General features: G+C 67.3%; 51 protein-coding genes (1 of these 51 only partly in view). 30 read left to right on the plus strand and 21 right to left on the minus strand.

Features of this window, described 5'->3' with window-relative positions; translation table 11 throughout:
* The 6 genes from TBIF_RS13165 to TBIF_RS13190 form a co-directional block, all read right to left on the minus strand.
* The coding region (locus TBIF_RS13165; RefSeq protein ID WP_024795262.1) for an SDR family NAD(P)-dependent oxidoreductase at nt 1–652 on the minus strand (652 nt) is incomplete at its 3' end.
* Nucleotides 652–1,464: a crotonase/enoyl-CoA hydratase family protein gene (locus TBIF_RS13170; protein ID WP_024795263.1), complete on the minus strand. Its 813-nt coding sequence runs from the start codon at nt 1,462–1,464 to the stop codon at nt 652–654. The genes TBIF_RS13165 and TBIF_RS13170, both read right to left, overlap by 1 nt.
* On the minus strand, nt 1,461–2,597 hold the full coding sequence (locus TBIF_RS13175; RefSeq protein ID WP_051461535.1) for a CaiB/BaiF CoA transferase family protein: 1,137 nt from the start codon (nt 2,595–2,597) through the stop codon (nt 1,461–1,463). Before TBIF_RS13175 ends, TBIF_RS13170 begins: the two co-directional genes overlap by 4 nt.
* The gene (locus TBIF_RS13180; RefSeq protein WP_051461525.1) at nt 2,594–3,718 is read right to left on the minus strand and encodes a CaiB/BaiF CoA transferase family protein; all 1,125 of its coding nucleotides are present in this window, start codon (nt 3,716–3,718) and stop codon (nt 2,594–2,596) included. Before TBIF_RS13180 ends, TBIF_RS13175 begins: the two co-directional genes overlap by 4 nt.
* A gap of 9 nt (nt 3,719–3,727) precedes the next feature.
* Nucleotides 3,728–4,033, minus strand: coding sequence for a hypothetical protein (locus TBIF_RS13185; RefSeq protein WP_024795266.1), 306 nt, complete (start codon nt 4,031–4,033; stop codon nt 3,728–3,730).
* Between the two features lie 37 nt (nt 4,034–4,070).
* Nucleotides 4,071–5,582: a class I adenylate-forming enzyme family protein gene (locus TBIF_RS13190; protein WP_024795267.1), complete on the minus strand. Its 1,512-nt coding sequence runs from the start codon at nt 5,580–5,582 to the stop codon at nt 4,071–4,073.
* Between the two features lie 391 nt (nt 5,583–5,973).
* On the opposite strand from TBIF_RS13190, the gene TBIF_RS13195 reads away from it, so the two are divergent.
* Both TBIF_RS13195 and TBIF_RS13200 read left to right on the plus strand, forming a co-directional pair.
* Nucleotides 5,974–8,121, plus strand: coding sequence for an acyl-CoA dehydrogenase family protein (locus tag TBIF_RS13195; RefSeq protein ID WP_024795268.1), 2,148 nt, complete (start codon nt 5,974–5,976; stop codon nt 8,119–8,121).
* A 28-nt stretch (nt 8,122–8,149) separates the two neighbouring features.
* Entirely contained in the window at nt 8,150–9,337 is a 1,188-nt protein-coding gene (locus TBIF_RS13200) for a CaiB/BaiF CoA transferase family protein (protein ID WP_038171097.1), read from the plus strand.
* Nucleotides 9,338–9,408: 71 nt separating this feature from the next.
* Here TBIF_RS13200 and TBIF_RS13205 read toward each other — a convergent pair whose 3' ends face one another.
* From TBIF_RS13205 to TBIF_RS13225, 5 genes are all read right to left on the minus strand, one after another.
* Nucleotides 9,409–10,176 (minus strand): SDR family NAD(P)-dependent oxidoreductase, encoded by a 768-nt coding sequence (locus TBIF_RS13205; protein ID WP_024795270.1) that lies wholly within the window; start codon nt 10,174–10,176, stop codon nt 9,409–9,411.
* 303 nt (nt 10,177–10,479) lie between these two features.
* Entirely contained in the window at nt 10,480–11,808 is a 1,329-nt protein-coding gene (locus TBIF_RS13210) for a TetR/AcrR family transcriptional regulator (protein ID WP_024795271.1), read from the minus strand.
* An 82-nt stretch (nt 11,809–11,890) separates the two neighbouring features.
* Nucleotides 11,891–12,316 (minus strand): MaoC/PaaZ C-terminal domain-containing protein, encoded by a 426-nt coding sequence (locus tag TBIF_RS13215; protein WP_024795272.1) that lies wholly within the window; start codon nt 12,314–12,316, stop codon nt 11,891–11,893.
* A complete protein-coding gene (locus tag TBIF_RS13220; protein ID WP_024795273.1) occupies nt 12,316–12,777 on the minus strand; it encodes an FAS1-like dehydratase domain-containing protein in 462 nt (153 codons plus the stop codon). The genes TBIF_RS13215 and TBIF_RS13220 overlap by 1 nt, the downstream gene beginning before the upstream one ends.
* A complete protein-coding gene (locus tag TBIF_RS13225; RefSeq protein ID WP_024795274.1) occupies nt 12,774–13,886 on the minus strand; it encodes a phosphotransferase family protein in 1,113 nt (370 codons plus the stop codon). Before TBIF_RS13225 ends, TBIF_RS13220 begins: the two co-directional genes overlap by 4 nt.
* 83 nt (nt 13,887–13,969) lie before the next feature.
* Here TBIF_RS13225 and TBIF_RS13230 point away from each other — a divergent pair, with 83 nt between their 5' ends.
* From TBIF_RS13230 to TBIF_RS13240, 3 genes are all read left to right on the plus strand, one after another.
* On the plus strand, nt 13,970–15,058 hold the full coding sequence (locus TBIF_RS13230) for a TIGR03857 family LLM class F420-dependent oxidoreductase (RefSeq protein ID WP_084611699.1): 1,089 nt from the start codon (nt 13,970–13,972) through the stop codon (nt 15,056–15,058).
* A gap of 110 nt (nt 15,059–15,168) precedes the next feature.
* On the plus strand, nt 15,169–16,605 hold the full coding sequence (locus TBIF_RS13235; RefSeq protein WP_024795276.1) for an aldehyde dehydrogenase: 1,437 nt from the start codon (nt 15,169–15,171) through the stop codon (nt 16,603–16,605).
* A gap of 48 nt (nt 16,606–16,653) precedes the next feature.
* Nucleotides 16,654–17,781 (plus strand): NDMA-dependent alcohol dehydrogenase, encoded by a 1,128-nt coding sequence (locus TBIF_RS13240; protein WP_024795277.1) that lies wholly within the window; start codon nt 16,654–16,656, stop codon nt 17,779–17,781.
* A gap of 49 nt (nt 17,782–17,830) precedes the next feature.
* Here the strand turns inward: TBIF_RS13240 and TBIF_RS13245 are convergent, their stop codons facing one another.
* Together TBIF_RS13245 and TBIF_RS13250 are read right to left on the minus strand one after the other, a co-directional pair.
* A complete protein-coding gene (locus TBIF_RS13245; RefSeq protein WP_038171099.1) occupies nt 17,831–19,396 on the minus strand; it encodes an MFS transporter in 1,566 nt (521 codons plus the stop codon).
* Nucleotides 19,397–19,479: 83 nt separating this feature from the next.
* Nucleotides 19,480–20,682 (minus strand): CaiB/BaiF CoA transferase family protein, encoded by a 1,203-nt coding sequence (locus TBIF_RS13250; protein WP_038171101.1) that lies wholly within the window; start codon nt 20,680–20,682, stop codon nt 19,480–19,482.
* A 933-nt stretch (nt 20,683–21,615) separates the two neighbouring features.
* Here TBIF_RS13250 and TBIF_RS13255 point away from each other — a divergent pair.
* From TBIF_RS13255 to TBIF_RS13325, 15 genes are all read left to right on the plus strand, one after another.
* The gene (locus tag TBIF_RS13255) at nt 21,616–22,029 is read left to right on the plus strand and encodes a Zn-ribbon domain-containing OB-fold protein (RefSeq protein WP_024795280.1); all 414 of its coding nucleotides are present in this window, start codon (nt 21,616–21,618) and stop codon (nt 22,027–22,029) included.
* Complete coding sequence (locus TBIF_RS13260; protein ID WP_024795281.1) at nt 22,026–23,210, plus strand: thiolase family protein; 1,185 nt, start codon at nt 22,026–22,028, stop codon at nt 23,208–23,210. The genes TBIF_RS13255 and TBIF_RS13260 overlap by 4 nt, the downstream gene beginning before the upstream one ends.
* Nucleotides 23,211–23,290: 80 nt before the next feature.
* Complete coding sequence (locus TBIF_RS13265; protein ID WP_084611700.1) at nt 23,291–24,220, plus strand: ABC transporter permease; 930 nt, start codon at nt 23,291–23,293, stop codon at nt 24,218–24,220.
* A gap of 46 nt (nt 24,221–24,266) precedes the next feature.
* Nucleotides 24,267–25,313: an ABC transporter ATP-binding protein gene (locus tag TBIF_RS13270; RefSeq protein WP_051461536.1), complete on the plus strand. Its 1,047-nt coding sequence runs from the start codon at nt 24,267–24,269 to the stop codon at nt 25,311–25,313.
* Nucleotides 25,310–26,140 carry an ATP-binding cassette domain-containing protein gene (locus TBIF_RS13275; RefSeq protein ID WP_024795284.1) on the plus strand — a complete coding sequence of 277 codons (831 nt, stop codon included), beginning with the start codon at nt 25,310–25,312 and terminating at the stop codon, nt 26,138–26,140. The genes TBIF_RS13270 and TBIF_RS13275 overlap by 4 nt, the downstream gene beginning before the upstream one ends.
* Before the next feature lie 70 nt (nt 26,141–26,210).
* On the plus strand, nt 26,211–27,161 hold the full coding sequence (locus tag TBIF_RS13280; protein ID WP_024795285.1) for an ABC transporter permease: 951 nt from the start codon (nt 26,211–26,213) through the stop codon (nt 27,159–27,161).
* An 85-nt stretch (nt 27,162–27,246) separates the two neighbouring features.
* Nucleotides 27,247–28,818: an ABC transporter substrate-binding protein gene (locus TBIF_RS13285; protein WP_235174725.1), complete on the plus strand. Its 1,572-nt coding sequence runs from the start codon at nt 27,247–27,249 to the stop codon at nt 28,816–28,818.
* A gap of 143 nt (nt 28,819–28,961) precedes the next feature.
* Entirely contained in the window at nt 28,962–30,500 is a 1,539-nt protein-coding gene (locus TBIF_RS13290; RefSeq protein ID WP_024795287.1) for an ABC transporter substrate-binding protein, read from the plus strand.
* A 32-nt stretch (nt 30,501–30,532) separates the two neighbouring features.
* On the plus strand, nt 30,533–31,345 hold the full coding sequence (locus TBIF_RS13295) for an enoyl-CoA hydratase/isomerase family protein (RefSeq protein ID WP_024795288.1): 813 nt from the start codon (nt 30,533–30,535) through the stop codon (nt 31,343–31,345).
* Between the two features lie 216 nt (nt 31,346–31,561).
* Nucleotides 31,562–32,998 (plus strand): ABC transporter substrate-binding protein, encoded by a 1,437-nt coding sequence (locus tag TBIF_RS13300; RefSeq protein WP_024795289.1) that lies wholly within the window; start codon nt 31,562–31,564, stop codon nt 32,996–32,998.
* 86 nt (nt 32,999–33,084) lie between these two features.
* Entirely contained in the window at nt 33,085–33,618 is a 534-nt protein-coding gene (locus TBIF_RS26280) for a cupin domain-containing protein (RefSeq protein WP_024795290.1), read from the plus strand.
* A complete protein-coding gene (locus tag TBIF_RS13310) occupies nt 33,615–34,469 on the plus strand; it encodes an SDR family NAD(P)-dependent oxidoreductase (protein ID WP_024795291.1) in 855 nt (284 codons plus the stop codon). The genes TBIF_RS26280 and TBIF_RS13310 overlap by 4 nt, the downstream gene beginning before the upstream one ends.
* A gap of 35 nt (nt 34,470–34,504) precedes the next feature.
* The gene (locus tag TBIF_RS13315) at nt 34,505–36,157 is read left to right on the plus strand and encodes an FAD-dependent oxidoreductase (RefSeq protein ID WP_148302261.1); all 1,653 of its coding nucleotides are present in this window, start codon (nt 34,505–34,507) and stop codon (nt 36,155–36,157) included.
* Between the two features lies 1 nt (nt 36,158).
* The gene (locus TBIF_RS13320) at nt 36,159–37,376 is read left to right on the plus strand and encodes a CaiB/BaiF CoA transferase family protein (protein WP_024795293.1); all 1,218 of its coding nucleotides are present in this window, start codon (nt 36,159–36,161) and stop codon (nt 37,374–37,376) included.
* A complete protein-coding gene (locus TBIF_RS13325) occupies nt 37,373–37,822 on the plus strand; it encodes a nuclear transport factor 2 family protein (protein ID WP_051461528.1) in 450 nt (149 codons plus the stop codon). The genes TBIF_RS13320 and TBIF_RS13325 overlap by 4 nt, the downstream gene beginning before the upstream one ends.
* 20 nt (nt 37,823–37,842) lie before the next feature.
* Here the strand turns inward: TBIF_RS13325 and TBIF_RS13330 are convergent, their stop codons facing one another.
* Both TBIF_RS13330 and TBIF_RS13335 read right to left on the minus strand, forming a co-directional pair.
* Entirely contained in the window at nt 37,843–38,679 is an 837-nt protein-coding gene (locus tag TBIF_RS13330) for a TauD/TfdA dioxygenase family protein (protein ID WP_024795295.1), read from the minus strand.
* A gap of 152 nt (nt 38,680–38,831) precedes the next feature.
* Nucleotides 38,832–40,073 carry an FAD-dependent oxidoreductase gene (locus TBIF_RS13335; protein ID WP_038171103.1) on the minus strand — a complete coding sequence of 414 codons (1,242 nt, stop codon included), beginning with the start codon at nt 40,071–40,073 and terminating at the stop codon, nt 38,832–38,834.
* Between the two features lie 112 nt (nt 40,074–40,185).
* Between TBIF_RS13335 and TBIF_RS13340 the strand changes: the two genes are divergently transcribed.
* Complete coding sequence (locus tag TBIF_RS13340; RefSeq protein ID WP_207165164.1) at nt 40,186–40,818, plus strand: TetR/AcrR family transcriptional regulator; 633 nt, start codon at nt 40,186–40,188, stop codon at nt 40,816–40,818.
* Nucleotides 40,815–41,159, plus strand: a complete 345-nt coding sequence (locus tag TBIF_RS13345) for a nuclear transport factor 2 family protein (protein WP_024795298.1) — start codon at nt 40,815–40,817, stop codon at nt 41,157–41,159. The genes TBIF_RS13340 and TBIF_RS13345 overlap by 4 nt, the downstream gene beginning before the upstream one ends.
* Nucleotides 41,160–41,165: 6 nt before the next feature.
* On the opposite strand, the gene TBIF_RS13350 is transcribed toward TBIF_RS13345, so the two are convergent.
* Both TBIF_RS13350 and TBIF_RS13355 read right to left on the minus strand, forming a co-directional pair.
* Nucleotides 41,166–41,792: a cysteine hydrolase family protein gene (locus tag TBIF_RS13350; RefSeq protein ID WP_024795299.1), complete on the minus strand. Its 627-nt coding sequence runs from the start codon at nt 41,790–41,792 to the stop codon at nt 41,166–41,168.
* Nucleotides 41,789–42,886 carry a Gfo/Idh/MocA family protein gene (locus tag TBIF_RS13355; protein ID WP_024795300.1) on the minus strand — a complete coding sequence of 366 codons (1,098 nt, stop codon included), beginning with the start codon at nt 42,884–42,886 and terminating at the stop codon, nt 41,789–41,791. Before TBIF_RS13355 ends, TBIF_RS13350 begins: the two co-directional genes overlap by 4 nt.
* 364 nt (nt 42,887–43,250) lie before the next feature.
* Between TBIF_RS13355 and TBIF_RS13360 the strand changes: the two genes are divergently transcribed.
* The 3 genes from TBIF_RS13360 to TBIF_RS13370 all read left to right on the plus strand — a co-directional run bounded on the left by TBIF_RS13360 (nt 43,251) and on the right by TBIF_RS13370 (nt 47,115).
* Nucleotides 43,251–44,423: an amidohydrolase family protein gene (locus TBIF_RS13360; RefSeq protein WP_024795301.1), complete on the plus strand. Its 1,173-nt coding sequence runs from the start codon at nt 43,251–43,253 to the stop codon at nt 44,421–44,423.
* Nucleotides 44,424–44,496: 73 nt separating this feature from the next.
* Nucleotides 44,497–45,780: an ABC transporter substrate-binding protein gene (locus TBIF_RS13365; protein ID WP_158506345.1), complete on the plus strand. Its 1,284-nt coding sequence runs from the start codon at nt 44,497–44,499 to the stop codon at nt 45,778–45,780.
* 117 nt (nt 45,781–45,897) lie between these two features.
* Nucleotides 45,898–47,115, plus strand: coding sequence for a CaiB/BaiF CoA transferase family protein (locus TBIF_RS13370; protein ID WP_024795303.1), 1,218 nt, complete (start codon nt 45,898–45,900; stop codon nt 47,113–47,115).
* Nucleotides 47,116–47,207: 92 nt separating this feature from the next.
* Here TBIF_RS13370 and TBIF_RS23585 read toward each other — a convergent pair whose 3' ends face one another.
* Genes TBIF_RS23585 through TBIF_RS13385 form a run of 3 tightly spaced genes read right to left on the minus strand, consistent with a single transcriptional unit; the run spans nt 47,208 to nt 51,302 of the window.
* A complete protein-coding gene (locus TBIF_RS23585; RefSeq protein WP_024795304.1) occupies nt 47,208–47,816 on the minus strand; it encodes a PaaI family thioesterase in 609 nt (202 codons plus the stop codon).
* Nucleotides 47,803–48,531, minus strand: a complete 729-nt coding sequence (locus TBIF_RS13380; protein ID WP_024795305.1) for an ABC transporter ATP-binding protein — start codon at nt 48,529–48,531, stop codon at nt 47,803–47,805. Before TBIF_RS13380 ends, TBIF_RS23585 begins: the two co-directional genes overlap by 14 nt.
* Nucleotides 48,528–51,302 (minus strand): branched-chain amino acid ABC transporter permease/ATP-binding protein, encoded by a 2,775-nt coding sequence (locus tag TBIF_RS13385; RefSeq protein WP_024795306.1) that lies wholly within the window; start codon nt 51,300–51,302, stop codon nt 48,528–48,530. Before TBIF_RS13385 ends, TBIF_RS13380 begins: the two co-directional genes overlap by 4 nt.
* A 311-nt stretch (nt 51,303–51,613) precedes the next feature.
* Between TBIF_RS13385 and TBIF_RS13390 the strand changes: the two genes are divergently transcribed.
* The 3 genes from TBIF_RS13390 to TBIF_RS13400 all read left to right on the plus strand — a co-directional run bounded on the left by TBIF_RS13390 (nt 51,614) and on the right by TBIF_RS13400 (nt 53,268).
* The gene (locus TBIF_RS13390; protein WP_024795307.1) at nt 51,614–51,910 is read left to right on the plus strand and encodes a hypothetical protein; all 297 of its coding nucleotides are present in this window, start codon (nt 51,614–51,616) and stop codon (nt 51,908–51,910) included.
* Between the two features lie 77 nt (nt 51,911–51,987).
* Nucleotides 51,988–52,608: a PaaI family thioesterase gene (locus TBIF_RS13395; RefSeq protein WP_084611703.1), complete on the plus strand. Its 621-nt coding sequence runs from the start codon at nt 51,988–51,990 to the stop codon at nt 52,606–52,608.
* Between the two features lie 72 nt (nt 52,609–52,680).
* A complete protein-coding gene (locus TBIF_RS13400) occupies nt 52,681–53,268 on the plus strand; it encodes a nuclear transport factor 2 family protein (protein WP_024795309.1) in 588 nt (195 codons plus the stop codon).
* A 54-nt stretch (nt 53,269–53,322) separates the two neighbouring features.
* On the opposite strand, the gene TBIF_RS13405 is transcribed toward TBIF_RS13400, so the two are convergent.
* Nucleotides 53,323–54,297, minus strand: a complete 975-nt coding sequence (locus TBIF_RS13405) for an NADPH:quinone oxidoreductase family protein (RefSeq protein WP_024795310.1) — start codon at nt 54,295–54,297, stop codon at nt 53,323–53,325.
* A 149-nt stretch (nt 54,298–54,446) separates the two neighbouring features.
* Between TBIF_RS13405 and TBIF_RS13410 the strand changes: the two genes are divergently transcribed.
* Nucleotides 54,447–55,508 (plus strand): phosphotransferase family protein, encoded by a 1,062-nt coding sequence (locus TBIF_RS13410; RefSeq protein ID WP_024795311.1) that lies wholly within the window; start codon nt 54,447–54,449, stop codon nt 55,506–55,508.
* A gap of 44 nt (nt 55,509–55,552) precedes the next feature.
* On the plus strand, nt 55,553–56,814 hold the 5' portion of the coding sequence (locus tag TBIF_RS13415; RefSeq protein ID WP_024795312.1) for an acyl-CoA dehydrogenase family protein. The gene runs 16 nt beyond the window's last position; the window shows 1,262 of its 1,278 coding nt (coding positions 1–1,262); its start codon is at nt 55,553–55,555; its stop codon lies off the right edge, out of view.

Consider the following 56,814-nt stretch of genomic DNA (forward strand, 5'->3'; position numbering starts at 1 on the left):
CGCCGTCCTCGGACAGCAGGAACTCCACCACCCGGGCGATGCTCGAGGGCTGCGCCCAGTTGCGACGGTCGGAGTCGGGCATGGCGGCGCGATTGCCGGGGGTGTCGATCACGAACGGCATCAAGGCATTGACCCGGATGTGGTCCTCGATGTACTCCAGCGCCAGCGTCTCCACCAGTGCGACCACGGCGGCCTTCGACGCGATATACGGCGCCGCACCGGGGAAGGGACGGCGGGTGGCCGCGGCTGACATGCAGATCACCGAGCCGCCACCGCCTCGGATCAAATGGGTGAGCGCGGCCTGGGTGACGGAGTAGGCCGTCCGCAGGTTCAGGTTGAGCTGGGAATCCAGGACCGCGATCGGCGCCTCGTGCACCCGCTGGCCGGAGGTGAACCCGCCGACGAGGTTGACGACGCCGAACAGTGGGGCCGACGGGTCGGCGGTGGCGACTGCGATCGCGGCCTCCAATTGGGCCTCATCGTCGAGGTCGGCCTGCACGAGGTGCAGGTTGGGGTGCTCCGGGAGCCGGCTGAGCTCGTCGCGGACGAGCCACGGCACCACCACCCGCCAACCTCGCTCCAACAGATGGGTCGTGACCGGGGCGCCGAGCCCGCCGGTGCCGCCGGTGACGAGGGCGGTCCGGTCGCTCATCACTTGCCCTGCCAGACGGGGAGGCGCTTCTCGGCGAACGCGAGGGGGCCCTCTTTGGCGTCCTGGGAGTATGCGATGGCGGGCAGCGCCGCGGACGTCATCTCCCAGCCCTTCTGCTCGTCGGGACGAGCGCCATCCTCTGCCTGGCCGAGCGCGATGCGCTTGTGCGCCTGGACCGCGAGCGGGGCGTTTGCCGCGATGCGCTCCGCCAGCTCGAGCGCGGTGTCGAGGACCTTGTCGGCGCTCACGACGCGGTTGACCAGATGCAGCTCCAACGCCCGGTCGGCGGTGATGGCCTCGCCGGTCAGCAGCAGCTCCATCGCGACGGTCTGGGGCAGCTTCGCGGCGAGACGGAACGCGCCGCCCGCGCCAGCGATGAGTCCGCGGGTCACCTCGGGCAGGCCGAACGTCGCGGTGTCGGCGGCGACCACGAGGTCGCTGGCCAGCACGAGCTCAGTGCCGCCGCCCAGCGCGGGGCCGTTGACGGCGGCGATAGTGGGCTTGCTGATGGCGTGGGAGACGTAGCCGGCCAGGCCCCAGTGCTCGCGGCCCACGGGAATGACGCTCTCGCCACGCATGATCGCCTTGAGGTCGGCGCCCGCGCAGAATGCCTTGTCGCCCGCGCCGGTCAGCACCACAGCGCGGATCTCGGGATCCCGCTCGGACTCTTCGAGGGCGTCCCCGACTAGAACGCACATTTCGGCATTGACCGCGTTGCGCGCCGCAGGCCGGTTCAAGGTGATGAGCATGATGTTGCCGCGCCGCTCGATCAACGCGGGTGGCGCGACAGTGTCGGTGGTTTCCGAGGTCATGGGTGTCCTTTGGTTGTTGTCGGTGCGGGGGAGAACTCGGTCGGACCCGCCCATACCTGCTGGGCGGAGACGGCCGAGCGCGCTAACGGCCCTGGCCGGGCGGGGGGAGTGCGGGAGAATCGGGGTGCGGGGAGCGGCTGGAGGACGCCGTCGATGGTCCCGATGGCGTCGCGCGCCACGAACTGCGGCTCGGTCGCGGCCTCGGCGAAGCTCAGCACAGGAGTCACACAGGCGTCGACGTCCGCGAACAGGTCGGTCCACTGGGACCGGGTGCGCAGGGCGAACCGCCGGGCGATGGCCGCTCGGAGCTCGGGCCAACGCGGCTTGTCGTACTGCCCGGGCAGCGCGGCGGGCTCGAGTTCGAGGGCGGCGAGCAGCCTGGCGTAGAACTGCGACTCGAAGGCGCCGACCGCCATATAGCCGCCGTCGGCGCACTCGTAGGTGTCCCAGAACGGGCAGCTGCCGTCCACCAGGTTCGCGCCCCGTTCGTCCGACCATTGCCCGCTTGGCCGCATGGACCAGGACTGCTGGGCCAGCAGCATCGCGCCCTCCGCCGCGGCGACGTCGACCACCTGGCCGCGCCCGGATCGCCCGCGCTCCCAGAGCGCGGCGAGTACGCCGGCGACCAGGAACATCGAGCCGCCGCCGAAGCCGGCGACGACGTTCAGGGGCGGAATCGGCCGGTCGTCCGCCCGGCCCATCGCGTGGAGGATGCCGGTGGGTGCGAGGAAGTTGATGTCGTGCCCGGCCTGCCCGGCGCGCGGTCCGTCCTGGCCCCACCCGGTGACCCGCGCGTAGACGAGGGCCGGGTTGCGTGCGAGCGCGACCTCGGGGCCGACGCCGAGGCGTTCCGCCACTCCCGGCCGGAAGCCCTCGACGAGCAGGTCGGCTCGTTCGATCAGACGGAGGGCACATTCGGCGCCCGCCGGGGACTTGAGATCCGCCTCCACGATCCGACGGCCGCGGTGGATGTGGTTTGGCGGCTCGCCGAGCTCGCCCGGGCGCTGCACGCGCACGACGTCCGCGCCGAGGTCGGCCAGGATCATCGCCGCGTGCGCGCTCGGGCCGATACCGGCGAGTTCCAGTACCCGCAGGCCGTCGAGCGGTCCCCCGGCGGGGCGGGGGCCGGTCATCGCCACACGCTCGCGGCGGGCACTGCCGCCCGTGGCGGGGTGGTGGGGTGGGCGAGGGGGGTGCGCGAAAACGCGGGAGCCGGTGCGGGTTGCAGGACCCCGTCGAGCTCGAGGAACACGTCGCGGTCGACCATATGGGGGTCGGCCGCGGCCTCGTCGAAGGTGAGCACCGGCGTGACGCAGGCGTCGACCCCGGCGAACTCCCTCGCCCACTCGTCTCGGCCACGCTGCGCGAACCGCTCAGCTAACGCCGCGCGGATCTTTGGCCAACCCGCCTGATCACGCTGGGGCCCCAGCGTTTCCGCGTCGAGTCCCAGGGTGCTGAGCAAGCGCGCGTAGAACTGGGGCTCCAACGCGCCGACGGCGACGTACCGGCCGTCGGCGCATGCGTAGGTGTCATAGAACGGGGCGGACCCATCGAACACGTTCGTGCCGCGCTCGTCGGACCACTGGCCGGTGCCACGCATCGACCACAACAGGTGGGCGAGGGCGGGTGTGCCGTTTACCATCGCGGCGTCGATCACCTGCCCGCGCCCGGAGGTCTGGCGTTCCACCAGGGCCGCGAGCACGCCGACGACCAGGAACATGGAACCGCCGCCGAAGTCGCCGAACAGGTTCAGGGGCGGCGTTGGGGGCTGGTCCGGGCGACCGACCGCGTGCAGCAGTCCCGTGAGAGAGATGTAGTTGAGATCGTGGCCCGACTGTTGGGCACGTGGTCCGGTCTGCCCCCAGCCGGTCACACGCCCGTAGATCAGCCGCGGGTTGCGGGCCAGCGCGACGTCCGGGCCAAGGCCCATTCGCTCGGTCACACCAGGACGGAACCCCTCGACCAGAACGTCCGCGCGCTCGAGCAAGCCGAGGACGGTGTCGATGCCCTCAGGGGCCTTCAAATCGGCCTCGACTAGCACGCGCCCGCGCAACTGCTGGCTGGCGACGCGGCCCTCGGCCGGAAGCAGGCCCGGGCGCTGGACACGGACCACGTCGGCCCCCAGATCCGCCAGCAGCATCGCGGCATGGGGCCCGGGCCCCATGCCTGCGAGCTCCAGCACGCGGACACCGGCCAGAGGCCCACGGACGGGTTGGGCAGGGGCGGGGAGGGGCTCAGCGGCTTGTGTGGGCATAGCGGACGGTCAGTCGCTCGAGGGCAGCGGCTTGGCGGTCTTGACCGCGAGCGTCGCGTCGCCGAGTGCCAGGCTGCCCTCGCCGGGCTTGGTCACCAGGATCTCGACGGTGGCGTCGTCGTCGGTATAGCGCTTGCCGAGCAGCGAGCCATCCTGGAGTCCCGCCACGATGGCGAGGTCCGCGGCTGGGGTTTCACCGATATCGATCATGGCGTGCCCGCCACACTTGAGCGGCGCGTTGGACTCGCTGGCGCGGACGACGATGACCTCGGTCGCGCAGACCTGGCTGCGGAGTCGGGATCCGGATTTCAACATGGTGTTTCCTCTCGATCGAACTGGGTTGACGGGGGTCTCAGGCGTGGCTGGGCTGGGCTAACTCCGCAAGGATGTCGGCGACGATGTCCTTGCGCAGGATCTTCCCCGTGAGCGTCGTCGGCAGCTCGCTGCGGAAGATGATCCGGTCGGGCGTGCGGGAGCCGCGGAGGCGTTCGCGCACGTACTCGCGGAGGCTCTCGGGGTCGGGGCTCTCGCCTGGCTCGCACACCACGCTGGCGACGATGGCCTGGCCCCAGCGGTCGTCCGGCACGCCGACGACGGCCACGGAGCGGACCTGCGGATGGTGGATCAGCACGTCTTCGATCTCCGCGGGCGCGATGTTCTCGCCACCCCGGATGATCGTGTCGTCGTTGCGGCCCACGACGAAGAGGAAGCCGTCCTGGTCCTGGTAGGCGACATCGCGGGTGGGGAACCAGCCGTTCTTATCCAGCACGGAGCCGATCCCCATGTACTCGCCGGAGACCTGGGGCCCGCGCACCCACAGCTCGCCCTGTTCGCCGTTGGCCGCAGGCCGGTCGTCGAGGTCGCGGATCTCGATCTCGATGCCGGGAACCGCGCGCCCGATCGAGCCGAGCCTGGCCCGGACCGACGGCTCGTCGCTCGCGATGGCGATGCGGTGGTCCTCGGGGCCGAGCAGCGCGATGGTCGAGCTGGTCTCGGTCAGCCCATAGGCATTGACGAAACCCACCCCGGGAAAGGCGCGCAGCGCTGCCTCGAGTGTGGGCAAGGGCATGCGGGCCCCGCCGTACGACAGCGACTTCAGGGTGGGGATGTCGGCGTCGGCGGCGCCGAGGTGGTCGACGATCAGGTCCAGCATCGTCGGCACGACCATCGCGGAGGTGGCGCCCTGGTCTCGGGCGATCTCGACCCAGCGGCCGGCGTCGAAATGCGCGAGGTAGATCATGCGGCGTCCGGCGTAGAAGTTGGTGAGGATCGTCCCCATGCCCGCGATGTGGTAGGGCGGCACGCTGATCAGCGCGCCGTCGGCCTCATCGGCGGAGCCATAGTCGACAGTGCCCATGACGTAGCTGAGCAGGTGGCTGTGGCGAAGCACCACCCCCTTCGGCTCGGATGTGGTGCCACTGGTGAACAGCACAATGGCGGGGGCATCTGGATCAACCTCGGCGGCGGGCCGTGGCGCGGCGGTGCGAGCCCGCTCGAGCAGGTCCTCGGTGGTGATGACGGTGGCCGCGCCGCCGGCGACGACGTTGAGATACTCGCGGTCGACGACGACCAGGGCGCCGTCGATGCGGTTGATGAGCTGTTCGAGCTGCTGGGCATTGAGCCGGTAATTGATGGGAGTGAACGGGATGCCCGCGTGCGCGGAGGCGAACAGCGCGGTGGGCAGGGCGAGTCCTGAGCCGCCGAGGAAGACCAGGCTCTTGGCTCCGGACTCGATGAGGACGCTCCCAACGCCCGTCACCAGCTCCGCGAACTCCTGGTAGCTCAAGGTGGTGCCGTCGGCGGAGATGGCCGTGCGGTCCGGGTTGCCGGACACCGCCATCTCCAGAATCAAGGTGATGCTCATTTTCAGTTCCGATCGACGTCGTCTGGGCTGGGCCACTGGCTGTGAGCAGGCACGGGGATAGCTCCGAGTATGACTACACTCACATTCACACCCCGTACGATAAGACATCATCTGACATCTTGTCTACATGACGCAGGTAATCGCCGGTCCAGTGCGTCATTTGCTGATTATGGCAGCGTATCGCTGTCTGGCGGGCTTTTATGGTGGTCTCGGGCAGGAGAATCGCGCGGGGACTGTCGCCCACGCCTCCTTTTAGATAGCCTCTATCTGACAACGAGAGTCACTCGATCAAAGTCCTTGGCGCCGACGAAGCCCGCAGTCGAGGCCGGCGGGCGCCGGTTCGACCCGACGGTCCACCCCCACGTGCAGCTCAATGGAAAGGAATTCCGCCATGGCATTGGCGATTTTGGACGAACACAAGGAACTGGCTGAAGTGGCCATGTCCCACCTCACGAGGCAGAAGTCGCGGGAGTCGGCGCGGGCGCAGTTGGCCGTGGACGCCGCCGAGCCGGCCGCGCTCTGGTCGGCCACAGCCGAGCTGGGCTGGATGGGACTGCATCTGCCCGAGCAGTACGGCGGCTCCGGCTTCGGCTTGCCCGAACTCACCATCGTCCTCGAGGCGATGGGCCATGAGCTGACGCCCATCCCATTCCTGCCCACAGTCGCGGCCTCCGCGACCCTCGCCCGGTGCGCGCCCGGGACTATCTGCGAGGCGCTCCTTCCCGGTCTGGCCGATGGCTCGGCCGTCGGGGCGTTGGGCATGTCCGATGGCCTGTCTCTCGACTCCGACGGCGTCGTGTTCGGGGAGAGCCTCGTCGTGCTGGGCGCGCCGCAGGCGCAGGTCCTCCTGCTGGTCGTGGGCGACGATGTCGTCATCGTGGAGCCGGGCGATCCCGGGGTGACGGTGCAGGAGCAGGCCGGCCTGGACTCGAGCCGGCGCATTGGCAAGGTGATCCTGTCCGGTGCGGCACTGCCCGCTGAGCGGATCCTGCGCGGCGCGGCGCGCACGGCGATCACGTTGTACCGGGTCCTGGCCGCGGCGGAGGGCGTCGGCAGCGCGCTGGCCTGCCTAGAGATGGCGACGGACTATGCAAAGACCCGCGAGCAGTTCGGGCGGACCATCGGCACGTTCCAGGCGGTCAAGCACCACTGCGCGAACATGCTTATCGACATCGAGATGACAGTTGCGGCGACCTGGGACGCGGCCCGCACGTCGAATATCGACGAGGCCTGGTTCGCGGCCGCGGTCGCGGCGTCACACGCGGCTCGCGCCCAGGTCAACGCCGCCCGCATGAACATCCAATTGCACGGTGGGATCGGCTTCACCTGGGAGCACGACGCGCATCTGTACCTCCGCCGCGCGGACACGGTGGCCGCGATCCTGAACGAGGGGCGCGACCCGTTGGCGGATGTGACTGCGGCGTTCATCGCCGGCGAGGCCCATGGCGCGCCGTTCGAACTGCCCGCGGAGGCGTCCGCCCACCGTGCGGCGGCACGTGCCGCCGTCGAGCGTCTCCGTGCGTTGCCCGAGGCAGAGCAGCGGGACTTCCTGGTGGACAGCGGCTACCTGGTCCCGCACTGGCGCAAGCCGTGGGGCCGTGAGGCGGGCGTCGTGGAACAGCTGGTCATCGAGGAGGAGTTCGATGGTGTCGAGCTGCCCGAGCTGGGTATCGGCGGTTGGGTGAACCTCACGATCTCGCAGGAGGGGACCGACGAGCAGAAGGCTCGCTGGATCGATCCGGTCCTCCGCGGGACGTCCAACTGGTGCCAGCTGTTCAGCGAGCCGGGTGCCGGCTCGGACGCCGCCGCCGTGCGCACCGCGGGGAAAAAGGTGGACGGGGGCTGGCGAGTCACCGGCCAGAAGGTTTGGACCAGCGCCGTCATCGGCTGCGACTGGGGCATGGCCACCGTTCGCACTGACGCGGAGGCGTCCAAGCACGCCGGGGTGACCATGATGGCGATCAACCTGAACGCCCCAGGCGTTGAGATTCGCCCGCTTCGCGAGATCACCGGCGACGCCTTGTTCAACGAGGTGTTCTTCGACGACGTGTTCGTCCCCGACGAGGACGTCGTGGGCGGTGAGGGCCAGGGCTGGAAGGTCGCCCGCGCGACGCTGGGCAACGAGCGCGTGTCCATCGGCGGCGGCAGCGGCTCGATCAAGTTCACGGGCGTGGAGCTCGTCAAGCTGCTGGAGAGCTCGGCTCGTCCCGGGGCGGAACGCGAGGTGGGCCAGGTGCTCGCAGAGGAGCACACACTGCGGCTGCTGAACCTGCGGCAGGCAGCACGCGCGATCATCGGCTCGGGTCCCGGGCCTGAGGCGAACGTGACGAAACTGCTCAAGGCGGAGCACTCGCAGCGCATCGTGAACCTGGGGATGTCGCTGGCCGGGGCGGCTGCCGTGGTCGGCGAGGCGCCCGGACTCACCTACGACTACCTGTTCACTCGTTGCCTGACTATCGCGGGCGGAACCTCGGAGATCATGCGCAACACCATTGCGGAGCGGCTCCTCGGATTGCCGCGAGACCCGCTGACCCGGTAGCGGTGTCCACCGATGACAAGAGGAGCAGATGGTGACTGACCTACCACTGGCTGGAGTGACCGTCGTGAGCCTGGAGCAGGCGGTGGCGGCACCGTACGCCACCCGCCAGCTCGCGGACTTGGGGGCGCGCGTGATCAAGGTCGAGCGCCCCGGGGCTGGCGACTTCGCCCGCGGGTACGACGAGACCGTGCACGGCCAGTCCAGCTACTTCGTGTGGCTGAACAGGTCGAAGGAGTCGTTGACGCTGGATCTGAAAACCGCCGAGGGTCAACAGATCCTGCGCGAGGTGTTGGCGGACGCCGACGTCCTCGTGCAGAACCTGGGGCCCGGGGCGACAGGCCGGATGGGGCTGGGTGCAGACGACCTCGCGCTGACGCATCCGAGGCTCATCGTCTGCGACATCTCCGGCTACGGCGGCGATGGCCCCTGGCAGACCCGGAAAGCCTATGACCTGTTGGTGCAGGCGGAGGCGGGCCTGCTCTCCGTCACTGGCGCCCCCGGCGAGGTGGCCAAGGCGGGGATCTCGGTGGCCGACATCGCGGCTGGCACCTTCGCGTTCTCGGGGATCCTCACCGCGCTCTACACCCGGGCCGTCACCGGCAAGGTCCGCGCGCTGAGCATCTCGTTGTTCGAGTCGCTGGCCGAGTGGATGGGTTCGCCCGCCTACTACTCCCGCTACGGCGGTGCCAGCCCCCTGCGCACTGGAGCCCGCCATGCCACCATCGCGCCCTATGGCCCGTTCACGGCCGGCGATGGCGGCGTGGTGCTGCTCGCGATCCAGAACGATCGCGAGTGGCGCAATCTCTGCGCCGGGATCCTCAATCGTCCTGAGCTGGTGGATGATCCGAGGTTCAATGCGAACTCGGGCCGGGTGGCGAACAGGGACGAGCTGGAGAAGATCATCACCGATGACATCCAGCGGTTCGGGGCCGACGAGCTGGCGGCGCGGCTGGAGGAGTCCGCGATCGCGAATGCGCGAATGAACACTATGGCCCAGTTGTGGGAGCATCCGGTTCTCGCCGGGCGCGAACGCTGGCGCGAAGTCGAGACCCCGGGCGGCGTGATCGAGGCGCTGCTGCCGCCGACGACGCTGCGCGGGGTGGAGGCGCACATGGGCCCGGTCCCGGCGGTGGGTCAGCACAGCGCCGCCATCCTCGCGGAGCTCGGGCGGTCCGAGCCGGACATCGCCCGGCTGCGTGGGGCCGGCGTCATCTGACGGGCCGCCAGTCGAGAATGGGGTCCCACCGACTAGTTCGGTGGGACCCCATTCTCGTTCGCGCTCCGACGCTACTTGGGTTGGAACCGCAGCGCGCCGTCGATGCGGATGACCTCGCCGTTGAGGTAGTCGTTCTCTGCGATGTGCTGGACCAGCGCGGCGTACTCAGAGGGGCTGCCCATCCGGTTCGGGAACGGAACCGTGGAGCCCCAATGCTTCTCGGCCTCCTCACGCTCCATCTGGAACGCCGGAGTGAAGAAGGTGCCCGGCGCGATGGCCATCACGCGGATGCCGAGCTTGGTCAGATCGCGTGCGGCGGGCAGCGTCAGGCCGACAACCCCGCCCTTCGCGGCGGAGTACGCGGTCTGGCCGATCTGCCCCTCGAAGGCGGCGATGCTGGCGGTGTTCACGATCACGCCGCGGCCGCTGTCATCGGCCTCGTTGCGCGCCATCGCCGCCGCGCCGAGGCGCAGCACGTTGAAGGTGCCGTTGAGGAACAGGTTGACGTACCACTGGAACTGCTCAAAGGAGGCAGGCTCGCCGTCCCGGCCGACCACTCGAGAGGCTCCGGCTCCTCCGCCGTGGGCGTTGACGACGATGCGGAGCGGTGCGAGCTCATTCGCGACAGCCAGCGCCGCGTTGACGCTGTCGTCGTCCAGCACGTCGGTGCGGACGTATCGAACGCTTCCGCCAAGCTCCGTCTCGAGCTCCTTGCCGCGCTCGTCGTTGAGGTCGGCGATAACCACGGCTGTGCCCGCCTTGGCGAGCTGGCGGACGGTGGCCTCGCCGAGGCCGCCGGCTCCGCCGGTGACGAGCGCAGACGCCTTGCTGATGTCCATGGGGTCCTCTCTGAGGAAATGTTGGGGGAGGTTGCTGGGGCGAACGGGTCGCGTGCCGATTACCAACATGACATGTCTGTCAGAAATATTCAAGAGGTGGCGACGGAATAGATGGAAATAGTTTGGCCGGGTGAGGTCTGGGTGTCGTCTGATTGCGAGCTGTCGGCGCCGCGGCTGGCGGATGGGCCGCCCTCTAGCGGTCTGGCACTGATGAAATTCGGTCGACAATGGCCGCCCCGCTGGGATTCGGACTATTGGCAGGCGCGGTGTGGCGGCGGGGCGGCGTCGCGGTCTAAATAGTCGTTATGTCAGAAGGTGGCTGAAAAAGCCCCGCCGGATGCACAGGATGATCAGGTCCACAAACTGCTCCTCGGACATCGGCTCGGGCAGCTCTTGCGCCGCGGCCGGGACGCGGGAGACCAGGGCGCGGAACAGGACTGCCGCCAGCACCGGGTCCAAGGGGTAGTCGCGTTTGCGGTCGATCAGCGTGAAGAGCGACGCATCCATCATGCCCTGCCCGTGCGCACCGAACTCGTACACCAGATCCCGGTCGTTGCCCTCCTGGGTCCACGCGTCTATCGATCCCGCGTAGTGGGCGGAGAACTCGGCCATGTCCGCGATCCACTGCCGCAGCGCGGTCTCGTGCTCGGCCATCGGGTCGATGTGGCGGATCCGCTCGGCGAGGTCGAGGGCCCCGTCCAACGCCTGGGTGCTCAGGGTGACGAGCAGGTCTTGCTTCTCGCTGAAGTATTTGTAGAACGTGCCGCGGGCGAAGCCGGCCTCCTCGACGATGTCGTCGACGCTGGTGCGGTGGTACCCCTTCTCCCTGAACTGTGTGGCCCCGGCCTCGATCAGCGTGCGCACGGTCTTGACGGCGCGCGTGCTCAGCCCGGCGATCCGATCCTCGGTGGTGAGGCCCTCGGTGGAGGGCGGCTCGGGGATCGCGATCTCGGTGCCGCCGCTGGGCCGCAGAGCCAGGCTGTTGAGCACCGAGGCTGGCGTGTCGGGGAACAGGACCAGCTGGAGGTAGACGGACACGGCGTCGATGATGGACTGCGTGTCACGGCCGTAGACGCGGCCAGTGTGCATGAACAAGTTCATCCGGTGCACCATCGCCTGCATCACCATGGCACCGGCGACGGGGTCGATGCCGTCGATCTCCGAGGTCTCGAGCCGCGTGGTGATGAGGTTGTTGTAGCCGCCGATGAAGCGGCTGATCTGCGGGCGGACGGCGGTGTCGGAGGACGCGACTGCTGTCCACTGGATGAACATCGTGGAGTACTTCTCGAAGACCCAGCTCCACTCGCCAAGCCACCAGTTCAGGTTGTCGAAGCCGACCTCGGTGGGGCCCAGCGGCCCGATGCGGCGGGCGACCCGGAAGAGTGCCCGGCCGCACTCCTCGAGCAGCTCGATGAAGATCTCATCTTTTCCTGGAAAATACTGGTACAGGGTGGCGCGTGAGATGTCCGCGGCTTTGGCGATCGCGTCTACGGACGTGTTGAAGAAGCCCACCTGCGAGAACAGGTCGAGGGAGACGTCGACAATCTTGCTGCGGGTGTTCGCGCCGCGGGTGCCGATCTCCGGGCTGGAGGGGCCATAACTGGCACGGCGCGTGATCGGGTTAGCAGACATCGGTGCACAGCCTAGCGGTAGGGCCGAGGTGGTATGGACTCCTCGGCGGGATTGTCCTTGTGTTCCCAGGAATCGGTACTTATTATGCCCGGGCGGGCAGGTGAAAGTCTGCCGAGCCGCTGATCGCGATTCCGCCGGTCTGCCTGGTGCACGTCAATTCGACCGTGACGAGCGTGCCGCCGTGCGCGGCAGGCGCGGACGCGGTGATCTCCCCGGCGCAGGTCAAGACATCCCCGGGCCAGACCTGCTCGCGGAACCGCACGCCGAAACGCCGCACGTTCTCGGCGCCGAGCCAGTCGGTCGCGAACGTGGCGAGGAGAGCTGATTGGTGCATGCCCTGGGAGAACACGGACGGATTGCCGGCGGCGCGGGCGAGGACATCGTCGTAGTGCATCGGGTTGAGGTCGCCCGAGGCGCCCGAGTAGCGGACGAACATCTGGGTCGTCAGCGGCCCGAACACCCGGGGCTCCGTGGTGGCGCCGACGTCGATCGAGTCAGTGCTGATCATCATTTGGGCTCCTTTGCCGCGGTCTCGATGAAGGTTCCGCGTGCCTCGGCGACCAATTCGCCGTCAGCAGAGCGGAATTCGGTGGCGATCACGGCAAATCGCATCTGCCCGCCGCGCTTGCCCGGCTTGTCGAAGCGTTCGAGCACCCGCTCTCGAGCCAGCAGCGTGTCGCCGACCTTCGGCAGCGAGCCATGGAAGATGTACTCTTGCTCGCCGTGCAGCAGGCGCTTGCGTTCGAAGCCGAGGGTGACGCGGACGTCGGCCGGGGCCCATTGGACGGCGTTGATCAAGAACGTGGGCGGGACAACCGCGTCCGGCCCCTCGTATGCGGTGCTCTCGGACTGCATCGCGCGGGCGAACTCGCGGATCTTGCCGCGCTCGATATGCACCTCCCACTCGCCGCCGACCGTGCCGACGGGGGAGGGCTCGGGGGGTGTGGCGGACCCGGAACTTGCGGTCATTGTGATGAGCTCCTTTGATTTCGGTGTTCGCCGAGGTACTGCTCGACGAGGGTGACTGCGTTCCCCGGGTAGCTGTGCGCGGTCTCCACGTCCAGGCCGTCGCGGATAAGCAGTGTCGCCAGGCTGTTGGTGATCAGTGACAGGACGCAGGCGGCGACGAGCTGGAAGTAGGCGAGATCCTTGGTGGGCTGGCCACCGAACTGCTCGTAGCGGCGGATGGTCTCCGCGTCGTCGGGGATGCCGGGGAGGCGGGCGAAGCCGAGGGACTCGGAGAGATAGCGCTCGAACATCAGCCACCAGCCGAGGTCGATCTCGGGTGGTCCGGTGCTAGCGGTCTCCCAGTCGAAGATCGCGGCGACGGTGAGGTCGTCGGCGAAGGACATGTTGCCCACCCGCGCGTCTCCCCACACGACGCCCTCGGCTGTGGTGGCCGGCATCTGCTCGACGAGCACGTCGATCGCGGTGGACAGTACGCCCGCGCCAACGACCACGTCCGCGCGAATTCTCTCGTGCCAGCCGCGGAGATGCTCGATGTATCGGCCGAGTGCGGTCCCGGTGTCCTCGACGTCTCCGCGGAGGTAGGCCAGATCTTGCGGGTCGTCCACCCGATGGACCGCTACCAATGAACGTAAGGCGTTGTTGAACAACGTCTCTCGATCCTCAGGCGCAAGGTCCGCGACCCAGCCTCGTTTGTGCCAGCTTGGCACGTCGGACGGAGTCCGTCCGTCGACTCGGCGCATCAGATAGAACGGCGTGCCGAGAATGCTCGGATCGCGTTCCGTGAGGACGATGGCTGGTGTGGTGACGCCGGCGTGGACGCCGAGCCTGCTCATCACCTCGGCCTGGCGTACCGCATCGGGTTCGACGAACAGCTGGTGGTCGGAGGCCTGCATGCGCAGCACGAGGGGCATTTGCTCCCGCCCACCTTCGCGGTCCTGCCAGCTGGCGGTGAAGAACACGGTCTTGCCTGAATAGCCGGCGTCGGGGGCGGAGAACTCCGAGATGGTGAAATCCGAATGGTCGCCCGCCACGAGGCGGCTGGGTAGCCACTGCTCGAGTGTCGAGCGCACGTCCCCGTCGAGCTGGCCTCGGGTTGCCGAGTAGGACAAGGCCACTCCCTTCTATTGGATCGCGACGGAGCGCGAAGCCGTAGGTCTTCCCAAGTTGTAGCCAATACTGTCAGAATACAATCATGAACCAGAATAATTCCAGTCTTGTCGATACATCGGATCCCCATGTCGGAGGGTTCGGCGGAGCTGGCCGGCTCGCGCTAGGCGCCTATGCGCTGCCCGGTCGGGTGCCGGATCCGCGTCCAGCGATTGCCCAGGCTATTGAGGCCGAGCGGCTGGGCCTGCGTACGTTGTGGTTGAGCGAGCGGTGGGGCACGAAGGATTTCGGGGTGCTGGCGGGCGCGTTCAGCCAGGTCACGAAGGAGATAAATATCGCGGCGGGGATCACGCATTTCCAGTCCCGCCACCCGGCGATGCTCGCGTCGCTGGCGATGACCGCGCAGGGGCTCACGGACGGCCGGATGGTGATGGGGATCGGTCGGTCCGTCGACCGGATGTGGAGCGCCGTGGGGCTGCCGAAGTCGACCAATGCCTCGATCATCGACTCCGCGGACATCTTCCGCCGGCTGTGCCGGGGGGAGAAGGTGAAATACGACGGACCTGCGGGGACGTACCCCTCGCTGCGATTGAACGACGTGCCGGACGCGCCCGTCCCGCCCCTTGTCTTCGCCGCGATCGGGCCGAAGGGGTTAGCCCTGGCGGGACAACATTTCGACGGCGTGCTGCTGCACCCGTTCCTGACCCCGGACGCGGTTCGGCGATCAGTCGCCATTGTGCGCGATGCGGCGGCGGCGGCGGGTCGGGCGCGGGACTCTGTGCGCGTCTACGCCACCGTCGTGGTGGCCTCGGGCCTCGAGCCGGGCGAGGAGGCCGCGGTGGTGGGCGGCCGGGCGGTGACCTACTACCAGATCCCGACCTTCGGAGAGCAGCTCGCCAAGGTCAATGGCTGGGATGTGGCTGCGCTTCAGGCGCTGCGATCGCATCCGCTGCTGGCCGGCGTGCGTGGCGCGGCGGACTCGGTCCGCACGCGCGAGGAGCTCACGGAGGTGTCGAGGGCGCTGCCCGAGGAGTGGATTCGGGGCGCGTCGGCCCTGGGCACGGCAAGTGAGTGCCACGCGATGTTCGAGCGTTACCGGGAGGCTGGGGCGGACGAGCTGGTGCTGCACGGGAGCACTCCCGACCAACTGGGTCCGGTGCTCGGGCGGAGTTGAGGCCAGCCCTTGCCGTAAAGTGACATTACTGCCAGAATCGATTCTTGGCAGGCCTGGTGCCGTCCATAATTCCGGGCCGCGTCGGCAGACATCGCGAGGAGAGGCAGTCCGTGCACGAATTCGAAGGTGTTTATATCTCGGGACAGTGGCGCCCAAGCGCGGGTCCGCGAATGACGGTGGCATCCCCGGCCAATGGGGAGGTCCTCGGACACGTCACTGAGGCGACGAGCCTCGATGTGGCGGACGCGGTGGACGCGGCGCGCGCAGCGCTGGAGCACGGCCCGTGGGGCCGCACCACCGCCGCCGAGCGGGCAGCCGCCATCGGCCGGATCGCGGACCACATCGAGTCCAGATCCGCGGAGTTCGCCGACCTGGTCTCGGCAGAGGTTGGATCCCCGCGGCGATGGGCATCCTTCGGCCAGATCGCGACCATGCTCGGGGTGCTGCGCACCTACGAGAAGATCACGGCAGACTACGAGTTCGAGTCCATCCGCCCGTCTGTCATGGGCGGCGAGGTCGCGGTGCGGCAGTTGCCCGTCGGGGTGGTCGGCGCCATCCTGCCGTGGAACGCGCCGCTGTTCACCGCCGCTTTGAAGATCGCGCCGGCCTTGGCCGCCGGCTGCACCATGGTGCTGAAGCCGTCGCCGGAGGCGCCGCTGGCGATCTCGCTGATGGCCGAGGCGATTGAGGCAGCAGGTGTCCCGGCTGGCGTGGTCAACATCGTCTCGGGCGACGTGGCGACGGGCGAGGCCCTGGTGGCGCACTCTGGCGTGGACAAGGTCAGCTTCACCGGCTCCACCGCGGCAGGCCGGCGGATCGGCGCAGTATGCGCCGCGGACATCCGGCGGTGCACGTTGGAGCTTGGCGGGAAATCCGCCGCGATCCTGCTCGACGACCTGGACCTGGATGCCAAGACCATCGGCAGCCTGGTCGGCGGAGTGATGTCCAACAACGGCCAGGTGTGCGCGGCGCAGACTCGCATCCTGGTGCCCGCAGCGCGCTATGACGAGGTGGTGGACGCGCTCGGCGCGGCGGTCGCGGCGCTCAAGGTCGGCGATCCGGCAGACCGGAGCACGGACGTCGGACCCGTGATCAACCGCGCGGCGCGGGACCGCATCGAGGGCTATCTGCAGCGAGCTGGGACCGCCGGTGCGAGATTCGTCGTCGGCGGAACCCGCCCAACCAGCCCGGAAGCCGGCTGGTATGTCACCCCTACGCTTGTCGCGGATGTCGACAACACGATGGAAATCGCGCGCGAGGAGCTTTTCGGCCCGGTTGCCGTAGTGATCCCGTACACCGACGAGGACGACGCCGTCGCGCAGGCCAACGACTCGGACTACGGGCTGGCCGCCGCGGTGTGGTCCGCCGACCGCGACCGCGCGCGCCGGGTGGGATCGCGCCTACGCGTGGGCACAGTCGCGGTGAACTCCGCGGCGCCCCTAGATTTCGGGAGCCCTTTCGGCGGCTTCAAGAACTCCGGGATCGGCCGGGAGGGCGGCCCGGAGGGGATCGCCAGCTACGTCGAGGCGCAGTCGATCATCCTCTGATCCGCGTCCGCAGCACTTGACAGCATTCGCACTACTGGAAGGAATCACATGGAGACGAAGGCAGCGGTCCTTTGGGAGCGGAACACTCCCTGGTCGATCGAGACGATCCGACTCGACCCGCCGAAGGATCAGGAGGTGTTGGTGGAGCTGCACGCCTCCGGGATGTGCCACTCCGACGAGCACATCGTGACAGGCGATATGCCCTTCCACCTGCCCTGCATTGGAGGGCATGAGGGCGCTGGCGTGGTCAAGGCGGTCGGCTCGCACGTGTCCTGGATCAAGCCGGGAGACCACGTGGTGTTCGGGTTCATCCCGTCCTGCGGGCATTGCCCATCGTGCTCGAGCGGCCACCAGAACCTCTGTGACCTCGGGGCCAAGATCTACAGCGGCCGCCAGATCTTCGACGACACGGCGCGCCACCACGTGGGCGACCAGGAGCTCGCGCTCGCATGCGGCATCGGGTCCTTCGCCCACCACACCGTGGTGCACGAGGCGAGCTGCATCAAGATCGACCCGGCCACACCGCTGGACCGGGCCTGCCTGCTGGGCTGCGGCTTCATCACGGGCTGGGGCTCGGCCGTGTACACCGCGCACATCAAGCCCGGCGAGACGGTGGTCGTCGCCGGCATCGGGGGCATCGGCGCCGCCGCCGTGCAGGGCGCCCGCTTGGCAGGAGCCCGCACCATCACCGCGATCGACCCGGTCGAGTTCAAGCGGGAGGAGGCGCTGCGGCTTGGCGCCACCCACGTGGCCGCCTCGTGGGAAGAGGCGAAAGCCGTTGTCGCGGAAGCGACGTGGGACCGCGGTGCGGATAAGTTCATTTGTGCGATGGGCGTCGGCGAAGGGCGCCTGATGTCCAAGGCCCTGGCTATGACGGCAAAGCGCGGCCGCGTGGTGGTGACGAACATCCACCCGATGGCCGAGCGGGAGATCTCGGTGAACCTGATGGACCTCACGCTCACCGAGAAGCAGATTGTCGGCAGCCTCTACGGCTCGGCCAACCCGCGCCGAGACATCCCCCGCGTGCTGGAGCTGTGGAGCGCGGGCCAGGTCGACCTCGACTCCATGGTGACTAAGACGTACTCGCTGGAGGAGGTCAACGACGGCTACGAGGACATGCGCGCCGGCCGCAACATCCGAGGGGTGCTGCGCTACCCGGCGGCGGACTCCCTCTGATCGGATCCGTACCCCGCCGCTGAGCTCCCGCCCGAATGAGGGTGGGAGCTCAGCCGTCTGTGTTGGCGTGGCGCTCGACCGCGGTCTGCGTGCTGAATGGGATGTTCGGGAGCGTGAGGATGGCGACCAGGCCAATGACCGCGAGTGGAACACACAACAAGAACAGATCGGCGATGATGTCGGCGTACTGCTCCTGCACCAGGCCGCGCAGGGGTTCTTCGAGATCCGCCGCCCGGGGGACCGCGGTGCCGGGCTCGTCGGTGTGGGCAACTCCGGTGGACGCTTGGAACGTGAGCAGGCGTGCGGTCAGCACCGCGCCGAGAACGCTGATGCTGACCGTGCCGGCCAGTTGCCGGAAGAAGGCCGGCAATGCGCTGGCGGCGCCCAGATGTTCAGGGGGCGCACAGTTCTGGGAGATGACCAGGAGGTTCTGCATCAAGATCCCCACCGCGAAACCGATGCACAGCAGATAGCCGGAGACGGTGATCAGGCTCGATCCGACTGTGATGGTGGCCAGCCCGCCCAACCCGGCCGCCAGAGCGGCGCCACCGAGCACCACCCAGAGCTTCCAGCGCCCGGTCCGGCTGATCGATTGTCCGACCACGGTGGCGGTCACGAAGGTGGCCACCGACGTCGACAGCATGAGCATCCCTGATGCCGAGGCGCTGAGGCCGCGCGCGATCTGGAAGTACTGGCTCATGAAAGTGGGCACCGCGATCATCGTGATGCCAAGCGCCACACCGGCTATCACCACGCGCAGGATTGACGCGTCGCGCATTAGGGCGAGCGGGATGATGGGCTCGGGCACGCTGCGTTCGACCAGGATCACCAGGATCAGCAACGCCGCGAACGCGGCCCCCATCGCGGCGGAGGGCCAGGAGGCCCACGCGAACTGCTGCCCGGCCACCGTCACCCACACCAGCAGCACGCTGGTGGCCGCGGAGATCAGGGTGGCGCCGAGCCAGTCGATCCGCGCCGGGCGGGTCTTCGGCGGCAGGTGGACGGATCTCTCCAGCAGCAGCACGGCCGCGATCGCGAACGGGATGCCGAGGTAGAAGTTCCAGCGCCAGCCGATGGAGTCGGTGATGAGGCCGCCGAGGACCGGGCCGCCCATGGTGCCGACTCCGATGACACCGCTGATCAGCCCTGCGTAGCGGCCACGCTCGCGCGGGCTGAGCAGATCTGCGATCAGCACAGGGCCCACCGCTATCAGCCCGCCCGCGCCGACTCCCTGCAGTGCTCGGAAGCCGATGAGGATCTCTGCGGTGGGGGACAGGCCGGCGCAGAGGGAGGCCAGCACGAAGAGCCCGATGGCCGCGTGCATGAGCCGCTTGTGCGAGTAGAGGTCGGCCAGCTTGCCCCAGACGGCGAGGCTAATTGTCGTGGTGAGGAGGGTGGAGGTCACCACCCAGGTGTAGGCGGTCTGGCCCGCGCCGAGGTCGCTCATCATCACCGGCAGCGAGGTGAGGATCGTGGTGGAGGCGAGCGCCGCCAGCACAATGCCCAACAGTGTTCCGGCAAGGGCCATCATGACCTGCGCCCGCGTTGGCGGAGGGAATGTGGGCGCAGGCGCCGAGCACCCCGCCGCCTCGGTCGTGTCGTCGTCCAGGCTCATGGCTGCTCTCAAGTTGTGCGAAAACAGCTCTAGGACTCCGTTGCCGGAGTCCTAGAGCTGCCATCGGAGGGTGATGCTGGGGGCTAGAGTACGGCGCCGCTGACCTTGAGCTGGATGATCTCGTCCATCGTCAGGCCGATCTCCTCGAGCACCTGATCGGTGTGCTCGCCGTGCTCGGGCGCCCGTCGAAGCTCGCTGGGCTCCTCGTTGAACTGCACAGGGGCGGACACGAGCTTGAACGGCGTGCCGGCCGCGTCCTCGAGGTCGGCGATATAGCCGTTGGCCATCACCTGGGGGTCGCTGACGACCTCGAGCGGAGTCTGGATCGCGGACCACGCGCCCTGGATGTCCTTGAGCGCGACACGCCACTCGGCCAACGTCCTCTTCGCGAAGGCGGTGCTGATGACCTCGATCAGGTCTAGGTGGTTCGCGCTGCGGTCCTTGTGGCTGGTGAAGCGGGGGTCGGCGATGTACTCCGGGCAGTCCAGCACGTTCATGAGCTCGGGGAAGAAACGATCCGACTCCAACATGACGAACGAGATGAACCTGCCATCCGAGGTCTCGTAGCTGTTGACCAGGGGGTTGGCCGCGGTCTTCGGGTTCGTCTTGGGATAGCGCTCAAGGTCGAACGCGTGCGAGCCGGCGATCGTGGCGCCCATCGCCCAGGCGCCTAGCGCCAGGAGGGAGCTGTCAACGGTCAGCGCTTCCCCGGTGCGCTCACGGTGGAACAGCGCTGAGGAGATCGCGCCGGCGATGGTGAGTCCGCCCAGGCTGTCGCCGAAGGCGGGACCGGGCATTGTCACGCGGTAGCCGAGCTCGTCGGGACTGACGTTGTCGGCCGCGCCGCTCCGGCCCCAGAACGAAGTCATGTCGTAACCGCCGCGCTCCGACTCCTCGCCGCGCTGGCCCACGGAGGAACCGCGGACGTAGATGATATTCGGATTGTGCTTGCGCACGTCCTCGACATCGATGCCGAGCTTCTTGCGGGCGCCCGGACGGAAATTCGTGAGGAAGACGTCTGCCGTCGCGACGATCTTCATCAGGAGCTCGCGCCCCTCCTCGGTCTTGAGATCCAGTGCCACGCTTCGCTTCCCCCGGTTGGGGAGCTCGAACATATGGTTCACGCCGCCGGCGGGGACTAGTCCAGAGCTGACGAGCCCCCGCTGGGGGTCGCCAGTCTCGGGGTGCTCGATCTTGAGGACGTCTGCGCCCCATTCGCTGAGGATCGCCCCTGCGACGGGAACGTACGTCCAGGCCGCGACCTCGACGACGCGGATTCCATTCATTACACCGATCACGGCGTGCTTCCTTCCGGATATGTGGGGAGAAGTTGACCTACGGCGTCCAGCAGGACTTGGGAACACCCTCGATGAGCCCTGCAGACTCTCCATCTTCGGATCAATCTGACTCAGTGTACATCAAACGTGCCGGAGGCTGTGTGGTGCGTCACAGGCCATTATGCACGGCCCGGTTGATGTCGGCGAGGGTCGTCCCGATCGGCGTCACGGCAAGGGTCGTCCCAGCTAGCCATGTTGGTGTCATGGCATGCCTCGTTCGCCGGCGTGCCTGTTGGCGTGGATTTCGTGGTCCTCCAGTGGATCTGCGGAGGCGACTCCCCGATTTTCTCACTGCTTCCATCTGACGCACTAGTGTTGCTACGTGGATGTTCGCGCAGGGGGTAGGGCGGGATTCGCATGTAGTTTTCAGGCGGTGCCGTGACGGGTGCGGCGGCCGTGGGGCTGGGGCTTCGGTTCGAGTGCACATGAGTGTCAGAGTTGGGCGACTTTTGGAGTCAGATCGCGTCGCTGGGGGCTAGTGGCGGCCGGTTGTCGGGACTGGGGCCTTGCGGGGTGGCGGCTAGGGTTCGCGGCTTTTCGGCGGCCGCCGACCAGTCTGTGAAAGTCCTTGACCCGCTCGTGGAGAAATCGCCGCACGATGCCAAAGTGTATTGATTATTGCAGGTAGATGCATATTTATTTTGAGGTCTGGCGGCCGGAAGGCGGGCGTCCACGGTCCGGTTGCGACAGGATTCGGGAGGGTGTTCGGGCTGCTACGGGTCGTCGTGGGGTGGGGGCCGTGGGGTGATGTCCGGTGCGAGTTTTGGCATTGACCCTTTCGTGACATGACCATCAGATGTTATGGTCGCCGTGGAGTGATCGGAATCACGTTCGGTGTGTATGGCTCGAACCAATCACGCAATTCATCTTTGGAGGACAGCGATGTCAAATCAGTCGGGGCGGGTGCTACCCGAGGTGACAGGGGAGTCCCGCGATTTTTGGGCGGGGGGATTCGAGGGCGAGCTCAGGATCTACCGCTGCCAGTCCTGCCGGGGCTGGATCCACCCGCCGGTGGGCGCCTGCTGGCAATGCCGAAGCCTCGATGTCGGCCCTGAAGTGGCCTCGGGCAAGGGCACAGTGGCGGCCTTCACGGTCAACCACCATCCTTGGCTCCCGGCGTTTCCGCCCCCGTACGTCATCGCCGCTGTCGAGCTCGAGGAGCAGCCGGGACTGCGGCTGACCACTTGCCTGGTCGAGTGCGACATCGACGAAGTCGTTGTCGGCATGCCCGTGGAGGTCGTTTTCGATGAGCAAGACGATGTCGCCATTCCCTTCTTCAAGCCGGTGAGAGCATGACCTTCGTAGACAACCGTGCAGTGATCACGGGTATCGGACAGTCCCAGATCGGCCGTCGAATCGGCCGCACGGGAATCGACCTCGCTCTCGAGGCCACAGCTCGGGCGGTGGAGCACGCCGGCCTGTCGTTCGACGACATCGACGGCATCGCAAGCTATCCCGGCCCGGTCAGCGCCGAGGGCGGGTTTGTGGGCGCGACGACGCATGACGTCCGGGACGCCTTCGGGATGCGGACGCGCTGGCATGTCAGCGGGGTCGAGACCTCCGGCCAGATCGGCACCCTGCTCGATGCGGCCGCCGCGGTGGCGAGTGGCCGTGCCAACCACGTGCTGTGCTTCCGCTCGGTGTGGGAGGCGACCGCGCAGGCGAGCGGCAGGGCCGCGGCCCTGGCCGGGAAGCAGACGCGGGCATCAGGGCACGCGGAGTTCCGCCTGCCATTCGGCGCGGCGTCGCCGGCAAACTGGATCGGGATGTACGCCCAGCGCTATATGCACGATTTCGGGTTGACGCGCGAGCAGATCGGCAAGCTGGTGATCAACAGCCGCAGCAACGCGGCGCTGAACCCGAACGCGATCTACCGCGATCCGATGACGATGGACGACTACCTGAACGCGCGGATGGTCTCGTGGCCGTTGGGGCTGTACGACTGCGACGTGCCGGCTGATGGCGCGACGGCGATCATCGTCTCCCGCCGGGAGGCCGCAGAGGGACTGAGCAATGCACCGCTCAGCATCGCGGCAGCCGGTGCGGGCCTCTACGAGCGCCACACCTGGGACCAGCGCAATGACCTGACCACGATGGCATCGCATGATGCGGCTGCCTCGATGTGGGAGACGACGGACCTGACGCCCGCGGATGTCGACTTCGCGACGCTATATGACGGCTTCAGCTATCTGACAACCCAGTGGATCGAGGCCTTGGGGTTCACAGAGCACGGCAAGGTCGGGGCGTTCTTGGACGACGAGGACAACTACCGAATCGATGGGAAGTTGCCGATCAACCCGCACGGTGGCCAGCTTTCCGCCGGGCGCCTGCACGGTTACGGCTTCCTGCACGAGGCGTGCGCGCAACTGTGGCGCGAGGCGGGGGACCGGCAGATCAAGAAGGATTTGGAGATTGCCGCCGTGGGTATCGGAGGCGGTCCGGAGGCCGGCTGCATGCTGCTTCGTCGCGACTCGTAGCGGAGTAGTCGACACAGATTGTTGGTGGCGCGCCCAGCAGGGCGAGGTGCTACTCGAGATCAGGTCCCAGGAGACAAGAGATGTCTGAAGTTGAGAAGACTGCCGCACCGGTAGGCGGTGTGGTTGCGGTGCCCCTGTCGCAAGTTCCGAAGAAGACGATGGCGCAGCGGCTCCAGGGCGGCCGCAAGTGGCGCGCCCTGAGATCCAATCGTGCGGCGATGGTCTCGCTCGCGTTTTTGGTGCTGATGGTTCTGGTCGCGGTGTTCGGCTCGCTGTTGATGACGCATGACCCGAATGCGCAGGAGTTGGGCGCGCGGCTGCAAGGGCCTTCCGGGGAGCATTGGCTTGGCACCGACGGGTATGGCCGAGACGTGTTCAGCCGCCTCGTCGCCTCGACTCAGGTTGCGGTGCTGGCCATTGTGCAAGCGATGGTGCTGGCCATGGCCGTCGGTATCCCACTCGGCCTGTTGGCGGGTCTCGTCGGAGGATTCGTGGATGGAGTGCTCAGCCGGATCGCGGACGCGCTCATGTCGCTGCCGCCGCTGATTCTTGCGCTCGCTGTGGTCGGCGTGCTCGGGCCGGGGCTTACCAACGCGATGATCGCAGTGGGAATCCTATTGGCTCCCAGGCTATTTCGAATAGCGAGGGCCGAGGCGCAAGCAGTCTCCGGTGAGTCCTATATCGAGGCCTGCCGCAGCGTCGGCTGCTCCAACTACAGGCTGCTGTGGCGTCATGTGCTGCCCAATGCCAGTTCCGCTCTCATGATCCAGGTGACGTTCGGAGCCGGCATCGTCATCATCGTCGAGGCCAGCCTGAGCTTCCTGGGCTTGGGCGTCGAATCACCTCAGGCCAGTTGGGGATCGATGCTGCAAGACGCATTCCAGAACGTGAACGTCTCGGCGAACTACATGATCGCGCCGACTGCGGCGATTGTCCTGACAGTGCTCGCGCTGTCGACCTTCGGCGATGGCATGCGCGACGCATTCGAGGGACGTGGGGCCAATGGCTGACCGGCCATCGACAGAAAAGGTAGATCGTATGCAGGACATTTCGGTGATGGACCCCGCGGAATCGGATTTCGAGACGCAAGGCCCCACGGGCGAGGACTTCGGCGACGTCGTCCTGGAGGTCTCTGATCTATGCGTCCAGTTCAAGACGGAGCACGGCTGGTCGACGGTGGTCGACCACGTCAACCTGATCGTGCGGCGTGGGGAGACGCTGGGCTTGGTCGGCGAGTCGGGGTCGGGCAAGACCGTGACCTCGCTGGCGATCATGGGCCTGCTCAGCGGGCCCAGGGTCAAGGTCAGCGGATCGGTCAAGCTTGCCGGCCGAGAGTTGATCGGGCTGTCGAACGCTGAGATGAACGCGCTGCGCGGCAAGACGATCGGAATGATCTTCCAAGAGCCGCGGCGGGCGTTGAATCCGGCCTTCACGGTGGGGGACCAGATTGCGGAGGTCGTCCGCCGCCACGGTGACGGGCTCAGCCGAAAGCAGGCGTGGGCCAAAGCGGTCGAGATGCTCGAGCTCGTCGGCATCCCGGACGCCCCGCAGCGCGCGGCCGAGTACCCCCATCAGTTCAGTGGTGGCATGTGCCAGCGCGTGATGCTGGCGATGGCTGTGGCCTGCGAGCCGGTGGTTCTTATCGCCGACGAGCCGACCACCGCGCTCGATGTGACGGTGCAGGCCCAGGTGCTCGACCTGCTGGCGGAGCTCCAGGACCGGATGGGCCTGGGGATCCTGTTCATCACGCACGATCTGGGTGTGGTGGCGGAGACGTGCGACACCGTCGCCGTCCTCTACGGCGGGCAGATGATGGAGTCCGCCGTCAGCGAGGACATGTACTTCGACCCGCGCCACCCCTATACCGAGGGCCTGCTGGCATCCACGCCGGACGCCCAGGTCCGCGCAGACCGGCTGTTCGCGATTGCGGGCACGGTGCCCCCAGCCTGGGATTGGCCAGATGGGTGCCGGTTCCACCCGCGGTGCGGATATGCGAAGGCGGGGGTTTGCGACGGAGTTGCGATCCCGCTCGCCGGCGAAGGCGACCATCTAGTTCGTTGCGCTCGCGCCGACGAGCTCCGCTTGGAAGGCATTGCGCGATGAGCCCTGTACTCGAGATCCAGGGGATGTCGAAGTCCTTTGTGAAGAAGCGAAATCTGATCGGCATGCCTTCGGCTCACACGCATGCGGTCAAGAACGTGTCGATCACCCTGGAGAAGGGGCGCACTCGAGCCATCGTCGGCGAGAGCGGCGCCGGAAAGTCGACAGTTGGGCGAATGGCCCTGCGGCTTGCCACTCCAGATTCGGGCAGCGTGAAGCTCTTTGGCGAGGACATCATGAAGATGTCGGCGAAGGACGTGCGTCGGCTTCGCCGGCGGGCGACGATGATCTTCCAGGACCCGTTCAACTCGCTCGACCCGCTCATGCTCGTGGGCCAGTCGGTGGCGGAGCCGCTGACCTTGCACACGCCGTTGCGCGGCGACGACCGCAAGCAGAAGGTGGCGGAACTGCTTGAGCGGGTTGGCCTGCGAGTCGACCAGCTCGAAAAGTATCCCCATGAGTTCTCCGGCGGGCAGCTGCAGCGGATCGCGATCGCCCGGGCGCTGAGCACGGAACCGGAGCTGATCGTCTGCGACGAGCCGGTGGCGGCCCTCGACGTGTCGATCCAGGCGCAGGTGCTGAACCTGTTGCTGGATCTGCAACGCGAGCGGGAGATCAGCTATCTGTTCATCTCTCATGACCTCGCGCTGGTGAAGATGTTCGCCCATGACGTGACGGTCATGCGTCGAGGGGAAATCGTTGAGGAGGGGGCGACGGAGCAGATCTTCAGCGACCCCCAGGACCCGTACACAAAGGAATTGCTGTCCGCGATCCCCAAGATGAATCCGCGCAAGCGCGCGGAGCGGCGCGCAGCGGTCACGACAGCGTGACGCCCGTCGTGCAGCGGGGCGCAATTGTGGGACTTCGGCACAGAACTGCCGCTATCGAGGAGTCGGCTTCATGCTAAAAATTGTCATCAATCGAGTCTTTGTCGCGATACCGCTCCTCTTGTTGGTCGCGCTATTCTCATTCACGCTGTTGGAGTTGGCGAACCGCGGGACAGACCCAGCGGCACGGATCGCAGGCGATGGGGCCACGCCGCAGCAGATCGAGATGGTGCGTGAGAATCTCAATCTCGATGCGCCGATGTTGGTCCGGTATCTCGAGTGGGTGGGCAACGCAGTCACCGGCAACTTGGGCACCTCGCTCTACAGCGGCCAGCCGGTCACAGACGCGATCATGGACAGGATTTGGATCACGGGCTCGCTGGCGCTGTGGGCCATCGTCCTGACCGTGGTGATCGGGATCCCGCTCGGCGTGATCGCCGCGATGAAGCAGGGCTCGATCGTGGATCGTGCGGTGACGACAGTGGCCGCGCTGCTGATGGCGATCCCGCCATTCGTCCTGGGGCTGATCTTGGTGATCACCTTCGCGATCAGTCGCGCGTGGTTGCCGGCCACAGGCTATACGACGTTGGCCGAGGGCGGGTTCATCGAATGGTCCAAGCATTTGATCCTGCCCGGACTGGCGCTTGCGGCTGTGTCGGCCGCGGAATTGGCCAGGCAGACAAGAGGATCCGTGGTCGATGCCCTGAACAAAGACTACGTCCGCACCGCCCGCGCAAAAGGATTGAGCGAGCACGCTGTGCTGTGGAAGCACACCATGAAGAACGCCGGCATCTCCATCGTCACAGTGCTGGGCATGCAGATGGGCCGGATCCTGGGTGGCGCGGTCACGGTCGAGTTCGTGTTCGCGATCTCCGGCCTGGGCATGCTCGGCTACACCGCGGTGATCCAACGCGACCTGCCGGTCGTCCAAGGCGTCGTGATCATCAGCGCGCTCGCGGTGCTGCTGTGCAACCTCCTGGTGGACATGTCCTACGGATACCTCAACCCCAAGATCCGAAACTAGCCGCCAGCCGCCCAATGCGGCAGCTCGCGGGTGCGGTGCAAACAATGACAACTAACAGGAAGTGCGAAGTCAGATGAGAAAAGGAATGGGCGCAACGCCCATCGTGAAGGGGCTGCTGGCGGCTGTGGCCGTCACACTCGTGGCCTCTGCCTGCGGGAGCGGTGGATCTGGGACGGGCGGAGGCGGACCAGTCGGCGACGTCGACCGTGACGCGACGTTGAGCATGGCGTGGACGCTGGCGCCCAACAACCTCGATCCCCACCAGTCCTCCAACTACCAGGTGGATTTCAACTACCTCTCGCCGGTGTACGACCGGTTGACCCAGGTGATCTCGGGGCCTGAGGTCGCGCCGATGCTCGCTGAGTCGTGGACGTTCGCGGACGATGGTATGTCCGCGGACTTCGTCCTGCGCAAGGACGCGACATTCCACGACGGCACCAAGGTGGACGCCGCCGCGGTGGTGAAGAGCCTGGACCGCGCCCGCGACCCCGCGAATAAGGGCGCCTCCTCACTGGGCATGGTCTCGGGCGTCGAGGCCCTGGACGAGAGCACCGTGCGGATCAGCACCAACCGGAAGGCCGCGGACCTGCCTTCGGCGCTATCCCCGACCACCGCCGCGATAATCAACCCGGTGGCGATCGACGGCGGCGTGGACCTCTCGGTCGAGATGGCTGGCTCCGGCCCCTACATCGCGGACCAGATCCGCCGCGGCGATCGCATCAGCTACAACCGCTACGACGGCTACTGGGACCCGGAGGCCCAGAAGTCCGCCAAGCTCGAGATCGTCGGCATCGCCGATGACAATGCGCGCTTGAACGCGTTCCGCAGTGGCCAGATCGACGTCATGCTGACGAAGGCCGGCCAGGCCGCGGACGTGGAGACTCTCGCGAAGCAGTCCGGCTACGACATGCACACCTTCCCGGTGGCGCAGTACTACGCCGCGCAGCTGGATATCGGCCAGGCCGGTCTGGAAGACCCGCGAGTGCGACAGGCCCTCAACTATGCGATCGACCGGGACGGGATCAACTCCGCGCTGCTCGGCGACCGCTGCGTCACCACTCTGTCCCAGCCACTGGCGAAGGGCCTGGACGGTCACGACGAGGCCTTGGAAGGTCTCTACAAATTCGACCCCGAGAAGGCGCGGACCCTCCTCAAGGACGCGAACGCCCCGGCAGATCTGAAGCTCGAGCTGATCACCATCGCGGGACTGTCCCCGCAGCAGGAGATCGCCACCGTGCTCCAGGCTCAGCTGAAGGACGTCGGCGTCACCATGGACATCGTGCCGCTGCCGGCCTCCGATGCACAGGTCCGGATGGCACAGGGCGACATGGCGCTGCTGAACCCGCGGCTGACCTACCCGACGTCGATGCAGACCCTGCAGACGAACTTCCTGGTGCCGCTGCGCTTCCCGACGGCCCCGTCGCAGGATTTCACGGACGCTGCGCTGACCTCACTTGACCCCGCCATCAGCGATGCGGATCGCACCGCCGCGCTGACGAAGGCCTCCGGAATCGCCGGCAACGACGCCTATGACGTGTTCATCTGCGGGCTGCCGACCATGGTCGGCTACACCGACAAGGTCGTCGGCATCGACACCATGGGCCAGGCCGACTTCATCGGCGTCATGGACACCCGCTACCTGGGGAAGACCTCCTAACAGGTCGTTCTCCCCGAGTGGATAGAGGCAGGGCGGCGTTGAGGAGTCACTCCACGCCGCCCTGCTCGTCAAATGGACACTTCTGCACAGAGGACTCGAGTCAATTGTCGAAACAATCGCCGCGGTCGGTTCGCGGCATTCCGGTGGCCGCCGTGCTAATTCTCGCCGTGGCGCTCACCTCATGTGGCGCCGACGGCGGGCAAGCCGGTTCCACCGGTGAGATCGATCGATCCGCGACGCTGAGGGTCGCTGGCAATGTGGTGCCCAACAACCTCGACCCACACCAATCCGGCAACTACCAGATCGACTTCCCCTATCTGTCACCGGTTTACGACCGCCTGGCGCAGGCGGTCAGCGGCCCCGAGATCGTGCCAATGCTGGCTGAGTCTTGGGATTTCGCCGACGATGGCAGGTCCGTGGACTTCACCCTGCGCCCGGACGCCGAGTTCCACGACGGCGCCGCGGTCGACGCGGCGGCGGTCGTGGCCAGCCTCGAACGCGCCCGCGACCCGCAGCGCTCAAAGGTGGCCGGGCGGTTCGACATGGTGGACACCGTGACTGCTGTCGATGACGCGACCGTGCGGATCACCACCAACCGGCCGGCGCTGGACCTCCCCTCTGTGCTCTCCACCACCGAGGCGGCGATCGTGAATGTGCGGGCGATCGAAGCGGGCGTGGACATCGCGACCACCGACGCCGGCTCCGGGCCGTACGTCTTTGATCAGGTTCGCCCCGGCGACCGGATCACCTATGCGAGGTATGACGGCTACTGGGACCCGGAGGCACAGAAGCCCGCACGCCTTGAATTGATGGGGATTCCAGACGACAACTCGCGCCTGAACGCATTTCGCTCCGGGCAGGTGGACGCGATCAAGGTGGACCCCGACCAGTACGTCGAGATACAGAACGTGGTGCAAAAGGCAGGGTTCGAATTCCACGAGTACCCGACCGTGCAGACCTACGCCGTCCAACTCGACATCGGGACCCCCGGCCTAGAGGACCCAAAGGTGCGCCAGGCCTTGAATTACGCAATCGACCGAGAGGGAATCAACTCGGCGTTGCTCGACGGCAAATGCACGCCGGTCTCCCAGCCCCTGCCCGAGGGTGTGGATGGCCATGACGGCACACGGACGGACCGATACGCCTACGACCCGGACAAGGCTCGCGCGCTGCTGAAGGCGGCCAATGCGCCGGAAGATTTGACGATCCCGGTGATCTTTGTCGCGGGGGCCTCGCCGCAGCAGGAGATGGCAACCGCGGTGCAGGCCCAACTCCAGGCCGTCGGCGTCACAGCCCAGCTATTGCCAATCCCGGCCGTGGACGCGCAAGCGACGTTCCGGACCGGGCACTATGGCCTGCTCAACTCCCGGTTGGCGTATCCCATTCCGGGGCAGTCTCTGATGCTCAACTATCTGGCGGACTACCGCTTCCCGACACCACCGTCACCAGAGTTCGCGGACGTGGTCCTGCAGTCCCTCGACCCCTCGATCAGCGATGCGGAACGCACTGAGTTGTACGTGGAAGCCTCCGCGATCGCCTCGGACGGAGCGTATGACGTCTTTCTCTGCGGGGTCCCGACCATGGTCGCGTACTCCTCGAACACCGTCGGTATGGACACGCTCGGACAGTCCGATTTCACCAGCGTTTTCGACATCCGATATGCGGGCAAGACAACCTCCTGACTAGGTGGCGGCGCGCCACGGATAGGAACGACATGGCCCAGACTCCACGGCCGCCGGACGGCGACTGGCTCGGTACCCCGTACCTCCGGCTGGACCGGCTCGGCTCAATCGCGCGGGTGACCGTCGACCGGCCTGAGGCGCGGAACGCGCTCAGCCCCGCGATGTACTACGGGCTGCGCCACGCGGTTGCGCATTGTGCGGCTGACCCCGAGATCGAGGGCCTCCTGCTCACTGGGGTGGGGGACGTGTTCATCCCCGGCGGCGACCTGGGCCGGCACGGAGTCGACGACTGGATGGACTTCGGCGCGCTGGGGATGGACACCACGCCATTCGACTCGCTGCGGACGTCGACGGTGCCGGTGGTGTCCGCGGTCAACGGGATTTGCCAGGGCGGGGGCTTCATGATCGCTCTCTGCAGCGACGTGTCCGTCGTCAGCGAGCGGGCGACCTTCCGGGTGCCGGAGCTATTTCGCGGCATCGCCGACACCTACTACGCCCAAGTGCTCGCGCGCACGATCGGCCCGGTCCGGACCCGGGACCTGATGTTCACCGGCCGGGTTTTGTCCGCGGCGGAGGCCCTCGAATGGGGCCTGGTGACGAGGGTCGTCCCGCATGCGGACCTGCACGACGAGGCGATGGAGTCGCTCGCCCAGGTGTGCCGCGCCGCCCCGGTCGCGCGGGCCGAGATCAAGAGGAGTTTGGACGAGTATCTGGGTCTCTACGACCGGATGGCCATGCGGCGCAGCCAAACGGGCCCCGAGGCACAGGAGGGGTATGCGGCATTCAAGGAGCGGCGCTCGCCCGACTGGGTGCCCGCGCAGTTCCGCGTCGAGGGCCGGCTGTGACCGGCCGCGTCGGCCACTGAGATCACGCCCCACTGGAGCCACACGATTTATCCACCAGAGCGGAGAAGCGATATGCGGAGATCACATCTAATAGCGCTGTTTAGTTGTGCGGCGATACTTTTCACGGCCGGGTGCGGCAATGGCGGGACTGGCGCGAGCCCGGCTGCTGGCGCAGACGCGGACATCGACCGGGGCGCGACGTTGAGCATGGGTTGGATGCTGCCGCCGCCGGTGATGGATCCGCATGCGACGGCATCGATCGTCGGGGCCTTCCCCTATCTCAGCTTGGTCTACGACCGTCTGGTCAGGGTCGACACCACCCGCGCCGACGGGCAGGCTTTCTCGCCGATGGTCGCGGAGTCGTGGGAGTTCTCGGACGGCGGCATGGTGCTCACCTTTCATCTACGCGACGACGCGAAATTCCACGACGGCGCCCCGGTCGACGCCGCGGCGGTGAAATGGAGCCTCGAGCGGGCGAAGACGAAGGCGAACTCGACGGTCGCCATGGAGCTCGACGGCATCGACAGGGTGGAGGCCCCCGACGCGAACACGGTGGTGCTCCACCTGACCGCGCCGCGTTCCGATGTCCTGTATTGGCTCTCCACCTTGGCCGGCGCGATCGTCAATCCCGCGGCCAGCGATGGCGATCTGAGCCTGGCGACCGCTGGATCTGGGCCGTACGAGTTGGAGAGCCTCAAGGTCGGTGATCGGGCGTCCTTCACGCGGTACGGCGGCTACTGGGACGAGGATGCCCAGAACATGGCGAAGATCGAGATCGTGGGGATCGTCGACGACCAGGCGCGGATGAATGCCTTGCAGAGCGGGCAGCTCGATGCGGGTATCACCAAGGTCACGCAGTACACGGAAGCAGTGAAGCTGCAGGAGCGCAATGGTTTCGGGCTGACCGACACCGACCGCAGCGCGTGGTACGCGATGTACATGAACATTGGCCACCCGGCATTGGCCGACGTCCGGGTGCGGCAGGCGATGAACCTGGCCATCGACCGCCAGTCGATCAGCGACGCGCTGCTCAACGGGCAATGCGACCCCACCTCCCAGCCGCTCCAGGAGGGCGTGATGGGACACGACCCGGACAGTGCCGACCGCTATGGATACGACATCGACGCGGCGAAGAGGCTGCTGAGGGAAGCGGGATATGAGAACGGGTTCGAGCTGAATGTGCTGACCCTGGCCGGCGTCCGGACCAGCGACGGGGTGGCGGTGGCGATCAAGGACCAGCTTGCCAAGGTCGGGATCGAACTGAACCTGCAGCAGCGAGACCTCAGCCAGGCCGTGGTGCAGTGGCGGGCCGGAGACGCGGACGGCTTCCAATACACGCACCCAGCGCTGGCGGACCCCGGCGCGACGATGGAGGACATCTACACGGGCTGGCTGTATCCGACGAAATTGCCGACGGACATCGCGGAGGTGTTCGCCAAGCCTCTGGACTCGAACCTGGGCCCGGCGCAGCGTGAGGCGGCACTCACGGCGGCTTCGCGGAGCGCCTCCGAGAATGCCGTCGAGCTTTTCGTGTGCGCGATCCCCACGCAGTACGCCTACAACCAGAACGTGACCGGGCTGGACCGGATGAGCCCGCCCACCAGTGGCGGAGCCTTCGATCTCCGGAACGTCGCGGTCACCGGCGGACAGTGACCACGCGGATAGCAACCCAGGGCGTCGCGGGCGCACCGATGGCAGCTTCGGCGCCCACATTGGGCGTTCGGCAGGAGGAGCGAGAAATGCAGGGTGGACCGCGGGTCAAGCATCTCGATGACGTGCCATGGTTCGAGGCGATGCGATTGCGCTTCGAAGATGGCCGGACAGCCTCGATCTGGGAGAAGTGGGTCGAGTACACACCGCGATACCTGGTGTTCTACAACAAGTGGGAGCCTGGCGCGCTGGCCCCGCACCACGGGCATCACGGCGACCACACGATCCTGATCCTCGAGGGCGAGCTGATCGGTCCCGGCGGCAGATACGGCGCTGGCACGCACATGATGCTCGACTGGGGGAACATGTTCGGGCCGTGGGAGGCAGGCCCGGAGGGCGCGGTCCTGTACTGCGTGATCATGGGCAGCGGCAAGTTCTTCGGCGGAGACCCGGCCGGCTGGGAGGCGATGCTGGCGGCGAAGGGCGCGGTCAGCGAGGACCTGCCACGGCCGCCCCGGCCACCGTTCGCGGCGGACACGCTCAGCGACCCGATTCTGAAGTTGGGCCATGCCGGCGTCGAGTCGGCGCCCGACGCCCGCTTCCCGGGCAAGGTGGGGATGTGAGCGGCGTCGGCGATGTGCGGGGCAAGATCGCTGTCGTGACCGGCGGCGCAGCCGGCATCGGGTACGCGATCGCCGAGTCCTTGACGCGGCGCGGCGCGGTTGTGGTGATCGCCGATGTCGAGCCCGGCGCCCTGGCCGCCGCCGCCGAGGTGTTAGGCGTCGTGGGAGTCCTCACCGATGTCTCCCAGGAGGCGGACCTGCAACGGCTGGCGGACGAGGTCCGGCGTCTGCACGGCCGGCTCGATATCGCGGTCAACAATGCCGGGGTTGCGCGGGTGGCGCCCTTCGAGGAATTGACCACCGAGGACTTTCGATGGGTCTTGGACGTCAACTTGTGGGGGGTCATCCACGGTATGCGGACGTTCCTGCCGCTCATCGAGGAGACGTCCGAGTGTGGCTACATCGTCAACACGGCGTCGATCGCCGGGGTGCGGACCGCGCCGCGGCTGGCCGCCTACGCGGCCTCGAAGTTCGGGGTGCTCGCGCTGACCGAGACGCTGAGCCAGGAGCTCGCCGCTCGGCAAGCCCGCGTCGGGGTGGGGGTGCTGGTGCCCGCCATGGTCAAGACCAATATCGCGACGAGCGAGCGGAATCGACCAGCCGTCTACCAGTCCATGCCAGCGCCGAACACAGGGGCCGCCAGCATTCCCGCGGGAGCGCTCGACGCAGCCTCAGTCGGCGAGATGGTGGTCGACTCCATCGAGCGCGGAGACCTCTACATCGTGACCCACCCGGACACGCTCGACTCGGTGCGCGAGCGGCATCGAGCCATCGAGGAGGCGTTCGAGCAGTCTGCTCGAGTGGCGTCCGGTGCAGCGGCCACGGCTGAGAGCCAGGTAGGCAATACGTGAATCGAGAGAGTGCGAGGACAGCTGTGGAGAGTTCGATGGAAGTATTTGATGTCGTGGTTCTCGGCTGCGGGGCCGCGGGCATGACCGCGGCGATCCGCGCCCAGGCCGCGGGAGCGCGTGTTGGCCTGTTTGAGAAGTCCGAGCTAGTCGGGGGCACGGCGGCGTGGTCGGGCGGGATGGTGTGGATTCCCGACAATCCGCTGATGCGGGAGGCCGGTATCGCGGACAGTCGCGAACAGGCGATGACCTACATGGAGTCCCTGTCGTTGGGAGCCATCGACGACGCCGCGCTGGCGACCTTCCTCGACAACGGGCCCGCGATGGTGAGCTGGATGGCGGAGCACACCCCGGTGGTCTTCGATATCTTGCGCGGATTCCCGGACTACCACCCGGAGAACCCGGGCGGCTTGCCGGACGGCGGACGCTCGATGGAGTGCCCGTTGTTCCCGTTCGTGGAACTCGGCGAGTGGGCCGCCAAGGTGACGAAGGGGCCGCAGCTCTCCGGTGCGATGACCATCTCGGAGACTCCGCTGGGGCGTGGCGCGCCCGAGGGCATCTCGGCGGAGGAGCTGGCCAAGCGGAAGATCCGGGACGAGCGCGGCACGGGCCAGGCGCTGGCCGGCCGGCTGCTCAAGGGCTGTCTAGACCGGGGAATCGTCCCGCGCACGGGCATGCGCGCGATGGCGCTGCTCACCGAAGGCGACGCTGTGACCGGTGTGCGATTCGAGACAGTAGACGGCCCGGTCGAGGTGCGCGCGCGCAGCGGCGTGGTCATCGCCTCGGGCGGCTTCGAATGGGACCCGGAACTGGTCTCGGCCTTCCTGCGTGGCCCGTTGGAACGGCCCGCCTCTCCCCGGTCCAACACGGGGGATGGCCTGCGAATGGCGATGCGGGTCGGTGTGAGCCTGGGGAATATGCGGGAGGCGTGGTGGGCGCCCACCATCGACGTCCCGATGCCGGATGGCAGCGTCGCCGCCTGGCTGGTCAACGGTGAGCGCACCAGGCCGCACAGCATCATGGTGAACGGCGCTGGTCGGCGGTTCGCGAATGAGGCCGTCAACTACAACGCCTTCGGCGCGGCCTTCCACACCGTGGACGTGACCCACTTCCGCTACGAGAACAATCGCGCGTGGCTCCTCTTCGACCACGAGTACTGGACGCGATACGGGCTCGCCGGAAGTCGCGGCGAGGTGCCCGGGTGGATCACGAGGGCCGAGAGCCTGGCCGGGCTGGCCGCTGAGCTCGGGGTGTCGGCGGACGCGTTGGGGGAGACGGTCGAACGCTGGAATGCCAACACCGCCGATGGCCGCGATCCCGACTTCGGGCGCGGCACCAGCGCGGTCGACAAATGGTGGGGCGACCCGGACTACGGTGACGGCCCGGCAGCGACACTCGGGGCCGTCGCCACCGCGCCGTTCTACGCGGTCCGGGTTCGCAGCGGCGCGTTGGGCACCAAGGGCGGGCCCCGCACCGACGAGCACGCCCAGGTTCTCGATGTGGACGGCCAGCCCATCCAAGGACTGTTCGCGGCGGGAAACGCCGCCGCGGTCTCCTCCATGGGGATGACGTACGGCGGCGCCGGCGGAACGCTGGGCCCCGCTCTGGTCTCCGGCTATCTGGCCGGGCACTTTGCCGCACAGGACAAGTCCGCCGTCTCGACGACACCATCAACACGAAAGGCCGATTGAGTTGGCGCTTCCACTGCAGGGCATTCGCGTGATCGAGCTCGCCGAACAGGGCTTCGTCCCCACCGCCGGGGCGGCCCTGGCCGATTTCGGCGCCGATGTGATCAAGATCGAGCGACTAGACGGCGATCCCGGCCGGAAGATCATCGCGTCGGGCATGGTGCCCACGAGCGAGGACGGCTATGACTTCCTGTTCGAGCTGTTCAACCGCAACAAGCGGGGCATCGCGCTCGACATCGCCACCCCGGAGGGCCGGGCCGTCTTCGAGCGGCTGCTCGGCACCGCCGACGTCTACCTCACGAACCAGCTTCCGCGAGTGCAGCGCAAGTTCTCGACGGAGCCCGCCGACCTGCTGGCGATCAACCCCAAGCTGGTGATCGCGCGCGGCCACGGCCAGGGCCAGCGCGGCCCGGACGCGGAGGCCGGCGGATACGATGCCGTCTCCTACTGGTCGCGAGGCAGCGTCGCGCACCTGCTCACCGACGAGGACGCGACGGAGCCCGCCAGCCAGCGACCCGCGCTGGGCGACATCCCCTCCGGCACCTACCTCGCAGCGGGGGTGTGCGCGGCGCTGGTGCGGGTGGCCCGCACCGGGCAGGGGATGGTGGTGGACACCTCCCTGCTCAACGCCGCGGCGTGGACGCTTGGACCGGATCTCGCGTACACGTCGATCACCGGCAAGCAGATGCGGCTGGGTGGCGAGCCGCGCAGCCCGTTGGCGCGGCCCTACCGCACCGCCGACGGCCGCTACGTCAGCCTCATGATGATCAATGAGGAAAGGTACTGGCCCGCCGCCACACAGGCTTTCGGGCTCACCGAGATCGCCGAGAAATACGCCGACGCGGCCACTCGACGGGCGCATTGGACGGAGCTGCAAATGCCGTTCCGGGAGGCGATCGGAGCGCTGGAGATGGCCGAGGTGGATTCTCGGCTGCGGGCGCACCAGTGCATCTACTCCTTCTATGCCACCCCGCAGGAGATGCTGCGGGATGCCGCGGTCCAGGAGAACGGCTACATGATGTCGCATCCGGAGCACGAGTCGGTGTTGCTGCCGGCCGCGCCGGTGCAATTCGATGATCAGCTGCCCGTGATCCACCGGGGCAGCCCCCGGCTCGGCCAGCATTCGGCGGAGGTCCTCGGCGAGGCCGACTTCACCGAGGAGGAGGTCGCCGCGTTGCTGGCGGCGGGGGTCGTCGTCCAGCGCGCGGAGGACGGATCGTGATCGGGGGCATCGCGGAACTCCTTGCGCGCGAGGCGATCCGGCACACAATTGCCAGTTACAACCATGCCGGCGATCGTGGCCGGGTCGCGGAGCTGGCCGAGACGTTCACCCCCGACGGGGTGCTCGAAGTCCGCCGCGCGGGAGAGCCCGACAATATCGACCGGGCGGAGGGCCGCTCCGCGATCATCGAGATGCTGACGGCCTTCGTCGCCGACGGCACGACCCAGCGCAACGCGCGGACGGGTTCGACGCGCTATGTGCGGCATTTCGTGACTGGCACGCACATCACGCTCCACGCGGACCGAGCCGAGGTCGCGTCCTACTTCGCGGTGCTCACAGGCCACGGGCTGGACCACTGGGGACGCTACCGGGATGTGCTGGTGCCCGTCCACGGGCGATGGCTCCTGTCGGAGCGCATCGTGTGGGTCGATCGCCAGGACGGCTGACGACGGCCGGGGTGCCCGCCTTAGTAGGTCGGCTCGCCAGCGATGGTGGCCCGCTCCATGATGCGGGTGCCCTGGCCGATGTCGTCGCACGCATAGTGCTGGGTTGACCGGTTGTCCCAGAATGCGACGGTGCCAGGACGCCAGCTGAGGCGGCACTGGTACTCGGGCTTGCTCGCCTGGGCGTACAGCATTGCGAGCAGGGCGTCGCTCTCACGGATGTCCATCCCCACGATGTGCGAGGTGAACGGCTCGTTGACGTAGAGGATCGACGCCCCCGTATCCGGGTGTGTCCGGACCACCGGATGTTCCACGGGCGGGAATTTCTCCGCCATTGCCGCGCGTTGTGCCGGGGCGATCGTCGGGCCGAACGGTTTGTCGAAGTCGTGGACCGCGCGCAGCGGCCGCACCGCGTCCTGCAGAGCTTTGCTTAGGCCGTTGAACGCGGCCTCCATGTCCGCCCACAAGGTGTCGCCGCCCACTGGCGGGATCTCCCTCGCACGCAAGATCGAGCCGAAGGACGGCTCGGCGCGCCAGCTGACGTCGGAGTGCCAGAAGTTCTCGCCGTAGGGGCTGCGCGAGCGGGCCGTCTTTGCCTCGGGTGAGCGGTTCAGGACCACGAGCTCGGGATGGTTCGGGTGTGCGCCAATGAATGGGTGGCTCTCCAGCTCGCCGAAGAGTTTGCCGAAGGCGACGTGATCAGCGGGCGTGAGGTGGTGCTGGTCCCGGAAGAAGAGGACCTTGTGCTCGATGAGGGCCTTGCGGATGTCCCCGACCGCGTCGGGGACGAGATCGCCGGAAATGGCGACGCCGCTGACCTCGCAGCCGATTCGGCTGGTGAGGGGGGTGAGGGTGATCATGGGCGGACTCCTTTATTAGCCGGTGCTGCTTTCGAGTACACAGGCCGACGGGCCGGAGATCCAACGAATTCTCTCTATGGCCGCATAGCCTTCGTTGATGCCCGCTCCAGTGCCGATTCTGCCGTGACGTGTGCCCGGCGAGGCGACGCGAGTCAGGCAAGCGCGAGCGAGGTGAGCGCATCCGGCGCGAACGACTCGTCGGGCACGGCCCACGGGCCCACATGGATCGCCTTGATCGCGGAGATCAACTCGGGCCGCTGCCGCAGCAGCCCGCCTATCCGGGCCCTGCGGGCCGCCCGATCCGGCATCCCGAAGCCGGACAGCAGGTCGGCCAGCGCGCTGACGAATCGAAGTCGGGACATTCGGACGGCGCGCTCCTGGGTGTATCCCGCCAGGGTTTGCGGATTCCACACTGAGGTGTCGAGCAGCGAGTCCGCCAACACACGCGCGTCGCGCAGCGCGATGCTCAGCCCCTGCGCGATGATCGGGTTGCTCCACCCCGCCGCGTCCCCGATCAGTGCCACGCCGGGCACGACGGGCTCCGTCACCCACGCGTCGTTCAACGGGAAGGTCCCGCAGGGGCCGAGCGGCGTGGATTCCCCGAGGCCGCCGTTGCCCGGGAAGATGGGGGTTCGATACGCGTCGAGGAGCATGGCCCCCGCCGTCCGCCCATTGAGGGGTTCAGGGTCGTTCACGCTGCGGCCGACGTAGAGCCGCATGCGGTTGTCGCCCCGCGGAATCACGATGTATTGATTCCGCCCGTCCACAGACGACGCCATCTCCGAGCGCTCCCACAGGCCGCCGTCATCGACGAGCATGCCGGACAGCCGCACCCGTGCACTAGTGCTGGACATCGCCACGCCGAGTGCCGCGCGGGTCGCGGAGCCCTTTCCGTCAGCGCCGACCACGAGCCGGCAGCGCAGCGTGCGGGCGCCGTCCGCAGCCTCGTATCGCACCACGGGGTCCGGCCCCGGTTCCACGATCACGTTCCGCGCGCCCCGCACCACGAGGGCGCCGGCCCTGGTCGCGAGCGTCGCCAGCGACTCTCGCAACTCCGGATGGCCGATGCCGATGACGCCGCCCACCCCGGGCACCGAGGTGGAGAGGTCTGTCGGGCGCGCCTGGGCTTCCGCGACGCTGAGCGATTCGTCGTAGGGGACGGTCTTGGTCATCACCGAGGCCCCCTCGGTCTCCATGATCGCGTCGGCGACCCCGAGGGCCACCGCCTCGCCGTATCCCCACGGCACCATGGCCTCGCCTCGGACGATGTCTCGATAGGCGATCTCGCGCTCGAGCACAGTGACCACCAACCCCGCGGCGGCGAGGCGGACGGCCAGCGCGCACCCGGCCACCCCGCCGCCGATGACGACGACGTCGGGCCTGTCTGAACCCATGAGGTTCTCCTCTCGAATTTCCATTTACTGTGACATAATGAGATCTCATTTACTATGACATAATGGATTGAGTTTCCGATAGCCCTGCAGTCACAGGAATCGAGGATGGGGCATGCGCGTGGCGCGATACCGCGGCGGGACGCAACCGTCGCCGCTGACCGAGGCGGATGTTCTCGACGCGGCTCTGCGCGTCGTCGCCCGCACCTCGCTGGAGCGGCTGACGGTGCGAACCGTCGCCGAGGAATGCGGCGTCACCGCGCCCGCCATCCACTACCACCTGCGGGGCGGCGCCGACCTCGCCGATCGGGTCGTCGAGGCGGTGGCCGCGAAGATCGACATCGCAGTCGATCCCAGCGCGACCGCGGTAGACCAGTACGTCGCGCTCGTGATTGCGATGGACCGGGCGTTCATCCAATACCCGGGGACCGGATTGCGGGCGCTCACCGCAACAGGTCCATCGGCCGCGGCCGAACGCCTCACCAGCACCGCGCTCGGGATCCTGCACCGGGCCGGTGTGCCGGACGGCGCCGCTCGCGAATTGTTCGTCACCACCTACCTGATCTTCGTCGGCTGGCTCGCGACCCGCGGCCTCGCCGAGGGCGGCAACGTCCACCCCGCGCTCGCCACGGCCGGTGGTGCGGGGCGTATCGCCGACGACACCGAAACCCTCGAGGCCGCCCTTCGCAGGGTGCTCAATGAGGCTTCCGACATCGAATCGCACACAACGAAAGGTGCAGAACAATGACCCACACCGAGAACTCATGGATCAGGGACTACTACGCCGCCTGGGACTCCGGGGACGTCGAGGCGATCACGGCCTGGCTCGATGACGCGGTGGTCCTTGAGGACGTGGCGAAACAGCACATCGTGACCGGGGCCGCGGAGGCGCGCGAGTTCGTTGCCAAGGCCCTCAAGCTGGTGCCCGGAGCGACGTACGAGGTGGTGACCGCGATGACCTGCGGCGAGGACTTCGCCGCAGAATGGGTGATGCATCCGGTGGGCCTGCGGGGGTCTTCGGTGGGGACATTCCGCAACGGCAAGGTCGTCGGCAATCGCGACTACTGGAATGCGGCGCCGACCGGATAGCCGCAGCTATGACGCGGACCAGACCCCGAGGATGTCGTCGGTGGTGGTGACCCGCCCGAGTAGCGAGAACGCGTGCCGGAGCATGTCCTCCGCGAATTGGGCAGGCATGCCGAGCGCGGCGTCGCGCGGGATCACCACACGATAGCCGCGGTTCACGGCCTCAATCGCGGCGCCGATGATCGCCTCGTTGAGGGAGACTCCGCCGATGATGACGGTCGTGATGTCGAGGCTGCGCAGAACCGGATCGAGGTCGGTGCAGGTGAACGCGGACATCCCGTGCAGGCGAGCGGAGATGATATCGGTCGGCTCGGGGCCGATCTCGGGCATGATCTCCGCCTGCGCGGAGCCCGCCAGCAGGTGTCCGGGGTCGCGCATAGTGACCGCCATCAGCGGGCTGACGATGCGCACGCCGGCCCGGTCTGGACGAAATTGCAGAGTCGCGTGGACCACCCGCGCGTGGGCTTGGCGCGCCCCGGCGAGCAGTCGCGCCAGGTTGGGGGCGACCCCGCTCTCGGCCATCGCGGTGGAGATGGCAGAGAGTTCTTCGGACACCAGGTCGCCCGCGATTCCCCGCTGCATCTCCGAGACCAGCACGGCGGTGTGCCGAGGTTCGATCAGATCGGCAAGCCTCATGGCAGGCTCACCCAGCCCGCTCCGGCGGAGCTTCGGCGGGCGGCGTCGACGACCTCGGAGACCAGCCAGCCCTGGCGCAGGGTTGGCACCGGGCTGGGCTCGCCGTCGAAGGCTGGCAGCCAGTCCTCGAGCATGAGGGCCAGCGCCCGGATGGCGGCGCCCGCGCGACGGTTGGGGATGGGTCGGCCGCCCAGCGGCTCGCGGTCCCCAAGAGGCAATGGTGCGAGCCCGCGGTGGTCGGCGTGGCTCCATTGGATCGACGTGTTCGTCGCGTCCCCCTGGACCTTGCCGGTCACCGTGATTGACCCCTCGCTGCCGAATATCTCCAACACTCGCGAATCGTGCTGCAACGCGACGGCGGTGGTGCTGATCACGCAGGTCGTCCCGTCGCGCATCCGCATCAACAGGGTCGAGGTGTCGTCCGCGGTGACCTGGAGCGTGGAGCCGTCCGCGCGGGTACGGGTGGGCGTGCTGGTCCGCACATCGGCGCACACCGCGGACGGCGGGCCGAATAGCGCGATCAGGAAGTCGATGTCGTGAGAGGCCATGCCCAGGAGGTAGCCGCCGCCCTGCGCCTCGTCGTACATCCACTCCGACTGCAGATCCCTGGTGGGATGCCAGTAGTCGGCGTTGGTCACGACCCGCGCGAGGTAGGGCTGGCCGATGCGGCCGTCCCGGACATGCCGCCACACCGGCAGCCGCTCGGGCAGCCAACGGCCCTCGAAGTTGACCCCGCAGACGAGCCCGCGCTCCTCCGCCAGTTCGGACATCTCACGCGCTTGGTCCGGGTCCAGGGCGAGCGGCTTCTCGCACAGCACGTGCTTGCCGGCTCGGAGCGCGGCCATCGTCTGTTCGTGGTGCAGGGTCGTCGGAGTGCACACCGCAATCAGATCGATGTCCTCTCTGGCAATGAGTGCACGCCAGTCCGTGGTGTTCTCGGGGACCCCCAGGCGCTCCGCCGCGGCTCTGGCGGACGACTCCCTCCGCGCGCACAACGCGACCACCTCATAGTCCGGAACTGATTGGAACGCTGGTGTCAGAACCAAGCTTCCCCAGCCGGTTCCGATCACCCCTACTCGTATCTTCTTCGCCATGGCTGGACTCTAGATCCTCGTCGTGCGCCTCGGTCAGATGTTGGCGTAAGACGCTGTCCTGCAGAAAGATTCACGATATTGAGTGCTCAGGTTGTGAAGGGGTGGGGGTGGGGTCCCATCCCGAAGTCATGATCAATGAGGTCAAGTTTTTATTCATTATCGTCAGATAGTTAGCGTCGATGGCGGGACGTCGGACGGTTGGAACGGTGCCTTGGGCGCCGTCGCGGCACCATCGCAGCAGGTGGTCCAGACGGGGTTCTCCCAGGTGGGGGAATTTGGGAAGTTTCGTCGTTGCCCTTCCGGAATCTGACGGTCGTGCCTACACTCGCTGTGAAGTGGGTCACTGTAACCGGAAGGAATATTCGTGCCGCTGCAAAAGCATCACCAGATCGTTTCCGTTGATGATCATCTTGTTGAGCACCCGCGGGTGTGGCAGGACCGTGTGCCGGCACGGATGAAGGACGCCGCCCCGAAGATCTTGGAGGTGAATGGCGCCCACCAGTGGTCCTACGACGGCGGGATCTACCCGACAATCGGCTTGAACGCCGTCGCCGGCAAAGATCCGAAGGAGTGGGGCATGGACCCGATCCGGTATGAGGACATGATCCCGGGTTGCTATGACCCGGCCGCGCGTCTCAAGGACATGGATCTGGACGGCATCGAGGCGGCGCTGTGCTTCCCGTCGTTCCCGGGCTTCGGCGGCGGCATGTTCCACCGGGCCAACGACAAGGAGCTCGCGCTCGAATGTGTCAAGGCGTGGAACGACTTCCACATCGATGAGTGGTGCGCCACCGACCCGGCGCGCTACATCCCGATGTCGATCCTGCCCACCTGGGACATTGACCTGTGCGTGGCCGAGGCGAAGCGGGTCGCGGCAAAGGGCTCGCGGACGATCTCGTTCCCCGATGCGCCGGTCCCGTTGGGCCTGCCGTCGTTCCACTCTCGGCACTGGGATCCGCTGTGGCAGGTCTGCGCGGACGCCAAGATGCCGATCTCGCTGCACTTCGGATCCGGGGCGTATGTGCCGGGCTTTTCCTTCTCCGCATTCAAGCCGGTGCCGGGACAGATGCCCGAGATCGAAGCCCCGTTCGCGGTGGCCATCACGCTGTTCTCGACCAACTTGATGTGGAGCACGGTGGACTTGCTGTTCTCCGGGGCACTGCAGCGCTTCCCGGATCTGCAGTTCTCGTTGGCGGAGGGTGGCATCGGCTGGATCCCATACATCCTCGAGCGCTCGGACTTCGTGTGGGAACGCCACCGCTGGTACCAGAAGATCGACTTCGACGCGAAGCCCTCAGACCTGTTCAGAGAGCACTTCTGGGGCTGCTTCATCGATGATGAGCATGGCGTGAAGAACCGTCACCAGATTGGGATCGATCGCATCATGCTGGAGAGCGACTTCCCGCATTCCGACTCGAATTGGCCGAATAGCCGCAAGCGCGCCGCAGAGGTGCTGGCGGACGTGCCGGATGACGAGGTGGCCAAGATCGTCGAGCTCAATGCCAGAAAGATGCTCCGCTTCCCTCGTCTGGCATAGGCGTGCGCCGGCCCCACTCCGCCGGCGATCAGTCGTTCTACCAGGTAATGCTCCTCTAGAGAAAAGAGAGAAAATGCGTAATTCAACCAGCCGCTGGCGTCTCGCCCTCGGAGTGCCACTCGCGGTGACGGTCGCGTTGGCGCTTGCCAGCTGCAGTTCCTCGACGGACTCCTCATCTGGCGGCGCATCTGGCAACGCTGGCGGGGGTTCCTCGGAGGCGGCGCTTGGAACCGCGAACAAGGCGACGGGCACTCCGGTCACCATCGGCTTCATCAGCGACGGCAAGGGCGAGGCACTCGACAACACCGACGAGTTCAAGGGCGCGCAGGCGGCGGCGGCCTACGCGAACGACTACCTCGGCGGCATCGGGGGCCACCCCATCGAGGTGAAGGTCTGTGAGGCCCGGCAGATCCCGGCGGCCGCGACAGATTGCTCGAATCAGATGGTGAGCGCCAACGTGGCGGCCGTGGTGCAGGGCGCCCTCGCGGAGGTCGACCAGACGATCCCGGCGCTGACGGCGGCCAACATTCCACTGCTGGTCGGCATCGCCAGCACGCAGACGGCATTGACGACGCCGGGCGTGTTCTCCTTGTTCAACGGATTGTCCTACTTTGGAGCGCCGGCGGGGCTGGCCAAGGCCGAGGGGCTGAAGACCGCGAACATGGTCGTGATCGCGGTGCCCGGCGCGGAGGGCCCCGCCCGGCAGATCGGTGTCCAGCTCTACAAGAACGCCGGCGTCGAGGCATCGGTCACCGCGGTTGCCCCAGGCACCGCGGACATGACCCCGCAGATCACCTCCGCGGCGTCGAGCAAGCCGGGCATGTTCCACGTGTTCGGCAATGACAGCTTCTGCACCAGCGCGTTCAAGGCCATCAAGACGGTCGCCGCGGACACGAAAATCGTCGCGATCGACCGCTGCCTTGACCCGGCCGCGGCATCGTCAATCCCCGGCGGCTATGCGGGCGTCCAGGTTGTCACCACGTCGAACTTGTCCAAGGACACAGAGGAGGCCCAGCTGTTCCAGGCGATCCTCGACAAGTACGGCGACGGCGCCAAGTTCGGCACCACCGCGGCATTCGGCTACTCCCCGATGCTGGGCATGATCCAGGCGCTGAATGCGGCAGGGCTGACCGAGGTGACGCCGGCGACGATTCTCGCCGGTATCAAGTCTGCGCCCCCCACCCTCTACCCGCTGGCCAACGGGGCCAAGTTCCAGTGCAATGGCGAGCAGATGGCAATCTCGCCGAACATTTGCAACTCGGACGGAATCATCGCGACGTCGGACAAGGACGGCAACTTGTCGGACTACCAGTTGATCGCCGGTGACCCGTCGCTGTACGCGATGCCCACCAGCTGATCAACCCCCGCTCGAACAGCATGGCGCCCGTCGCCCGGAGAGAACTTCGCGTGGCGGGCGCCGCGTTGCCGCGGCCCTGGCGCCGATTCATCACCATAAGTAGAGAGGGCGAGTGACGTGTCACTGCCATTAGAGGGTATCCGGGTCATCGAGCTCGCGGAGCAAGGCTTCGTTCCCACCACGGGCGCTGCGCTGGCGGACTTTGGCGCCGACGTGATCAAGATCGAGCGGCCCAGCGGTGATCCGATGCGACAGGTGATCGCCGCGGGCATGGTGCCGACGGGGGAGGACGGCTACGACTTCCTGTTCGAGCTGTTCAATCGGAACAAGCGTGGCATCGCGCTCGATATCACCGGGCCCGAGGGCCGTGCCGTGTTCGAGCGGCTGCTCAGGTCCGCGGACGTGTACATCACCAATCAGCTGCCGCGGGTGCAACGCAAGTTGGCCACCGAGCCCGCGGACCTGCTGGCGATCAACCCGAAGCTGGTGATCGCGCGCGGACATGGGCAGGGGCAACGCGGCCCGGACGCGGAGACGGGTGGCTACGACGCCGTCTCCTACTGGTCGCGTGGCAGCGTCGCGCATGTGCTCACAGACAAGGCCGCGGTGGAGCCGGCGATGCAGCGGCCGGCGCTCGGCGATATCCCCTCCGGGACCTATCTCACCGCGGGGGTGTGCGCCGCGCTTGTGCAGGTCGCGCGGACGGGCAAGGGGATGGTCGTGGACACCTCGCTGCTCAACGCGGCGACGTGGACGCTCGGGCCCGATCTGGCCTACACGTCCATGACGGGCGAGCAGATGCCGCTGGGCGTCGCCCCGCGCAGCCCGCTGACGATGCCGTACCGCACCGTCGATGACCGGTTCGTCAACCTCATGATGATCAACGAGGACCGGTATTGGGGGCCTGCCACCACCGCGCTCGGCCTGACTGCCCTCGCCGATCGGTACCCCGACGCCGCGGCCCGGCGTCCGCACTGGTTGGAGTTGCGGGAGCCGTTCCAAGCGGCGATCGGCGCCTTGACCAAGGCGGAGGTGGAGCGCGCGCTGCGGGAACACGAGTGCATCTATTCGTTCTACGCCACGCCCCAGGAGGTGCTCGGGGACGAGGCGGTGTCGCTGAACGGCTATCTGATGCAGCACCCCGAGCACCCGTCGGTGCGGCTGCCGGCCGCGCCCGTGCAATTCGACAATCAGCTCCCGGCCATCCACCGCGCAAGCCCGCGGATAGGCGAGCACACCGCGGAGGTGCTCGCCGAGATGGCATTCGGCGCGGAGGAGGTCGCCGGCCTGCTGGCGGCGGGAGTGGCCGTCCAACATGGGGGTCCCGGCGCGTGAGCGCGGGGGAGCGCTGACCTGGCGCTGGCGCTGAGGCCGGCGAGTACGCAGATCGCTGATGCCGCCCCGGACTGCTGGGGCGGCATCAGCGATCAAGGCTGGTCGTCTCGGAGCTTGATGAACAGGGCCGACGCGTCGGCCAGCAGCGTCTCGCCGTGCCAGAGCCGGCCGGTGGCCACGATCTTGCGGCCCTGCACCGAGTCGATGGTCGCGTCCACGTGCAACTCCACGCCGGTGGGCGTGACAACGCGGTAGTTCACGGTCAAGGCGGCGGTGCGGATACGGCCGTGGCCGCTCTGTGCCGCCAGGACGCCGAGCGCCTCGTCGAACAGCAGCGGCTGCGTGCCGCCGTGCACGATGTGCGAGCCCTCGGAGAACGCCGCGTTGAAGGTGACCCGTCCGCGCATCGAGTGCGCGGACTCTTCGTCGACAGTCATCGGCGCCAGCAACGGGTGCCCGCGCCCGGGGAGGCTTGGGGACCGCCCGGCGAACCGCCGGGCCTCGGGGGCATGGCTGGCCTCGAGCTGGTCCGCGACGGCGCTGAGCGCCGCTGTCACCGAACGAATCTGCGCGGCAGTGGGGCACGCGGTCGCGAGGCCGTCCGCAAGTCGGCGGTACTGCGTGAGGGCGTGGTCCCATGCGGCGACGTCCTCGCCGGTGCCGCGGATCCCCGCGGACGCCGGCCGATCAGACGGCGACATCGGCAGCCCCGCCCATATACGCCTCTTCCAGTCGCGCGGGATTCGCGGCCAGTTCGGCGGCGCTGCCCCGCAGGTGCACGCTGCCGTGCACCACGACGATCGCCTGGTCCGCGACCTCCAGCGCGAGCTTGACATGCTGTTCGACGAGGACCACGACCACCTTGGACTGGTCCGCGACCTGGCGGACCATGGGCAGCAGATCCTCGACGATGACCGGCGCGAGACCCATGCTCATCTCGTCGATCAGCAGGACCTTTGGATTCTGGACCAGGGCGCGGGCAACCGCCAACATCTGTTGCTCGCCTCCGGACAGCTCGCCTGCCGCGAGCTTCAGCCGCTTGGCGAGAGCGGGGAACATCTCCATCGTCTCCGCCAGCTCCGGGCCGCCCTTCTTCCGCGCTAGGTACAGGTTCTCCCGCACGGTCAGCGTGTTGAACAGCGCGCGCTGGTCGGGCACCAGCACAACCCCCGACCGGTTGGCGACACCAGGCCGGCCGTTCCGCAGGGGGGTGCCGTTGACGATCACTTGACCGGCCATCCGGGGTATGAGGCCGGCGATGCTGGTCATCAATGTGGTCTTGCCGGCGCCGTTTGGCCCGAGGACGGCCAGGACCTGTCCGGGCTGGAGGGAGAGATTGAAATCTCGGATCACGGAGACCTTGCCGTGGCCGACTGTGAGGTCGCGGCATTCCAACAGGGGGGTGGGCTCGGTCATGAGTGGGCAACTTCCTCTTCGTGGGCGCTGCCAAGGTAGGCCTTGGCCACCGTCCGGTCGGCGCGAATTTCGGCGGGGGTGCCGGAGGCGATGATCTCGCCGAAATTCAGCACGTGAATCTGGTCGCAGAGCCCGAGCACGAGGCTCATATCGTGGTCGACCATGACGAGGGTGACGCCGTGGTCGCGGATTTGACGGAGCTTCTCGCCGAGCCACTGGCTCTCGGAGGTGTCGAGCCCTCCGGCCGGCTCGTCGAGCAACAGCACCTCGGGGTCGCCCACGAGTGCCCGGGCGATGGAGACGAGTTGGCGCTGCCCCTGGGACAGTTCGCCCGCCGGGCGCTCGCGGACCTCGGATAGGCCCAGCAGAGTGAACACGCGGTCTAGCCGCCCGGCCTCGTCCGCGCGCTCGTCCTTGTCTGCTCCGATGCCGTGGCGCGCCGCGGTGAGGCCGACCCTGACGTTTTCGCCGACACTCAGATCGTCATAGAGCTCGATCGCTTGGAAAGTCCGGCCGAGACCGCTCCGAATACGTTGATGCGGCTGCAGGGCGTCGATCTTGCGGTCCCCCAGCAGCACGTCGCCGGTGCTCGGCGCGAAGCCGCTGATCGCGTCGATGAGGGTGGTCTTGCCTGCGCCGTTGGGCCCGATCAGTCCGACGACCGCACCCTTGGGCACCGAGATCGTGACGTCGTCGACGGCGACGACGCCGCCGTAGCGCACGGAGATCCCGCGCAGCTCGAGGACGGTGGGGGCGTCCGCCCGGAATGAGCTCTTGCCCGCGGGCGCCGCCGGCAGCTCGTCCTCCTCGGATGCGGCCAGCGAGCCGACTGCCGCGGTTAGGTCGTCGGGCTGGCGCCGCTTCGCGATGAGCTGGTGGGCCGGCCCGACGATCCCCTCTGGGTTCGCGATCACGGTCAGGATCAACAGGACGCTGGAGATGACGGCGAACCAACCGCCCGCCGAGAACACCTCGTCGACCACGATGTAGACCAGGCCATTCGCCCCGATGATCCCGGCGAGGATGCCGCCGGAGACTGAGGTGATGCCGGCGAGGTACACGCTGCCGAAGAGGATGAGGCCGCCGAGCGCGGAGAACGAGTTGAAGGTGACCGTCTGCTGCTGGTAGGCGAGCAGCGACCCGCCGAGCCCGGCGATGAAGGCGGCGATGGCGAAGGCGAGGATCTTGACCCGCACGACGCTCACACCGGCCGCGGCGGCGGACCGCTCGTTGGCGCGGACGGCGAGCATCTGGGAGCCAATCTGGCTGCGGCGCAGCATCGCGACACCGATAGCGACGGCGGTGAGCACGAGCAGGCACAGGATGCCGAACTGGATGCGGGGATAGGAGTGGCCCGTGCCGATGCCGAGGTCCCAGCCGAAGAGGGTGGGATTGGCGACGCTGACGCCGCCGGACCCGATGAAGTCCACGTTCCGGAACCAGAAGGCCTCGAGGGCGAACGCCAATGCGAAGGTCACCACGGCCACGGTGAGCCCGCGGATCCGCAGCGCCGGCAGTCCGATCGCCACACCCAGGACCGTGGCCGCGACGGCGGCGAGCAGAGGGGCGAAGGGGAACGGGATATGCAGGGTGGTCGTGATGGGGCCGAGGCTGAATCCTGCGACGCCGGCGATGGTCAGCTGGGCGAGCGACACCTGGCCCGCGTACCCGGTGACGACGACCGTCGATAGGGCGATGATCGCCAGGATCATGCTGACGATCAACCCGTTGAGATAGCGGTCGTGGAGGACGAACAGCCCGATTAGCGCGACGGCCACCGCGACGACTGTCGCTGGCAGCACCCGTTGGGGCCGGGGAGCCCGGCCGAGGGTCTGCAGGATTATGGCGCCTCTGCCGGGCAGGGGGCGGGCGCGGATGACCAGTACCAGCAGGATCAACACCAGCGGAACGAGCTCCGGCAGCCCAGAGGACGGCAAGAAATCGTAGGTTGCGGACAGGTACAGCATCTCGGACTGCAGCGCACCCACCACGAGCCCCGCCAGCACCGCCATGATGACGGATTCGAAGCGCGCGACGATGGCCGCGGCGAGGGCGGGCACGATGAACAGGGTGTACGCCACTGGGATCAGGGGAACAATCGGCGCGATCAGGATGCCAGCGAGTCCCGCGACCGCGGAGCTGAGCATCCAGTTGTAGGCGGCGATGCGATCGGGCGAGATGCCGCTGACGAATGCGCCGCGTTCGGTCTCCGCCGCGGCGCGTGTCGCGAGACCGAACTTGGTGTAGCGGAAACCGACAGCGAGCACGACCGCGACAGCGATGATCAGCAACGCGAAGTAGATCCGGTCGGAGTTGACGTGGATGTCACCGGAGGACCACACGTCGGTGGGCAGGATTGGGCTGACCGTGACCGGGGACGTGCCCAGCTTCTGCGCCACCAGCCCGGTGATCACCAGCGACAGCCCCAACGCCGCGACGGCTCTGGCCACTGGCGGCGCCGTGCGCAGCGGACGGAATATGAGCAGATAGAGAACTAGCCCGAAGACCGCGGCAATCGCCACAGCGAGGATAAGTGCCGGCCACATTCCTAGGGGGCCGCCGATGCTGATCGAGTTGGGCAGGCCCGGGATCAACAGCAAGAGTTCGCCCTGGCGGAGGTAGGCGTAGACGTACGCCGCGTAGAGGGCGATCGCGCCCGTGGCGAAGTTCAACACACCGGAACTGCGGTAAGTCAGCACCAGCGCGAGAGCCAGGGCTCCGAACACTGCGCCGTTGCCGAGGCCTAGGACGAGGAAGACAAGATGCTGCATCGACGATGCGCCCTTTCTGGTGAATCATTCGGTGGTGACGTGGACGTTAGAAATTTGACGACGGGATGGCGGTGGATGGTGCCGCGGGTTTCCGCGGCACCGGCGCCCGTTTGGGTGTCGGAGTCCGGCCGTCTTGGCGACAAGTTGCCAGGTCAGGCGTGAAAATTCGTGAACGCGGAGATGGTCGACGTCCGCGATAGGGCGGTGCGGGGCTGGCTCGCATTCCTTGCCACCCCCTCGTTGATGTGATGCACTTCACTGGCAGTGTAGATATAACTGTCAGAAGACGGCAAGCTTTTAGGAGGATTCCGATGGTTGACGACAGCGCGGCGGAGTCGGGCACGGCACGCGAGGAAGAGGACGATCACGACCTGCTCACCTTCGGGGAGGCGGGCGCGAGGCTGAGCGGGGAGGTGGCGGAGCTTGTTGCCCGTGTCCGGAAGCTGGAGGCGGAGGGTGGCGCCGGCGAGGAGGAGCTCGACGACGCGAGGGGCAGGCTCGCGGATTTGCGGGCCGCGGCGGAACGCAATGCCCGGCACCCCATCAACGATGCGAACTTCGCCCGATTTTTTGGCTATGAGGGCACCGCGCGCCAGAACATCCCATAGGGGCCGGCGCGAAGGTCTCGCCTGAGGCGACGGTCGGACGATTTCCCCAGATTGGGGCAGAAGAAGGAGTGACAGGCATGCCAATGATCGACCACCCTGCGGAATTGGAGGAAGCCTCAAGGGCTGCGCTCTCCACCAGGGTCCCGGACGAGTTCGACACGCTGGTCGACGAATTTCATCGTCTGCAGTCGGCCATCAGTGTCGGGGCGCCGAGCATGGCGCTGTGCGCCGAGATCGCTGGCGAACTACGTTCGGCGACCGCGCGACTCGAGCAGTTCCGCGCTCCTGAGGAGGGGCGGCTGTCCCGGCGCGCGGATAATTTCGACCAGTGCCACCATCCGGTCTTGACGCCGTGGGTGGTCGTCGAGATTGGGGACCGCCATCTGGTCGCCACCGTCGAGTTCAACGACGCGCACCTCGGCGGCCCTGAGGCCGTGCACGGGGGAGTGATCACCCTGTTCTTCGACGAGTTCCTGGGAATCTTCGTCGGCCTGCAGACCGATCCCGACACCCGCACCGCATACCTCAAGGTGGACTACCGCCGGGTCACGCCGGCGAACCGGAAGCTGACGGTGACGGCCACGATCAATAGCGTCGAGGGGCGCAAGACCCTCATCCGCGGCCAACTCAAGGACGGTGACGAACTGCTGGCGGAGGCCGAGGGCCTGTTTATCCGTCTGCGGCCCGACCTTGGGTGAGTTCACGCGCGACCGGTAGTGCATTCCGCGAACTGAATTCGCGGACGATGACGAATTGAGAGGTTGACAATAATGGGCGAGTTCTCTCGTAGCGAGGTTGAAGCGGCCTTCCGCCACTACTTCATGGTGGGGCAGGGCACGGAAAACTGGGAGGGGTGGGCGCACCTATTCACCGGCGATGCCGTCTACCACGACCATTACTACGGAAAGTTCACCGGACCGGGCGAGATCACGCGATTCATCGAGGGCACGATGGGGGCGGCCCCGCACGTCTACAACCCCTTGGTCTGGTACGTGATCGACGGCAACCGGGTGGTGTACGAGGTGCTGAACCGGGCAGACAACCCTGAGCCCGGCGGCCCGCCGATCGAATTCTCGTCGTGGCAGAACATCATCTACGCCGGCAACGGGAAGTGGCGTTCGGAGGAGGATATCTGGCTGATGGGTGAGATGAAGCGGTTCGTCAAGGAGTACAACGAGGCGTTGGCGAAGTTCCCGCAGACCGAGGAACAGAGGCTCAGTCGCAGGGACTGGGGCGACTGGGTGGACTGGGCGAGGCCCGCAGACGGACATGAGACCAGGCCATCCTGGATGGACAGGGAGAATTTCGCCCCCTATGGCAGTCGCGCCGAGTTGGATGTCGGTGTGCGCAACAGTTGAGCGAATCGACCCCCGGCCAGTCGGCCGGGGGTCTGCGCTCCGCGGGATCGACGATCAGGCGATGCGGATGATCGTCTTGCCCACGGTGCGGCGGTGCGCGACAGCCTCGAGGGCCTCCCGTGTCTGCTCCAGGGGGAACTCGGCGCTGATCACGGGCCTGATGCGGCCGGACGTCCACATCGCGGTGAATTCCTCGCGGTCCCGGGCCGCGCTGGCGGGGTCGTGGGACGCGAAGGTGCGGATCTCCAGGCCCTTGACGGTGACCCCTTTGAGCAGCACCAGGTTGAGCGGAATGCTGGGGATCTCGCCGCTCGCGTAGCCGAGGGTGACGAATCGGCCGCCCCACCGCAGTTCCCGGAGCGCGAGCTCGGCGAGCGGCCCGCCGACCGGGTCGATGACCACATCGAGCTGTCCCGCCCCGAGGCTGCTCCGCAGCGATTCGCGCAGGCCGTCGTCGGCGTAGTTCACGGTGTGGGCCGCGCCCTTGCCCCGGGCCGCGGCGAGCTTGTCCGCCGACGACGCGGCGGCGACCACGTTCGCCCCGAGCGCGGTGGCGAGCTCCACCGCGGCGAGGCCGACTCCGCCGCCAGCGCCGAGGACGAGCACGTTCTCGCCGGGGCGGACCGCCGCTGCGGAGCGGAGCGCATGGAATGCGGTGAGGTGGCAGACCCAGGTTGCGGCGGCCTCGGCGAAGGAGACCGTCTCGGGGATCAGCACGGCCGCGGACGCGGGAGCGAGGCAGTACTCGGCGAAGGCGTTGGGCGCGAGAATCGCGACGCGGTCGCCGAGGCGCAGCCCGGTGACACCGTCGCCGAGCGCCGCCACGGTGCCCGCGGCCTCGTTGCCCGGGATGAATGGCAGCGGGGTTTGCAACTGATACGACCCGGCGATCATCAGCGTGTCCGGAAAGTTGACCGCGGCGGCGTGGACGGCCACCAGGATCTGGCCGGGCCCGGGGCCCGGCACCGCCACGGAGTCGAGCCTGATCTCGTCGGGGACGCCGATCTCGTGGATACGGGCGGCCCTCATGGTCGCCGCTGGCGTGCCGCTAGTGGTACCGCGCACCGTCATTTATGAACTCTCCGTCAGATTGATTTGTGGGCTGCTACCAGCAGGTTTGGGAGTCTGGCGGCAGGGAGTAATTGTATTCTACACTTAGGGTAACTATATTCTGAAGTATGACGGAACTAACAGATAGCAACGCGGTGAGCGCGCCGGCGCCCACCCTCGACATCGAGTCCCTCAGCCGGTGGATGGACGCGCAGGGGCTTCCAGGCCAGGGCGAGCTGGCCCAGGCTCGATCGCTGGTCGGAGGCTCGCAGAACGAACTGTTCGAGATCATTCGCGGCGGGGAGAAGATGGCGCTGCGTCGCCCGCCCAGCTACGGCGTCGAGGGGCGGGCCAAGGTGCTGATGCGTGAGGCCCGGCTGCTCAAGGCGCTCGCCGGCACCGACGTCCCCCACGCGGGACTGCGGGCCGCCACCGACGACGAGTCGGTGATCGGCACGCCCTTCTACCTCATGGACCTGGTCGACGGCTGGAGCCCGATGGGCGCCGGGTGGGTGGCCCCCTTCGACGTGAACCTCGAGGCCCGGGGCGGCCTCGCGATCGAGCTGGTCGACGGAGCCGCGAAGATGGCGCGCGTGGATTGGAAGGCTCAGGGGCTCGAGGGCTTCGGCAAGCCGGAGGGTTTCCTGGACCGCCAGGTCGACCGCTGGCTCTCACACCTGTCGGGCTTCAAGTTCCGGGAGATCCCCGGGCTGGAGGAGACCGCGAAGTGGCTGCGCGCGCACCAGCCGAAGTCCTTCACCCCCGGCATCATGCACGGCGACTACCAGTTCGCGAACGTCATGTACCGCCACGGGGAGCCGGCGAAGCTGGCCGCGATCATCGACTGGGAGATGGCCACGATCGGCGATCCGCTGCTCGACCTCGGCTGGGTGCTGGTCGGGTGGCCGCCCGAGGGGGACGCGATGCAGCACGCCCGCTACCTCAACTACGACGGCATGCCGTCGCGGGAGGACATGCTGGAGCACTACTCGAACGTCAGCGGCCGCGACGTGTCCGACATCGACTACTACGTGATCCTCGCGCGGTTCAAACTAGCGATCGTGCTTGAGGCTAGCGTGGCCCGCCATGCCAAGGGCCAGGCGGACGACCGCGTCGCCCGGTTCGGGCCAATCGTCCTGGAGCTGATGGAATTCGCGGCCTCGCTGGCCAAGACCACCCCGCTGCGCTGACCGTCGACACGAGACCTACCAACCTGAATCACGAGGAGTAAGAGATGGCATGGGATTTCGAGACCGATCCAGAATTTCAGAGCAAGCTCGACTGGGTGGCGCGCTTTGTGCGTGAGGAGGTGGAGCCCCTCGACCTGGTCTGGCCGTACGACAACTACAAGCCCCTCGACGACGAGCACCGCCGGATCGTGGACCCGCTCAAGCAGCAGGTCCGCGACCAGGGGCTGTGGGCCTGCCACCTCGAGCCGGCGCTCGGCGGACAGGGCTTCGGGCAACTGAAGTTGGCCCTGCTCAACGAGATCCTCGGCCGGTCCACGTGGGCGCCGATTATCTTCGGCACGCAGGCGCCCGACACGGGCAACGCGGAGATTATCGCCCACTTCGGCACCGCGGAGCAGAAGCAGACGTACCTGCAGCCACTACTCGACGGCGAGATCTTCTCCTGCTATTCCATGACCGAACCGCAAGGTGGGGCCGACGTCTCGGGCTTCAAGACCACCGCCGTGCGCGACGGCGACGACTGGATCATCAACGGCTGGAAGTTCTTCTCCTCCAACGCCCGTTACGCGACGTTCTGCATCGTCATGGCGTACACCGACAAGGACGCGGGCCCGCACAAGGGCATGTCTATGTTCCTCGTCCCGACGGACACGCCGGGGCTGAACATCGAGCGCAATCTCGCGCTGATCCACGAGCCGGTGGAAGAGGGTTCCGAGGCCTACATCCACTACGACAACGTGCGGGTGCCGTCCACCGCCTTGCTGGGCGGCGAGGGCCGCGCGTTCGAGGTGGCGCAGTTCCGCCTCGGTGGCGGCCGCGTGCACCACGCGATGCGCACGGTCGGCCTCGCGCAGCGTGCGCTCGACATGATGTGCGAGCGGGCCCTGAGCCGCACCACCCGCGGCAAGCCGTTGGCCGAGCGCGAGACCGTGCAGACCTACATCGCCCAGTCCTATGCGGAGCTTCAGCAGTTCCGGCTGTTCGTCCTGCAGACCGCGTGGAAGATCGACAAGACCAAGGACTACTCGCAGTGCCGCACGGATATCAGCGCCATCAAGTTCCTGACACCGAAGGTGCTCCACGACATCGTGCAGCGCTCGATCCAGGTTCATGGCGCGCTGGGCGTCACGCAGGACACCCCGCTGAGCAAGATGTGGGTTTCGGCGCCGGTGATGGGCCTGGTGGACGGGCCCACGGAGGTGCATCTGCGGCAGGTCGCCATCGGCGTCCTCAAGGGGCACCACAAGACGGACGGCCTGTGGCCGACGGAGCACATCCCGTCCAAGTTGGCCGCGGCGAAGGGGAA

It is taken from the genome of Tomitella biformata AHU 1821, assembly GCF_000524475.1.
Taxonomy (GTDB): domain Bacteria; phylum Actinomycetota; class Actinomycetes; order Mycobacteriales; family Mycobacteriaceae; genus Tomitella; species Tomitella biformata.

Bases quoted from the DNA above. Each gene is read 5' to 3' on its own strand.
- TBIF_RS13340 (WP_207165164.1), top strand. From the start codon at position 40,186: ATGCGCGTGGCGCGATACCGCGGCGGGACGCAACCGTCGCCGCTGACC.
- TBIF_RS13365 (WP_158506345.1), top strand. From the start codon at position 44,497: ATGCGTAATTCAACCAGCCGCTGGCGTCTCGCCCTCGGAGTGCCACTC.
- TBIF_RS13195 (WP_024795268.1), top strand. From the start codon at position 5,974: ATGGCATTGGCGATTTTGGACGAACACAAGGAACTGGCTGAAGTGGCC.
- TBIF_RS13355 (WP_024795300.1), bottom strand. From the start codon at position 42,886: ATGGCGAAGAAGATACGAGTAGGGGTGATCGGAACCGGCTGGGGAAGC.
- TBIF_RS13280 (WP_024795285.1), top strand. From the start codon at position 26,211: ATGCTAAAAATTGTCATCAATCGAGTCTTTGTCGCGATACCGCTCCTC.
- TBIF_RS13250 (WP_038171101.1), bottom strand. From the start codon at position 20,682: ATGAATGGAATCCGCGTCGTCGAGGTCGCGGCCTGGACGTACGTTCCC.
- TBIF_RS13350 (WP_024795299.1), bottom strand. From the start codon at position 41,792: ATGAGGCTTGCCGATCTGATCGAACCTCGGCACACCGCCGTGCTGGTC.
- TBIF_RS13175 (WP_051461535.1), bottom strand. From the start codon at position 2,597: ATGACCGGCCCCCGCCCCGCCGGGGGACCGCTCGACGGCCTGCGGGTA.
- TBIF_RS13315 (WP_148302261.1), top strand. From the start codon at position 34,505: ATGGAAGTATTTGATGTCGTGGTTCTCGGCTGCGGGGCCGCGGGCATG.
- TBIF_RS26280 (WP_024795290.1), top strand. From the start codon at position 33,085: ATGCAGGGTGGACCGCGGGTCAAGCATCTCGATGACGTGCCATGGTTC.
- TBIF_RS13380 (WP_024795305.1), bottom strand. From the start codon at position 48,531: ATGACCGAGCCCACCCCCCTGTTGGAATGCCGCGACCTCACAGTCGGC.
- TBIF_RS13255 (WP_024795280.1), top strand. From the start codon at position 21,616: ATGTCAAATCAGTCGGGGCGGGTGCTACCCGAGGTGACAGGGGAGTCC.
- TBIF_RS23585 (WP_024795304.1), bottom strand. From the start codon at position 47,816: ATGTCGCCGTCTGATCGGCCGGCGTCCGCGGGGATCCGCGGCACCGGC.
- TBIF_RS13220 (WP_024795273.1), bottom strand. From the start codon at position 12,777: ATGACCGCAAGTTCCGGGTCCGCCACACCCCCCGAGCCCTCCCCCGTC.
- TBIF_RS13260 (WP_024795281.1), top strand. From the start codon at position 22,026: ATGACCTTCGTAGACAACCGTGCAGTGATCACGGGTATCGGACAGTCC.
- TBIF_RS13210 (WP_024795271.1), bottom strand. From the start codon at position 11,808: ATGTCTGCTAACCCGATCACGCGCCGTGCCAGTTATGGCCCCTCCAGC.
- TBIF_RS13205 (WP_024795270.1), bottom strand. From the start codon at position 10,176: ATGGACATCAGCAAGGCGTCTGCGCTCGTCACCGGCGGAGCCGGCGGC.
- TBIF_RS13185 (WP_024795266.1), bottom strand. From the start codon at position 4,033: ATGTTGAAATCCGGATCCCGACTCCGCAGCCAGGTCTGCGCGACCGAG.
- TBIF_RS13265 (WP_084611700.1), top strand. From the start codon at position 23,291: ATGTCTGAAGTTGAGAAGACTGCCGCACCGGTAGGCGGTGTGGTTGCG.
- TBIF_RS13385 (WP_024795306.1), bottom strand. From the start codon at position 51,302: ATGCAGCATCTTGTCTTCCTCGTCCTAGGCCTCGGCAACGGCGCAGTG.
- TBIF_RS13390 (WP_024795307.1), top strand. From the start codon at position 51,614: ATGGTTGACGACAGCGCGGCGGAGTCGGGCACGGCACGCGAGGAAGAG.
- TBIF_RS13270 (WP_051461536.1), top strand. From the start codon at position 24,267: ATGGACCCCGCGGAATCGGATTTCGAGACGCAAGGCCCCACGGGCGAG.
- TBIF_RS13295 (WP_024795288.1), top strand. From the start codon at position 30,533: ATGGCCCAGACTCCACGGCCGCCGGACGGCGACTGGCTCGGTACCCCG.
- TBIF_RS13410 (WP_024795311.1), top strand. From the start codon at position 54,447: ATGACGGAACTAACAGATAGCAACGCGGTGAGCGCGCCGGCGCCCACC.
- TBIF_RS13215 (WP_024795272.1), bottom strand. From the start codon at position 12,316: ATGATCAGCACTGACTCGATCGACGTCGGCGCCACCACGGAGCCCCGG.
- TBIF_RS13335 (WP_038171103.1), bottom strand. From the start codon at position 40,073: ATGGGTTCAGACAGGCCCGACGTCGTCGTCATCGGCGGCGGGGTGGCC.
- TBIF_RS13245 (WP_038171099.1), bottom strand. From the start codon at position 19,396: ATGAGCCTGGACGACGACACGACCGAGGCGGCGGGGTGCTCGGCGCCT.
- TBIF_RS13405 (WP_024795310.1), bottom strand. From the start codon at position 54,297: ATGAGGGCCGCCCGTATCCACGAGATCGGCGTCCCCGACGAGATCAGG.
- TBIF_RS13200 (WP_038171097.1), top strand. From the start codon at position 8,150: ATGGTGACTGACCTACCACTGGCTGGAGTGACCGTCGTGAGCCTGGAG.
- TBIF_RS13285 (WP_235174725.1), top strand. From the start codon at position 27,247: ATGGGCGCAACGCCCATCGTGAAGGGGCTGCTGGCGGCTGTGGCCGTC.
- TBIF_RS13395 (WP_084611703.1), top strand. From the start codon at position 51,988: ATGCCAATGATCGACCACCCTGCGGAATTGGAGGAAGCCTCAAGGGCT.
- TBIF_RS13170 (WP_024795263.1), bottom strand. From the start codon at position 1,464: ATGACCTCGGAAACCACCGACACTGTCGCGCCACCCGCGTTGATCGAG.
- TBIF_RS13230 (WP_084611699.1), top strand. From the start codon at position 13,970: ATGAACCAGAATAATTCCAGTCTTGTCGATACATCGGATCCCCATGTC.
- TBIF_RS13330 (WP_024795295.1), bottom strand. From the start codon at position 38,679: ATGATCACCCTCACCCCCCTCACCAGCCGAATCGGCTGCGAGGTCAGC.
- TBIF_RS13345 (WP_024795298.1), top strand. From the start codon at position 40,815: ATGACCCACACCGAGAACTCATGGATCAGGGACTACTACGCCGCCTGG.
- TBIF_RS13300 (WP_024795289.1), top strand. From the start codon at position 31,562: ATGCTGCCGCCGCCGGTGATGGATCCGCATGCGACGGCATCGATCGTC.
- TBIF_RS13240 (WP_024795277.1), top strand. From the start codon at position 16,654: ATGGAGACGAAGGCAGCGGTCCTTTGGGAGCGGAACACTCCCTGGTCG.
- TBIF_RS13400 (WP_024795309.1), top strand. From the start codon at position 52,681: ATGGGCGAGTTCTCTCGTAGCGAGGTTGAAGCGGCCTTCCGCCACTAC.
- TBIF_RS13180 (WP_051461525.1), bottom strand. From the start codon at position 3,718: ATGCCCACACAAGCCGCTGAGCCCCTCCCCGCCCCTGCCCAACCCGTC.
- TBIF_RS13190 (WP_024795267.1), bottom strand. From the start codon at position 5,582: ATGAGCATCACCTTGATTCTGGAGATGGCGGTGTCCGGCAACCCGGAC.
- TBIF_RS13275 (WP_024795284.1), top strand. From the start codon at position 25,310: ATGAGCCCTGTACTCGAGATCCAGGGGATGTCGAAGTCCTTTGTGAAG.